The sequence below is a fragment of the Streptomyces sp. NPDC101191 genome (assembly GCF_044767915.1).
GTDB lineage: Bacteria > Actinomycetota > Actinomycetes > Streptomycetales > Streptomycetaceae > Streptomyces.
On sequence record NZ_JBIWOU010000014.1, the window covers coordinates 1 to 55,434 of the forward strand.

General features: G+C 72.1%; 54 protein-coding genes (1 of these 54 only partly in view). 35 read left to right on the top strand and 19 right to left on the bottom strand.

Annotation, left to right across the window (positions count from 1 at the left end; genetic code table 11):
* The first annotated feature begins 162 nt into the window (after positions 1-162).
* The 8 genes from ACIRQF_RS35625 to ACIRQF_RS35660 all read left to right on the top strand — a co-directional run bounded on the left by ACIRQF_RS35625 (position 163) and on the right by ACIRQF_RS35660 (position 6,976).
* On the top strand, positions 163-828 hold the full coding sequence (locus ACIRQF_RS35625; protein ID WP_403530126.1) for an HAD family hydrolase: 666 nt from the start codon (positions 163-165) through the stop codon (positions 826-828).
* A gap of 43 nt (positions 829-871) precedes the next feature.
* Positions 872-2,071, top strand: a complete 1,200-nt coding sequence (locus ACIRQF_RS35630; protein WP_404098849.1) for an MFS transporter — start codon at positions 872-874, stop codon at positions 2,069-2,071.
* Complete coding sequence (locus ACIRQF_RS35635) at positions 2,040-3,218, top strand: acetoin utilization protein AcuC (RefSeq protein WP_389756020.1); 1,179 nt, start codon at positions 2,040-2,042, stop codon at positions 3,216-3,218. The genes ACIRQF_RS35630 and ACIRQF_RS35635 overlap by 32 nt, the downstream gene beginning before the upstream one ends.
* A gap of 131 nt (positions 3,219-3,349) precedes the next feature.
* Entirely contained in the window at positions 3,350-4,165 is an 816-nt protein-coding gene (locus ACIRQF_RS35640) for a phosphatase (RefSeq protein ID WP_376636985.1), read from the top strand.
* Positions 4,166-4,292: 127 nt separating this feature from the next.
* Positions 4,293-4,502, top strand: a complete 210-nt coding sequence (locus ACIRQF_RS35645) for a helix-turn-helix domain-containing protein (protein ID WP_046910004.1) — start codon at positions 4,293-4,295, stop codon at positions 4,500-4,502.
* Positions 4,503-4,654: 152 nt separating this feature from the next.
* Positions 4,655-4,753, top strand: coding sequence for a 30S ribosomal protein bS22 (locus ACIRQF_RS35650; RefSeq protein ID WP_003948845.1), 99 nt, complete (start codon positions 4,655-4,657; stop codon positions 4,751-4,753).
* A gap of 145 nt (positions 4,754-4,898) precedes the next feature.
* Positions 4,899-5,972 carry an NAD-dependent epimerase/dehydratase family protein gene (locus ACIRQF_RS35655; RefSeq protein ID WP_403530115.1) on the top strand — a complete coding sequence of 358 codons (1,074 nt, stop codon included), beginning with the start codon at positions 4,899-4,901 and terminating at the stop codon, positions 5,970-5,972.
* A 17-nt stretch (positions 5,973-5,989) separates the two neighbouring features.
* Positions 5,990-6,976, top strand: a complete 987-nt coding sequence (locus tag ACIRQF_RS35660; RefSeq protein WP_382482059.1) for a lysophospholipid acyltransferase family protein — start codon at positions 5,990-5,992, stop codon at positions 6,974-6,976.
* A 114-nt stretch (positions 6,977-7,090) separates the two neighbouring features.
* On the opposite strand, the gene ACIRQF_RS35665 is transcribed toward ACIRQF_RS35660, so the two are convergent.
* The 3 genes from ACIRQF_RS35665 to ACIRQF_RS35675 all read right to left on the bottom strand — a co-directional run bounded on the left by ACIRQF_RS35665 (position 7,091) and on the right by ACIRQF_RS35675 (position 10,813).
* Positions 7,091-8,290 (bottom strand): DUF5667 domain-containing protein, encoded by a 1,200-nt coding sequence (locus ACIRQF_RS35665; RefSeq protein WP_404098854.1) that lies wholly within the window; start codon positions 8,288-8,290, stop codon positions 7,091-7,093.
* Positions 8,291-8,600: 310 nt separating this feature from the next.
* Positions 8,601-9,413, bottom strand: a complete 813-nt coding sequence (locus ACIRQF_RS35670) for an ECF subfamily RNA polymerase sigma factor, BldN family (RefSeq protein WP_376636981.1) — start codon at positions 9,411-9,413, stop codon at positions 8,601-8,603.
* Positions 9,414-9,862: 449 nt separating this feature from the next.
* A complete protein-coding gene (locus ACIRQF_RS35675; protein WP_404098858.1) occupies positions 9,863-10,813 on the bottom strand; it encodes an HAD family hydrolase in 951 nt (316 codons plus the stop codon).
* A gap of 94 nt (positions 10,814-10,907) precedes the next feature.
* On the opposite strand from ACIRQF_RS35675, the gene ACIRQF_RS35680 reads away from it, so the two are divergent.
* The 7 genes from ACIRQF_RS35680 (at position 10,908) to ACIRQF_RS35710 (ending at position 17,806) form a co-directional block, all read left to right on the top strand.
* A complete protein-coding gene (locus ACIRQF_RS35680) occupies positions 10,908-11,183 on the top strand; it encodes a glutaredoxin family protein (RefSeq protein ID WP_389756030.1) in 276 nt (91 codons plus the stop codon).
* Between the two features lie 272 nt (positions 11,184-11,455).
* The gene (locus ACIRQF_RS35685; protein ID WP_404098862.1) at positions 11,456-12,235 is read left to right on the top strand and encodes a redox-sensing transcriptional repressor Rex; all 780 of its coding nucleotides are present in this window, start codon (positions 11,456-11,458) and stop codon (positions 12,233-12,235) included.
* The gene (locus ACIRQF_RS35690) at positions 12,232-13,587 is read left to right on the top strand and encodes a glutamyl-tRNA reductase (protein WP_376636977.1); all 1,356 of its coding nucleotides are present in this window, start codon (positions 12,232-12,234) and stop codon (positions 13,585-13,587) included. The genes ACIRQF_RS35685 and ACIRQF_RS35690 overlap by 4 nt, the downstream gene beginning before the upstream one ends.
* Positions 13,584-14,570, top strand: coding sequence for a hydroxymethylbilane synthase (gene hemC, locus ACIRQF_RS35695; protein WP_376636976.1), 987 nt, complete (start codon positions 13,584-13,586; stop codon positions 14,568-14,570). Before ACIRQF_RS35690 ends, hemC begins: the two co-directional genes overlap by 4 nt.
* Positions 14,567-16,237 (top strand): uroporphyrinogen-III synthase, encoded by a 1,671-nt coding sequence (locus tag ACIRQF_RS35700; RefSeq protein WP_376636975.1) that lies wholly within the window; start codon positions 14,567-14,569, stop codon positions 16,235-16,237. The genes hemC and ACIRQF_RS35700 overlap by 4 nt, the downstream gene beginning before the upstream one ends.
* A 193-nt stretch (positions 16,238-16,430) precedes the next feature.
* A complete protein-coding gene (gene hemB, locus ACIRQF_RS35705; RefSeq protein ID WP_376636974.1) occupies positions 16,431-17,432 on the top strand; it encodes a porphobilinogen synthase in 1,002 nt (333 codons plus the stop codon).
* 101 nt (positions 17,433-17,533) lie between these two features.
* Positions 17,534-17,806: a DUF1876 domain-containing protein gene (locus tag ACIRQF_RS35710; protein WP_376636997.1), complete on the top strand. Its 273-nt coding sequence runs from the start codon at positions 17,534-17,536 to the stop codon at positions 17,804-17,806.
* Between the two features lie 7 nt (positions 17,807-17,813).
* Here the strand turns inward: ACIRQF_RS35710 and ACIRQF_RS35715 are convergent, their stop codons facing one another.
* Positions 17,814-18,512, bottom strand: a complete 699-nt coding sequence (locus ACIRQF_RS35715) for a DUF4232 domain-containing protein (protein ID WP_404098866.1) — start codon at positions 18,510-18,512, stop codon at positions 17,814-17,816.
* A 283-nt stretch (positions 18,513-18,795) separates the two neighbouring features.
* Here ACIRQF_RS35715 and ACIRQF_RS35720 point away from each other — a divergent pair, with 283 nt between their 5' ends.
* Positions 18,796-19,992, top strand: a complete 1,197-nt coding sequence (locus tag ACIRQF_RS35720; RefSeq protein WP_404098868.1) for a helix-turn-helix domain-containing protein — start codon at positions 18,796-18,798, stop codon at positions 19,990-19,992.
* Between the two features lie 27 nt (positions 19,993-20,019).
* Here ACIRQF_RS35720 and argS read toward each other — a convergent pair whose 3' ends face one another.
* A complete protein-coding gene (argS, locus tag ACIRQF_RS35725) occupies positions 20,020-21,795 on the bottom strand; it encodes an arginine--tRNA ligase (RefSeq protein ID WP_389756042.1) in 1,776 nt (591 codons plus the stop codon).
* A gap of 263 nt (positions 21,796-22,058) precedes the next feature.
* Here argS and lysS point away from each other — a divergent pair, with 263 nt between their 5' ends.
* Together lysS and ACIRQF_RS35735 are read left to right on the top strand one after the other, a co-directional pair.
* Positions 22,059-23,780, top strand: coding sequence for a lysine--tRNA ligase (gene lysS, locus ACIRQF_RS35730; RefSeq protein WP_376636970.1), 1,722 nt, complete (start codon positions 22,059-22,061; stop codon positions 23,778-23,780).
* Between the two features lie 143 nt (positions 23,781-23,923).
* On the top strand, positions 23,924-24,136 hold the full coding sequence (locus tag ACIRQF_RS35735; protein WP_389756045.1) for a hypothetical protein: 213 nt from the start codon (positions 23,924-23,926) through the stop codon (positions 24,134-24,136).
* A 249-nt stretch (positions 24,137-24,385) separates the two neighbouring features.
* Here ACIRQF_RS35735 and ACIRQF_RS35740 read toward each other — a convergent pair whose 3' ends face one another.
* The 3 genes from ACIRQF_RS35740 to ACIRQF_RS35750 all read right to left on the bottom strand — a co-directional run bounded on the left by ACIRQF_RS35740 (position 24,386) and on the right by ACIRQF_RS35750 (position 27,714).
* On the bottom strand, positions 24,386-25,774 hold the full coding sequence (locus ACIRQF_RS35740; RefSeq protein ID WP_404098871.1) for a DUF2637 domain-containing protein: 1,389 nt from the start codon (positions 25,772-25,774) through the stop codon (positions 24,386-24,388).
* Between the two features lie 108 nt (positions 25,775-25,882).
* Positions 25,883-26,617 (bottom strand): DUF3558 family protein, encoded by a 735-nt coding sequence (locus ACIRQF_RS35745; RefSeq protein ID WP_376636967.1) that lies wholly within the window; start codon positions 26,615-26,617, stop codon positions 25,883-25,885.
* Between the two features lie 122 nt (positions 26,618-26,739).
* Positions 26,740-27,714, bottom strand: a complete 975-nt coding sequence (locus ACIRQF_RS35750) for a DUF3558 domain-containing protein (protein WP_404098873.1) — start codon at positions 27,712-27,714, stop codon at positions 26,740-26,742.
* A gap of 175 nt (positions 27,715-27,889) precedes the next feature.
* On the opposite strand from ACIRQF_RS35750, the gene ACIRQF_RS35755 reads away from it, so the two are divergent.
* Positions 27,890-29,083 carry an RtcB family protein gene (locus ACIRQF_RS35755; protein ID WP_404098875.1) on the top strand — a complete coding sequence of 398 codons (1,194 nt, stop codon included), beginning with the start codon at positions 27,890-27,892 and terminating at the stop codon, positions 29,081-29,083.
* A gap of 32 nt (positions 29,084-29,115) precedes the next feature.
* On the opposite strand, the gene ACIRQF_RS35760 is transcribed toward ACIRQF_RS35755, so the two are convergent.
* Positions 29,116-29,880, bottom strand: a complete 765-nt coding sequence (locus ACIRQF_RS35760) for an SDR family NAD(P)-dependent oxidoreductase (RefSeq protein WP_382482095.1) — start codon at positions 29,878-29,880, stop codon at positions 29,116-29,118.
* Between the two features lie 62 nt (positions 29,881-29,942).
* Complete coding sequence (locus tag ACIRQF_RS35765) at positions 29,943-30,278, bottom strand: YnfA family protein (protein WP_382482098.1); 336 nt, start codon at positions 30,276-30,278, stop codon at positions 29,943-29,945.
* Positions 30,279-30,423: 145 nt separating this feature from the next.
* On the opposite strand from ACIRQF_RS35765, the gene ACIRQF_RS35770 reads away from it, so the two are divergent.
* Both ACIRQF_RS35770 and ACIRQF_RS35775 read left to right on the top strand, forming a co-directional pair.
* Entirely contained in the window at positions 30,424-30,897 is a 474-nt protein-coding gene (locus ACIRQF_RS35770) for a hypothetical protein (RefSeq protein ID WP_382482101.1), read from the top strand.
* Positions 30,898-30,930: 33 nt separating this feature from the next.
* Entirely contained in the window at positions 30,931-31,638 is a 708-nt protein-coding gene (locus ACIRQF_RS35775) for an AAA family ATPase (protein ID WP_404098879.1), read from the top strand.
* A gap of 204 nt (positions 31,639-31,842) precedes the next feature.
* On the opposite strand, the gene ACIRQF_RS35780 is transcribed toward ACIRQF_RS35775, so the two are convergent.
* On the bottom strand, positions 31,843-33,291 hold the full coding sequence (locus tag ACIRQF_RS35780) for an FAD-dependent oxidoreductase (protein WP_404099050.1): 1,449 nt from the start codon (positions 33,289-33,291) through the stop codon (positions 31,843-31,845).
* A 126-nt stretch (positions 33,292-33,417) separates the two neighbouring features.
* Between ACIRQF_RS35780 and ACIRQF_RS35785 the strand changes: the two genes are divergently transcribed.
* Together ACIRQF_RS35785 and ACIRQF_RS35790 are read left to right on the top strand one after the other, a co-directional pair.
* Positions 33,418-33,978: a TetR family transcriptional regulator gene (locus ACIRQF_RS35785; RefSeq protein ID WP_376636960.1), complete on the top strand. Its 561-nt coding sequence runs from the start codon at positions 33,418-33,420 to the stop codon at positions 33,976-33,978.
* A gap of 207 nt (positions 33,979-34,185) precedes the next feature.
* Positions 34,186-34,644: a MarR family winged helix-turn-helix transcriptional regulator gene (locus tag ACIRQF_RS35790; protein ID WP_404099053.1), complete on the top strand. Its 459-nt coding sequence runs from the start codon at positions 34,186-34,188 to the stop codon at positions 34,642-34,644.
* A gap of 174 nt (positions 34,645-34,818) precedes the next feature.
* On the opposite strand, the gene ACIRQF_RS35795 is transcribed toward ACIRQF_RS35790, so the two are convergent.
* Positions 34,819-35,556, bottom strand: coding sequence for a Mut7-C RNAse domain-containing protein (locus ACIRQF_RS35795; RefSeq protein WP_376636958.1), 738 nt, complete (start codon positions 35,554-35,556; stop codon positions 34,819-34,821).
* Between the two features lie 89 nt (positions 35,557-35,645).
* Here ACIRQF_RS35795 and ACIRQF_RS35800 point away from each other — a divergent pair, with 89 nt between their 5' ends.
* Positions 35,646-36,131, top strand: coding sequence for a GNAT family N-acetyltransferase (locus tag ACIRQF_RS35800; protein ID WP_376636957.1), 486 nt, complete (start codon positions 35,646-35,648; stop codon positions 36,129-36,131).
* 46 nt (positions 36,132-36,177) lie between these two features.
* Here ACIRQF_RS35800 and ACIRQF_RS35805 read toward each other — a convergent pair whose 3' ends face one another.
* Both ACIRQF_RS35805 and ACIRQF_RS35810 read right to left on the bottom strand, forming a co-directional pair.
* The gene (locus ACIRQF_RS35805; protein ID WP_382482110.1) at positions 36,178-36,699 is read right to left on the bottom strand and encodes a GNAT family N-acetyltransferase; all 522 of its coding nucleotides are present in this window, start codon (positions 36,697-36,699) and stop codon (positions 36,178-36,180) included.
* Positions 36,700-36,734: 35 nt separating this feature from the next.
* Positions 36,735-37,793, bottom strand: a complete 1,059-nt coding sequence (locus tag ACIRQF_RS35810; protein WP_404098885.1) for a DUF6597 domain-containing transcriptional factor — start codon at positions 37,791-37,793, stop codon at positions 36,735-36,737.
* Between the two features lie 71 nt (positions 37,794-37,864).
* Here ACIRQF_RS35810 and ACIRQF_RS35815 point away from each other — a divergent pair, with 71 nt between their 5' ends.
* Positions 37,865-38,440, top strand: a complete 576-nt coding sequence (locus ACIRQF_RS35815) for a TIGR03086 family metal-binding protein (protein WP_404098887.1) — start codon at positions 37,865-37,867, stop codon at positions 38,438-38,440.
* Positions 38,441-38,564: 124 nt separating this feature from the next.
* On the opposite strand, the gene ACIRQF_RS35820 is transcribed toward ACIRQF_RS35815, so the two are convergent.
* A complete protein-coding gene (locus tag ACIRQF_RS35820) occupies positions 38,565-38,807 on the bottom strand; it encodes a hypothetical protein (RefSeq protein WP_376636953.1) in 243 nt (80 codons plus the stop codon).
* Between the two features lie 328 nt (positions 38,808-39,135).
* On the opposite strand from ACIRQF_RS35820, the gene ACIRQF_RS35825 reads away from it, so the two are divergent.
* Positions 39,136-39,975, top strand: a complete 840-nt coding sequence (locus ACIRQF_RS35825; RefSeq protein WP_404098890.1) for an ABC transporter substrate-binding protein — start codon at positions 39,136-39,138, stop codon at positions 39,973-39,975.
* A 195-nt stretch (positions 39,976-40,170) separates the two neighbouring features.
* Here ACIRQF_RS35825 and ACIRQF_RS35830 read toward each other — a convergent pair whose 3' ends face one another.
* Positions 40,171-40,560 carry a MerR family transcriptional regulator gene (locus ACIRQF_RS35830; RefSeq protein WP_376636995.1) on the bottom strand — a complete coding sequence of 130 codons (390 nt, stop codon included), beginning with the start codon at positions 40,558-40,560 and terminating at the stop codon, positions 40,171-40,173.
* A gap of 165 nt (positions 40,561-40,725) precedes the next feature.
* Here ACIRQF_RS35830 and ACIRQF_RS35835 point away from each other — a divergent pair, with 165 nt between their 5' ends.
* The gene (locus ACIRQF_RS35835; protein ID WP_404098892.1) at positions 40,726-42,639 is read left to right on the top strand and encodes an APC family permease; all 1,914 of its coding nucleotides are present in this window, start codon (positions 40,726-40,728) and stop codon (positions 42,637-42,639) included.
* Between the two features lie 175 nt (positions 42,640-42,814).
* On the opposite strand, the gene ACIRQF_RS35840 is transcribed toward ACIRQF_RS35835, so the two are convergent.
* Positions 42,815-43,318, bottom strand: coding sequence for a hypothetical protein (locus tag ACIRQF_RS35840; RefSeq protein ID WP_376636994.1), 504 nt, complete (start codon positions 43,316-43,318; stop codon positions 42,815-42,817).
* 909 nt (positions 43,319-44,227) lie between these two features.
* Between ACIRQF_RS35840 and hemL the strand changes: the two genes are divergently transcribed.
* The 8 genes from hemL to ACIRQF_RS35880 all read left to right on the top strand — a co-directional run bounded on the left by hemL (position 44,228) and on the right by ACIRQF_RS35880 (position 52,424).
* Positions 44,228-45,535, top strand: coding sequence for a glutamate-1-semialdehyde 2,1-aminomutase (hemL, locus tag ACIRQF_RS35845; RefSeq protein WP_404098894.1), 1,308 nt, complete (start codon positions 44,228-44,230; stop codon positions 45,533-45,535).
* The gene (locus tag ACIRQF_RS35850; protein ID WP_376636946.1) at positions 45,532-46,218 is read left to right on the top strand and encodes a histidine phosphatase family protein; all 687 of its coding nucleotides are present in this window, start codon (positions 45,532-45,534) and stop codon (positions 46,216-46,218) included. The genes hemL and ACIRQF_RS35850 overlap by 4 nt, the downstream gene beginning before the upstream one ends.
* Before the next feature lie 178 nt (positions 46,219-46,396).
* Complete coding sequence (locus ACIRQF_RS35855; protein ID WP_382482247.1) at positions 46,397-47,653, top strand: hypothetical protein; 1,257 nt, start codon at positions 46,397-46,399, stop codon at positions 47,651-47,653.
* A gap of 78 nt (positions 47,654-47,731) precedes the next feature.
* Positions 47,732-48,340 (top strand): TlpA family protein disulfide reductase, encoded by a 609-nt coding sequence (locus ACIRQF_RS35860; protein WP_389756084.1) that lies wholly within the window; start codon positions 47,732-47,734, stop codon positions 48,338-48,340.
* Between the two features lies 1 nt (position 48,341).
* Entirely contained in the window at positions 48,342-49,079 is a 738-nt protein-coding gene (locus ACIRQF_RS35865) for a cytochrome c biogenesis CcdA family protein (RefSeq protein WP_404098897.1), read from the top strand.
* 10 nt (positions 49,080-49,089) lie between these two features.
* A complete protein-coding gene (locus ACIRQF_RS35870) occupies positions 49,090-50,769 on the top strand; it encodes a cytochrome c biogenesis protein ResB (RefSeq protein ID WP_382482127.1) in 1,680 nt (559 codons plus the stop codon).
* Complete coding sequence (gene ccsB / locus ACIRQF_RS35875; RefSeq protein WP_389756088.1) at positions 50,766-51,848, top strand: c-type cytochrome biogenesis protein CcsB; 1,083 nt, start codon at positions 50,766-50,768, stop codon at positions 51,846-51,848. Before ACIRQF_RS35870 ends, ccsB begins: the two co-directional genes overlap by 4 nt.
* Positions 51,849-51,893: 45 nt before the next feature.
* Entirely contained in the window at positions 51,894-52,424 is a 531-nt protein-coding gene (locus ACIRQF_RS35880; RefSeq protein WP_404098902.1) for an SRPBCC domain-containing protein, read from the top strand.
* Positions 52,425-52,493: 69 nt separating this feature from the next.
* On the opposite strand, the gene ACIRQF_RS35885 is transcribed toward ACIRQF_RS35880, so the two are convergent.
* Both ACIRQF_RS35885 and ACIRQF_RS35890 read right to left on the bottom strand, forming a co-directional pair.
* A complete protein-coding gene (locus tag ACIRQF_RS35885; RefSeq protein ID WP_404098904.1) occupies positions 52,494-54,035 on the bottom strand; it encodes an ABC transporter substrate-binding protein in 1,542 nt (513 codons plus the stop codon).
* Positions 54,036-54,039: 4 nt separating this feature from the next.
* Positions 54,040-55,434: the 3' portion of a hypothetical protein gene (locus ACIRQF_RS35890; RefSeq protein ID WP_404098906.1), read on the bottom strand. It continues 672 nt past the right edge of the window; 1,395 of the gene's 2,067 nt are visible here — the last part of the coding sequence; the start codon falls outside the window, past its right edge; it ends in the stop codon at positions 54,040-54,042.

The following is a 55,434-nucleotide window of genomic DNA, read 5'->3' on the forward strand; positions in this document are numbered from 1 at the left end:
GCAGGGGGGACCCTGTGGGAGAGTAGGACGCCGCCGAACAATCATTGTGGGAAAGCCCCGCACCTTCTGGTGCGGGGCTTTTCTGCGTTCACGGGCATTTCGCGTTCACGCGCCATTTGCAGAGAGTGTCGTCGGGGGCGGCAGGGGATCTAGGTTGGTCCCATGCGCTACGACTTGATCATCTTCGACAACGACGGCGTGCTCGTCGACAGCGAGCCGATCTCCAACCGGCTGCTCGCCGGCTATCTCACGGAGCTCGGGCACCCCACCACGTACGAGGAGTCGGTGCGGGACTACATGGGATCCGCGATGCACCGCATCCACGAGCTGGTCGAGGAGCGCAGCGGGCAGCGCCTGCCGGCCGAGTTCGACGACATCTTCCACGCACGGGTCTTCGCCGCGTTCGAGCGGGAGTTGGAGGCCGTGGCCGGGGCCGCGGAGGTGCTGAAGAGGCTGGACGCGGAAGGGATCCCGTACTGCGTGGCCTCCTCCGGGAGCCATGAGCGGATCCGGGTCGGGCACCGCAAGACCGGGCTCGACGCGTGGTTCCGGGAAGGGATCGTGTTCAGTGCCGAGGACGTCGGCCGGGGGAAGCCCGCGCCCGATCTCTTCCTGCACGCCGCGGAGCGGATGGGGGTGGCCCCCGAGCGCTGTGTGGTGGTCGAGGACAGCCGGCTCGGGGTGCAGGCCGCCGTGGCGGCCGGGATGGACGCCTACGGGTTCACCGCGATGACGCCCGAGGCGAAGCTCGCCGGGGCTGTCGGGTTCTTCGGGCGGATGGCGGAGCTTCCGGCGACGCTCGGTCTCCGATCCGTATCGGGTCGGTGATCCATCTACCCAGCGGTAGTCTCCGGCCCTACGCTGTGCCGCCATGACGGATGCGCGGTTGCGGCGTGGGCGGGGATCCCTGGCGGTCAGTTTCTTCGTGCAGGGGGTCACCTTCGCCCTGCTCGTGACCCGAATACCGGGGATCCAGGACCGCTACGGGATATCCGACGGGCTGCTGCCCGTCTTCCTGGCCGCCGTGCCGGTGCTGGCCGGCGTGAGCAGCGTCCTGGCCGAGAAGCTCGTCGTGCGGGTGGGGGCGGCGGCGGTGCTGCGCTGGGCGCAACCCGTCGTGCTGCTCGCGCTCCTGGGTGTCGGGGCCGGCACGCAGCTGTGGATGGCTGCCGTGGCGCTCGGCGTGTTCGGTCTCTCCGTCGGCGCGTTGGACGCGTCGATGAACATGCTGGGGGTGAGCCTCCAGCGGGCGTACGGCCGGAGCATCATGCTCGGCTTCCACGCCTCGTACAGTCTGGGCGGCATCGCGGGCGCCTCGCTCGCCTGGGTGGGGGCGCACTGGCACCTGTCGCTGTTCGTGTCGTACCTGCCGGTGGTGGCGGTGCTGTTGCCGGTGACCCTGGTCGGGAGCCGCTGGTACGTGAACGGCGGGCCGGAGGCCGCGGGCACGGAGGAGCGGGCCGGTTCCCAGGGCGTGGTGTTCCGGTTGCTGCTGCCGCTGTGCCTGGTCATGACCTTCGCGTACATCGGTGACTCGACGGTCTCCAACTGGTCGGCGAAGTACCTCCAGGACGTGTTGCACAGCTCGGAGGAGCTGGCGACGGTGCCGTACAACGCGTACATGGTGACGACGCTGCTCGGGCGTTCCGTCGGGGACTTCGGGGTGCGGCGGTTCGGTGCGGTCCTGGTGGTGCGCTGCGGCGCGGTGCTCGCGGCGCTGGGCTTCGCGGTGGTGGCGGTGGCGCAGGGGCCGTGGGTGGGGATGGCCGGGTTCACGGTGCTGGGGCTCGGGCTGAGTGTGATCGTGCCGCAGACCTTCGCCGCGGCGGGGCGCCTCTTCCCGGGGGCGAGCGACGCGGCGGTGGCGCGGCTGAACGTCTTCAACTACGTGGGCTTCCTGGTCGGCTCGCCGCTGGTGGGGGCGCTCGGTGACGCGTGGAGCTACCGCGGGGCGATGCTGGTGCCGATGCTGCTGGTGCTCGTCACGGTGGTGTATGCCACGTCGTTCGGCGCGCGGAAGGCCCGATACGGTGGCGGGCATGAGCGGCCGCGCACTGTTGATGTGGGATGAAGCTGTCACGGGGTACGACTTCGGGCCCGAGCACCCGATGGATCCGGTGCGGCTCGCGCTGACCATGGGGTTGGTGCGGGCCTACGGGCTCGACCGGGCGGTGGACGTGGTGGCGGCGAAGCCGGCCGGGGAGTCGACGCTGCGGCTCGTGCACCGCGAGGACTACGTGGCGGCGGTGCGGGCGGCCTCGGCCGATCCGAGGTCGGCGAACCAGGCGTACGGGCTCGGGACGGTGGACGATCCGGCCTTCGCGGGGATGCACGAGGTGTCGGCGCTGATCGCCGGGCAGTCGGTGGGCGCGGCGGAGGCGGTGTGGCGCGGGGACGCGGCGCACGCGGTGAACTTCGCGGGCGGCCTGCACCACGCGATGCCGGGGGCGGCTTCGGGCTTCTGCATCTACAACGACGCCGCGCTGGCGATCGCCCGGCTGCTGGAGCTGGGTGCGGAGCGGGTCGCGTACGTGGATGTGGACGTGCATCACGGGGACGGGGTGCAGGCGGCGTTCTGGGACGATCCGCGGGTCCTGACGGTCTCGCTGCACGAGCACCCGCGGACGCTGTTCCCGCAGACGGGGTGGCCGGAGGAGACGGGCGAGGCCGGTCCGGGCGAGGGCGGCGCGGTGAACGTGGCGCTGCCGGCGGGTACGGGGGACGCGGGGTGGGTGCGGGCCTTCCACGCGGTGGTGCCGGAGCTGTTGGCCGACTTCCGGCCGCAGGTGCTGGTGACGCAGCACGGTGCGGACACGCACTTCGAGGATCCGCTGGCGCATCTGGCGGTGTCGCTGGACGCGCAGCGGGCGGTGCAGGAGGCCTGTCACGAGCTGGCGCACGCGCATGTCGAGGGCGGGAAGTGGCTGGCGCTCGGCGGTGGTGGCTACGCGGTCGTGGACGTCGTGCCGCGGTCGTGGACGCATCTGGTGGGGATCGCGGCGCACGCTCCGGTGGATCCGGAGTCGGTGATCCCGTCCTCGTGGCGGGACGAGGTGTACGCGCGGACGCGGCAGTTGGGTCCGGGGCGGATGACGGACGGGCGGTGGCCGGTCGGGTGGCGGGACTGGTCGGAGGGTTACGACCCCGCCGACCGGCTGGACCAGGCGATCCTGGCGACGCGTCGGGCGGTGTTCCCGTTGCGCGGGCTGCTGGCCTGAGCGCGACGCCGGCCGGTGCCGGTGCGGGCCTGGCCTGAAGCGTTCGCACGGGTTGTGCGGTCGTTACGCCGACAGTGCGGTGTCCCGGGGGTTTCGGCCCCGGGGGTGGGTGGTTCCGGGAGCATCGGAGGGTGCTGAGTACCGGGGCGCTGCGGGCGCATCTGTTGGCGGCGGGGCTGGCCGGGACGGTGGCGACCTCGCGGGAGGTCAGTCTCCGGAGCTACCGGCTCTTCGCGGCGCGCGATCCGCGGGTGACCCTTGGGCTCGATCCGCTGTGGGGCTGGGACGAGGCCGAGCTGCTGCGGCTGATGGCGGACCGGTGTGGGGTGTCGGGTGATCCGGCGCACCGTTCGGGGCCGGACGTGATCGATCCGGAGCGGACGCTGAGTGCCCTGGCGGCGTTCGCGGAACGTCTGGGCGAGGCGGCGGCGCGGCGGGCTCCGGTGCTCCTCGGGACGGGGCATCCGCACCGACTGCTCGGTTTCTACGTCGCGCTCGCAGACGCTTTGTCGGCGGCGGGATGTCTTGTTCTCACTCCGGCGCAGGGGAGATGTGTCGACATAACGACCCGGTTCGGCGTACGCACGTACCTTGTGGACTACGTGCGGGGAGTCGCTCTGGTGCGAGAGCCGGACGGGCCGGGTGCGGGGCGTGAACGGGGGGCGCACACGCACTCGCCGCTGCCGGTTCGGGCGGCGCTCGAAAGCGCCGTCGTGGGTGGGGGACCGCTGCCGGAGCTGGTGGTCGGGGACCACGGCTGGGTCTGCGGGGCAGGTCAGCTGGGTATCGAGGCCATCGGGCTCGCCGACACGGACGATCCCGCGCTGTTCGTCGGGGAGGCGGAGGGGCAGGTGTCCGTGACCGTTCCGCTTGATGACGGGGTGCGCTCCGACTACTACCGTCCACTCACTCGCTATGTACTCAATCGAGCGTGTCTGTCACGGTAAACGGCCGATGGCGGCTCCTCTTCCCCACTCGTACCACCCGCCCCTACTCTGGGCGTGAGCGCACAGCGACGAAGAGTCACCGGAGGGGAAGCCGGTGGGCGTCGTGTGCGGAAGGTACAGGTGGGTCATGGCTGCTGGCGACAGGCCTCTCAACGAGGTGAAGTTTCTGACCGTGGCGGAGGTCGCCTCGGTGATGCGCGTCTCGAAGATGACCGTGTACCGCTTGGTGCACAGCGGTCATCTGCCGGCGATTCGGGTGGGCAGGTCCTTCCGGGTGCCGGAACAGGCGGTTCACGAGTACCTGAGGGAGTCCTTCGTGGGGGTGGCGACCGCGTAGCGAGCGCGCGGCCGGGAAGCCCGTATTGCCCTCGGATTACAAGCCCGTCGCTCGGGGCGGTAGGCTAGCCCCTCGTAGGTCGTGTGGGCCCAGACGCCCCGCACCGATCCCCGCTGGCGCGGGGATGTTCCGAGAAGTGAGCGAGGGTAGTCGTGGGCTCTGTTATCAAGAAGCGGCGTAAGCGGATGGCGAAGAAGAAGCACCGCAAGCTGCTCAAGCGCACCCGCGTGCAGCGTCGCAACAAGAAGTAAGCGACGCCGCAACGGCGTAATGCGTACGGCGTGGCCCCCCACCGTTCAGCGGTGGGGGGCCATGCTTTTTATCGCGCCGCAATACGAAGGCGCTACGGTGGCCGTCAGCGGAACACCGATGGAAGTCCGACGGAAGGCGCTTGTCTTGGGCAAGGTCGTGCTCGTCACCGGTGCGGCCCGGCACCTGGGTGCCCGTTTGGTGCGGCGCGTGCAGCGGGACCCGGAGGTCGAGCGGGTGATCGCCGTGGACGCGGTCGAGTCCCCGCACCCGCTGGGCGCTGCGGTGTTCGTGCGGGCGGACATCCGCCAGCCGGCCGTCGCCAAGGTCCTGGCCCAGCACGACGTGGACACGGTCGTGCACATGGACGTCACCGGGACGGCGCTCGGCTCCGGCGGCCGTACGTCGGTCAAGGAGACCAACGTCATCGGCACCATGCAACTGCTCGGCGCGTGCCAGAAGTCGCCGCGGGTCAAACGCCTCGTGGTGAAGTCCAGCACCAGTGTCTACGGTGCCGCCCCGCGTGACCCGGCCGTCTTCACCGAGACGACCCCGGCGAAGTCGCTGCCGAGCGGTGGTTTCGCCAAGGACGCCGTCGAGGTCGAGGGGTACGTACGGGGTTTCGCCCGGCGCCGCCCGGACGTGGCGGTGTGTGTGCTGCGCTTCGCGAACATCCTCGGGCCGCGCGTGGATTCCCCGCTCGCCGAGTACCTGGACCTGCCGGTCCTGCCGACCGTTCTCGGCTACGACCCGCGGCTGCAGTTCGTCCACGAGGACGACGTCATGGACGTCCTGGAGCTCGCCTCCAAGGAGCCGCGCAGGGCCACCCTCAACAGCGGCACGTTCAACGTGGCCGGGGACGGGGTGTTGCTGCTCTCCCAGTGCGCGCGGCGGCTCGGCCGGCCCACGGTGCCGGTGCTGCTGCCGGCGGTCACTTGGGTCGGGCAGGCGCTGCGTACGGTCGGCGTCACCGACTTCTCGCCGGAGCAGATCCGGCTGCTCACCCATGGCCGGGTGGTGTCCACGGTGCAGATGCGCGAGACGCTGGGCTTCTCGCCGCGGTACACGACGGCGGAGGCCTTCGCGGACTTCGCGGGCAGCCGGGGGCCCGGCCTGCTGCCGCCGGAGTTGCTCGCGGGCGCGGTGGACCGGCTCGCCGGCCGGCTCGCGTCCGGCTCCCCTTCCCGGCCCGCCGACTTCTCAGCCCGCTCACCCCGCTGAACAGGAGCCAGATCGCGATGGCGGACGCCAAGGTCATTCCGTTCGACGACGACCGCTCGCGGGCCCGCCGCAGGCCCGCCATGGGCACCGGTGAGGCCGCCGTACGGGCCCTGCCGGCCCAGCAGGCACCCCAGGAGCCCCCGGCGGCCGCGGAGCCCCCGGAGGGGGGCTGGGAGCGGCGTCTGGCGGGCGGGCTCGCGTTCCTGCGGCGGCGGGTCACGGGCGACTACGAGGTGGACGAGTTCGGCTACGACGAGGAGCTCACCGACCAGGTCCTGATGTCGCTGCTCCGCCCGGTGTACGAGAAGTACTTCCGGGTGGAGGTGAAGGGCGTCGAGAACATCCCGAAGGAGGGCGGCGCCCTGGTGGTGGCCAACCACTCGGGGACGCTGCCGCTGGACGGGCTGATGATGCAGGTCGCCGTGCACGACCACCATCCGGCGGGCCGTCATCTGCGGCTGCTCGCCGCCGACCTGGTCTTCATGCTGCCGGTGGTCAACGAGCTGGCCCGGAAGGCCGGGCACACGCTGGCGTGTTCGGAGGACGCGGAGCGGTTGCTGCGGGCGGGGGAGATCGTCGGTGTGATGCCGGAGGGCTTCAAGGGCATCGGGAAGCCCTTCGCCGAGCGGTACAAGCTGCAGCGCTTCGGGCGGGGCGGGTTCGTGTCGACGGCGCTGCGGGCCGGGGTGCCGATCGTGCCGTGCTCGATCGTGGGCGCGGAGGAGATCTATCCGATGCTGGGCAACGCGAAGACGCTGGCGCGGGTGCTCGGCCTGCCGTACTTCCCGCTGACCCCGACGTTCCCGTGGCTGGGTCCGGTGGGTGCGCTGCCGCTGCCGACGAAGTGGACGATCCAGTTCGGTGAGCCGATCCCGACGGACGGCTATCCGCTGGAGGCGGCGGAGGACCCGATGCTGATGTTCAACCTGACGGACCAGGTGCGCGAGCAGATCCAGCACACCCTGTACAAGCTGCTGGTGCAGCGGCGCTCGGTGTTCTTCTGAGCCGTGTCCTCACGGCCGCGTCCTCACGGCCGTGTTCTGACGGGCCGGGCTCCTTGCCGCGGGCTGTGGAGCAGGTGTGAGGGGCGCCCCCGCGGGGGGCGCCCCTCACGTGTCCTACGTCGCGTCGCTGCTGTCGATGCCGAGGCCCGGCAGCAGGCCCGGGAGGATGGGCGGGATCGTCACGTCCGGGACCGGGTGGCCGGACTCCTCACCGGACGAGGACGAGCTCGGGCCCGTACGCGGTGGGTTGAGCAGTCCGCCCGTGTTGCCGCCGAGGAGGCCCTCGTCCTGGGGCGCGCCCGAGCCCGTGCCGGAGCCCGAGGGCTGGGGCTGCGCGGCGTCGCCGGTGGACGGAGGGGCCGACGAGGTGTGCGGGCGCTGGGTGTCGGTCGGCGGGGTGTGTCGCGGCGTGCTCGGGCCGCCGGAACCGAGGGGGCCGCGCTCGGGGGTGCGCGGTAGCACGGACTGCAGGGGCTCGACCTCTTCGTCTATGGCGTCGAAGACGTCGCTCACCTCTTCGCCCACGTCCGTGAGCTGGACCGGGAGCCGGTCGCGCAGTCCGTCCCAGGTGGCCCGGTGGGCCTGGGCGAAGGAGTTGAGCCGGGCCATGGGGCCGATCTCGCCGTCCCGCTCGTACGCCTGGCGGAGCAGGCGGTGTCCCTCGGAGGCGTCGTGCCGCATGCCGTCGAGGACGCGGCGGATCTCGCCGAGGGACTCGTGGTCGAGGTCGCCGGCCCGGCCGCGCTCCATCAGTCGGCGGGCCTCGCTCAGGCGGGTGGACGCCTGGTCGAGGTAGATCCCGCCCCGGTCGGCGTCGTCGTCCGCCATCCCGAGCTTGATGTCCTCCATTCCCCGCTTCAGCCCGTAGAGCGAGTCACCGGGGAGGGCGTCGGAGCTGGCGGCGGCGACGCCGCTGAACGCTCCGGCCGCCACGCCGACGGTGAGTCCGCCCGCTGCCAGGCCCTTGGTCCAGCGGGAGCGTGGGCGCAGTTTCCGGAGCGGGGAGGCCCGGTGGGCTCCCTTGCCGCCGGCGGTCCGTTGTTCCGGGACCGTAGGGCCCGCGCCCGCGCTTCCTTCGGCGAGCATCGCCTCCATGGCGGCGACGAGCTGGGCTCGTTGCACCACCTTGACCTCGGGATCCATCTCCGGTTTCGGCAGTTCGCCGAGACCGTTCGCCAGGGCCAACAGCCGTCCCTGCACGGCCGGTTCGGCCGATGCCTCGGGCTGCTCGGCCGCCGCGCCCTCGGACGTCCGATCTTCCAGGACCTGGGCGAAGGCGTTCGCCCGCCGGTGCGCCGAAACGTTCGCGATCACTGGCGGCACCTCCTCTCGTCATGACGGTCGACTCCCCGGGGGGTTCGGAAGGTTGCACACCTTGAGCGCATCCACACGAAAGAGTGAGTGGAAGTGGACATGGCGTGACCACAGGGAGCCTGCATTTCGCACAACGAGCGGCGCGGCACTTGGGTTACGCGCGAAAGATGATCGGACCAGTGCGTCATCGAGGCGTCACCGACTGTGAGTTGGACGGGGGTCGTGGGGACGTGGGGGGAGGAGGGCGGGGGTGGGGGCTTCGGCCGGGGCGGCGGTGCGGGGTGCGGTGCGTGTGGGGGGCGCGGAGCACTCAGCGGGCGTCGTCCGGAAGGAGGCGGGCCAGGGTGCGGACGGCCCGGTACTGAAGGGTCTTGATCGCGCCCTCGTTCTTGCCCATGACCCGGGCGGTCTCGGCGACCGACAGGCCCTGGAGGAAGCGCAGCGTCACGCACTCCTGCTGCTGCGGGTTGAGGCGGCGCACGGCGTCGAGGAGGGCGGCGTTGGAGAGGGACTCGAGGACGGAGTCCTCGGGGCTGCGCTCCACCTCGTTGGCGTCGAGCATCTCGCCGGTGGTCACTTCGAGGCGGAAGCGGCTCGACTTGAAGTGGTCGGCGACGAGATTGCGGGCGATCGTGACCAGCCAGGCGCCGAAGTCGCGGCCCTGCCAGGTGAAGGTGGAGATCCGGCGCAGGGCGCGCAGGAACGTCTCGCTGGTGAGGTCCTCCGCCGTCGCCTTGCCGCCGACGCGGTAGTAGATGTAGCGGTAGACCGTGTCGCTGTATTGGTCGTACAGCCGTCCGAAGGCCTCGGCCTCGCCGGCCTGGGCGCGTTCGACCAGGTCCATCATGCGGGCGCTGTCGCTGTCGGCGGTCGGCCTGCGGGCGGCGGTCGAGGTGCCGGCGCCGCGCGTGCCCCGTCTGCCGACGGCGGCGCCGCTCTCGGCCAAGGCGTAGCAGGGACCGACGGGTGCCGGTCCGGCGAAGGCGGGTCCGGCGAAGGCCGGTCCGCCGAAAGCGGGGGCAGAGCCGGCGTACGCGGTGGGGACGAAGCCGCGCAAGTGGTCGAGGACCGTTGCGCGCAGCGTAGCCAGGCCCGAGGCGTCAACCCCGACGTGTGGGTACACGGGACTCCCAGAGGCAGAGCTTCCATCACGTGCAGTGCGGGACCGTTCACTCATGGTGGCGAAGTGTGGGTCCGTTGTGCGTCTGAGGAGAATAACGCTTCGTACAGGCAGCGCTACACCCAGTTGCTCAAATCATCGATTCGGTCGCATCTGTTACCGCTTGAAGGCGAAACGAGTCGCACTTCGTGACTGGTTGTTGATCGGATTGCTTCCGAGTGTGACCGGGGGAGGGGTTGCTTGTGCTCAAGTGCGCGGCGCGTGAGTGACCGGGGCCGCTGCCGGGTAGGGACGGGGGAATGCCCGTCGGACGCCGTGTACGGCGCTGTTCGACCACGTACGGGTGAGGCCGCCTGGTCCCGGGTTGTCGCAGATGATCGCGGACGAAACGTATCGGCATCAACGGTGCCGGGCGGGCCGGCGCACGGGACGGCCCTGCCGGGCCCGGGAGTTCAGCGACGGCGGCGGTGCAGGGCGAGCGCGGCGGCCGTGCCGCCCGCGAGCGCGCCGACGCCCGCGGCGGCCGGGATGCCGACCTTGGCCGCCTTGCGGCCGGTCCGGTAGTCGCGCAGCCGCCACTCGCGATCCCTGGCGTGCTTGCGCAGCTTGGTGTCCGGGTTGACCGCGTACGGATGCCCCACGAGCGAGAGCATCGGGATGTCGTTGTGCGAGTCGCTGTACGCGGCGCAGCGCGAGAGGTCCAGGCCCTCGGCGGCGGCCAGGGCGCGGACCGCCTCGGCCTTGGCCGGGCCGTGCAGCAGCTCGCCGACCAGCTTGCCGGTGTAGACGCCGTCGACCGACTCGGCGACCGTGCCGAGCGCGCCGGTCAGTCCGAGCCGGCGGGCGATGATCGTGGCGGTCTCGACGGGGGCGGCGGTGACCAGCCAGACCTTCTGGCCGGCGTCCAGGTGCGCCTGGGCGAGGCCGCGGGTGCCGGGCCAGATCCGGTCCGCCATGTACTCGTCGTAGATCTCCTCGCCGATCGACATCAGTTCGGAGACGCGGTGGCCCTTGACGATGGACAGGGCGCTGTCGCGGGCCTCCTGCATGTGCTCGGGGTCCTCGACCCCGGCGAGCCGGAACCAGACCTGGGCCCAGGCGAAGCGGGCGAGTTCGCGGCGCTGGAAGAACTTCCGCTTGTACAGGCCGCGGCCGAAGTGGAAGATCGCGGCGCCCTGCATGACGGTGTTGTCGAGGTCGAAGAAGGCGGCGGCACGGGTGTCGCCGACGACCGGGAAGTCGGGTTCCGCGGGCTCGGCCCGGGTGGCGGCGGCTTCCTCCTCACGCTCCTGCTCGAGCTGTTGCGAGGTCTTGCGCGCCGCCTCCGCGGCGGCCTCGCCTGCCAGGACGCTGCGCGCGGTGGCGGAGCGCCTACGGGGGGTGAGCCATCCCTGAGCGGCCATGCCGTGAGCATAGCCAGTCTGTTCGGTACTTCCCGACTTGTGAGGATGCCGTGGTGTGAACAGTCGGGGGCTCCCCTGTTACCCGGCGCGCAGAATGGACGTCATGTTCGGACGTACGAAGAAGAAGAGCGGCCCGCGCACGGTGACGCTGATCGGCAGGCCGGGGTGCCATCTCTGCGACGACGCCAGGGTGGTGGTCGAGTCCGTCTGCGCCGAGACAGGAGCACTCTGGGAGGAGAAGGACATCACCCAGGACGAGGAGCTGTACCGCGCCTACTGGGAGCAGATTCCGGTGGTGCTGGTGGACGGCGAGCAGCACACCTTCTGGCGTGTGGACGCCGCTCGGCTGCGGCGCGAACTGGGTGGCTGACCGAAAGACGGCTACCATCGTGGACGTTTTGTTGGGCTTCGGGGGCGGCGTAGCGAGGAGAGTGTGCGGTTTTGCCCCCTTCGGCAGCTCAACGTGCTCATGTGCTCCGCGGTTCCACGACAACGGGAACCAGCCGCGTGACCCCGGTCACTTTGGCCGGACAAAACGGACACCATCTTTGTGCACGCGTTCACAAAGACATAGCCTGCATTCGACGGGGCGGTCCTGGGACGCATGGCCGCCTGCAGCCCCGCTCATCCCGCAGGAGCACCGTGGCAACTGGCCGAACTCACCGACCGGCGACCCGTAGCCGAGGAATTCCCGAGGCCACCGTCGCCCGCCTTCCGCTGTATCTGCGTGCCCTCACGGCACTGTCGGAGCGGTCCGTACCCACGGTCTCCTCCGAGGAGCTCGCGGCCGCCGCGGGGGTCAACTCCGCGAAGCTGCGCAAGGACTTCAGCTACCTCGGCTCGTACGGGACGCGCGGCGTCGGCTACGACGTCGAGTACCTCGTCTACCAGATCTCCCGTGAGCTCGGTCTGACCCAGGACTGGCCGGTCGTGATCGTCGGTATCGGTAACCTCGGCGCCGCGCTCGCCGGCTACGGCGGCTTCGCCTCCCGTGGCTTCCGGGTCGCCGCCCTGATCGACGCCGACCCCGCCATGACCGGCAAGCCGGTCGCCGGGATCCCCGTCCAGCACAGCGACGACCTCGAGAAGATCATCAACGAGGACGGCGTCTCCATCGGCGTCATCGCGACCCCGGCCGGTGTCGCCCAGCAGGTCTGCGACCGTCTCGTGGCGGCCGGCGTCACCTCCATCCTGAACTTCGCCCCGACCGTGCTGTCCGTCCCGGACGGCGTCGACGTGCGCAAGGTCGACCTCTCCATCGAGCTGCAGATCCTCGCCTTCCACGAGCAGCGCAAGGCCGGCGAGGAGACCGGTGCCGAGCAGGGCGCCGAGCCCGCCGCCGTGCGGCCCGCCGGCCGTGGCGCGAACGAGGGCGGCCGCAAGGGACCTGACGGGGACATGCCCGCGGTGATGCCCGCATGAGCCTCCTCGTCGTCGGTCTCAGCCACCGCAGCGCCCCCGTCAGCGTCCTGGAGCGGGCCGCCCTCTCCGGGGACGCCCGGGCCAAGCTGCTGCACGACACCCTCGCCGCCGAACCGGCCGCCGAGGGCGCCGTCCTGGCCACCTGCAACCGCATCGAGCTCTACGCCGACGTGGACAAGTTCCACGCCGGTGTCGCCGAGCTGTCCACGCTGCTCGCCCAGCACAGCGGCGTCGGCCTCGAAGAGCTCACCCCCTATCTCTACGTGCACTACGAGGACCGGGCCGTCCACCACCTGTTCTCGGTGGCCTGCGGCCTGGACTCGATGGTCGTCGGCGAGGGCCAGATCCTCGGCCAGATCAAGGACGCCCTCGCGGTCGGCCAGGACCTGCACACCGCCGGGCGCCTCCTGAACGACCTGTTCCAGCAGGCCCTGCGGGTCGGCAAGCGCGCCCACAGCGAGACCGGCATCGACCGGGCCGGACAGTCGCTCGTGACCTTCGGCCTGGAGCAGCTGGCCGACGGCGTGGACGTCGCCGACTGGGCCAAGGGCAAGCGCGCCCTGGTCATCGGGGCCGGCTCGATGTCCTCGCTCGCCGCCGCCACCCTCGCGCGGGCCGGTGTCGCCGAGATCGTCGTCGCCAACCGCACCGCCGCCCGCGCCGACCGGCTGGTGGAGATCCTCACCGAGCCCGGTTCCACGGGCGTGGCCGCACGCGCGGTCGAGATGGTTGCCGTCGGCGACGAACTGACACGTGCCGACATCGTCGTCTCCTGCACCGGAGCCACCGGACTCGTCCTCACCGGCGAGGCCGTCGAGACCGCCACGCAGGACCGCGCCGCGCCCCTGCACCTGCTCGACCTGGCCATGCCCCGCGACATCGACGCGGCCGCCCACCGCATGCCGGGCGTCCGCCTCGTCGACATCGAGTCGCTTGCCGAGGCATCCGCCGACGCCCCCATGGCCGCCGACGTCGACCAGGTGCGCGGCATCGTCTCCGACGAGGTCGCCGCCTTCGGCGCCGCCCAGCGTGCCGCGCACATCACGCCGACCGTGGTCGCCCTGCGCGCCATGGCCGCCGACGTGGTGGCCGGCGAGGTCGCCCGCCTCGAAGGCAGGCTGCCCGGACTCGACGACAAGCAGCGCGCCGAGATCACCCAGACCGTGCGCCGTGTGGTCGACAAGCTGCTGCACGCGCCCACCGTGCGCGTCAAGCAGCTCGCCAGCGAGCCCGGCGGCGCCGGGTACGCGGACGCGCTGCGGACACTCTTCGACCTCGACCCGGAGACGGTTGCCTCTGTCAGCCGGGCCGACCTGAACGACGGCGACGTCAAGAACCGAGGGCGAGTATGACCGAGAGGGCACTGAGGCTCGGGACCAGGCGCAGCAAGCTCGCCATGGCCCAGTCCGGACATGTGGCCGACGCCGTCCGGCAGGTGACCGGCCGGCCCGTCGAGCTCGTGGAGATCACGACGTACGGGGACACCTCCCGCGAGCACCTCGCGCAGATCGGCGGCACCGGTGTGTTCGTCGCCGCGCTGCGCGACGCGCTGCTCGCCGGCGAGGTGGACTTCGCCGTCCACTCCCTCAAGGACCTGCCGACCACCCAGCACCCCGAGCTGGCGCTGGCGGCCGTCCCCGAGCGCGAGGACCCGCGCGACGTGCTCGTCGCCCGCGAGGGCATCACGCTCGACACGCTGCCCGCGGGCGCCCGCGTCGGCACCGGCTCGCCGCGCCGGATGGCCCAGCTCAACGCGTTCGCGCGCAGCCACGGCCTGACCATCGAGACCGTACCGATCCGGGGCAACATCGACACCCGCGTCGGCTACGTACGCAAGGGAGAGCTGGACGCGGTGGTACTCGCCGCGGCCGGGCTCAACCGCATCGGCGGGACCGAGGAGCTCACCGGCTCCCTGTCGGTCGACCACCTCTCGGTCGACTCCGTCCTGCCCGCCCCCGGCCAGGGGGCCCTGGCCGTCGAGTGCCTGGCGTCCGACGCCGCACTCGTCGCCACGCTCGCCGAGCTCGACGACCCGTTCACCCGGGCCGCCGTGACCGCCGAGCGATCCCTGCTCGCCGCCCTGGAGGCCGGCTGCTCCGCACCTGTGGGTGCGCTGGCCGACCTGCTGGCCGACGACCCCGGTCACGGGCAGGTTGTCACCGAAATGCGCCTGCGCGGCGTCGTCGGCACCACCGACGGCTCGACGCTGGTGCAGCTGTCCACCACCGGTCCCGTACCCACCTCCTACGACGAGGCGATGGCCCTCGGACGCGAACTCGCGGACGAGATGCTGGCCAAGGGTGCGGCCGGTCTTATGGGGGAGCGAGCACTTTGAGCCCCACCAGCCCGACCACCAGCCCCGCGTCCGCCGCCTTCCCCGGCCACGGTCACGTCACGTTCCTCGGCGCCGGACCAGGCGACCCCGGACTGCTGACGCTCCGGGCCGTCGAAGCCCTGGCCGGCGCGGACGTCCTGATCGCCGAGCCGGAGGTGCTCGAAGTCGTCCGCGGCCATGCGCGCGCGGGCGTGAGCACGCCTGAGCTGACGGTTGTCGACGAGGCGTCAACAACCGTCGGTGTCCCCGTGTTGAGGGATGCGACCAATCTTGTCATGGAGGCCGCGAGGGGCGGCAAGCGGGTCGTCCGTGCGGTGACCGGCGACCCCGGCCTCGACGGCAACGCAGGCCAGGAGATGCTCGCCTGCGCCTCCGCCGGCATCCCCTTCGAGGTCGTCCCCGGCGTCGCCACGGCCGTCGGCGTGCCCGCGTACGCCGGTGTGCCGCTGCGCGACGCCCAGGGCACCGACGTGCGCTTCGTCGACGCCCGTACCGCTGACGACCGGTGCTGGAGCGAGGTCGGTGCCTCCGACGGCACCGTCGTCGTGTCCACCTCCCTGGACTCCGTCGCCGCGGCGGCCGGAGAGCTGGTGGCGGCAGGCCGTAAGCCGGACACCCCGCTCACCGTCACCGTCGCCGGAACGACGACGCGCCAGCGCACCTGGACCGCGACGCTCGGCACCATCGCCCAGGTCTTCAAGCAGGGCAAGGTGCTCCCCTCGCCCGAGGGCCACCGCCCGGCGATAGCCGTGGTCGGCGAGCGCAGCGCCCCGGCGCAGCGGGACCAGCTGTCGTGGTTCGAGTCCAAGCCCCTGTTCGGCTGGCGGGTGCTCGTGCCGCGTACCAAGGAGCAGGCCGCGTCGCTCTCCGACCAGCTGCGTTCGTACGGCGCCGTGCCGCACGAGGTGCCGACGATCGCCGTCGAGCCGCCGCGCACCCCGCAGCAGATGGAGCGGGCGGTCAAGGGCCTGGTCACCGGCCGCTACGAGTGGATCGCCTTCACGTCGGTCAACGCCGTCAAGGCGGTCCGCGAGAAGTTCGAGGAGTACGGGCTCGACGCCCGGGCCTTCGCCGGCATCAAGGTCGCGGCGGTCGGCGAGCAGACCGCCGCCGCGCTGGTCGACTTCGGTGTGAAGCCCGACCTGGTGCCCAGCGGTGAGCAGTCGGCCGCCGGACTCCTGGAGGACTGGCCGCCCTACGACCCGGTCTTCGACCCGATCGACCGCGTCTTCCTGCCGCGCGCCGACATCGCGACCGAGACGCTGGTCGCGGGCCTGATCGAGCTCGGCTGGGAGGTCGACGACGTCACGGCCTACCGGACCGTGCGCGCGTCGCCGCCGCCGGCGGACACGCGTGAGGCGATCAAGGGCGGTGGCTTCGACGCCGTTCTCTTCACCTCCTCGTCGACGGTGCGGAACCTGGTCGGCATCGCCGGCAAGCCGCACAACGTCACCGTCATCGCCTGCATCGGCCCGGCGACCGCCAAGACGGCGGAGGAGCACGGTCTGCGGGTCGACGTCCTCTCGCCCGAGCCGTCCGTGCACAAGCTGGCCGAGGCGCTGGCGGAGTTCGGGCTCCGGCGGCGGGCGGCGGCGCTGGAGGCCGGGGATCCGGTGACCCGGCCGAGCGAGCGCCGGCCGGGCGCGCGCCGCCGCCGCACGACGTAGTCCCGCCACGCCGTCCGACCAGGGCGCGGGCTCCTTCCGGGAGCCCGCGCCCTGCGTGCGTCACGGGCCCGCGTCCGCGGTGCGCCGCCCCCGGGCGGTCCGGCGCCGGGTTCGGGCGGGCCGTTCCCACCCCGGGCGGGCGGCAACACGGTGTCGGTAAGTGGGGGGTGCGGGCGGGCGTAGCCTCGGGGGCATGAACTCGTACGGATCCTTTCCCGGGGCGCGGCCGAGGCGGCTGCGGACGACGCCTGCCATGCGGCGGATGGTGGCCGAGACGCGGCTTCATCCGGCCGATCTGATCCTGCCCGCGTTCGTGCGGGAGGGCGTGACCGAGCCCGTGCCGATCCAGGCCATGCCCGGCGTCGTGCAGCACTCGCGGGACACCCTGCGCAAGGCCGCCGTGGAGGCCGTGGCGGCCGGGGTCTCCGGGATCATGCTCTTCGGTGTGCCGGAGGACGCGAAGAAGGACGCCGCGGGCACCGCGGGCACCGACCCGGACGGGATCCTGCAGGTCGCCATCCGTGACGTGAAGGCCGAGGTGGGCGACGAGCTGATCATCATGTCGGACCTGTGCCTCGACGAGTTCACCGACCACGGCCACTGCGGTGTCCTGGACGCCGAGGGGCGCGTCGACAACGACGCCACCCTGGAGCGGTACGCCGAGATGGCCCAGGTCCAGGCCGACGCCGGCGTCCACGTCGTCGGGCCCTCCGGGATGATGGACGGCCAGGTCGGCGTGATCCGGGACGCCCTGGACACCATCGGCAAGGAGGACGTGTCGATCCTCGCGTACACCGTGAAGTACTCGTCCGCCTTCTACGGCCCCTTCCGTGAGGCCGTCGGCTCCTCCCTCACCGGCGACCGCAAGACCTACCAGCAGGATCCCGCCAATGTGCGCGAGTCGATGCGGGAGCTCGCCCTCGACCTGGAGGAGGGCGCGGACATGGTCATGGTGAAGCCCGCCGGGCCCTACCTGGACGTCCTCGCCAAGGTCGCCGAGTCCGTCGACGTGCCCGTCGCCGCCTACCAGATCAGCGGCGAGTACGCGATGGTCGAGGCCGCCGCCGAGAAGGGCTGGATCGACCGCGACAAGGCGATCTTCGAGTCGCTGACCGGCATCCGCCGGGCCGGCGCGCAGATGATCCTCACCTACTGGGCCACCGAGGTCGCCCAGAAGCTCGCCCGCGGGCTCTGAGAGGAGCCCTGGTCCCCGGGCTCTGGGCGCGCGGACTGCCCGCCCGGGGATGCACCCTGGAGTGGTACCCGACAGGTACCTCTCTGGAGGTGGTCCTCATGATGAACACACTCGTCGGCTGGCATGTCGAGATGGAGTTCAAGGAGGAGGGTGACCGGACGCGGGCCGCGGCGATGGTGCGGCTCAGCGACGGCACCGAGATGCGCGGCCACGGCAACGCCAATCGGCACCCCTCCGACCCGGAGCAGTTGCGGGTCGGGGAGGAGATCGCCGGCGCCCGCGCCTTGATGGACATCGCCTCGCAGATGCTGCAGAAGGCGCACGTCGAGATCGACGAGGTGTCCGGGCGGACCTCCCACCCGATCGGCCGCTGAGCCGACCTCAGTGGACGAGGGCGTCTTCCAGGGTCCGCTGCCAGTACGAGACGGCGGCGCCGTCGTCGGCGAACGTGCCGGACGGCGCCGTCACCGTCTTCCCGCTGTCCGAGGTCAGGTACACGCTGATCTTTCGGACGGTGCGCCCGTGGGTGTCCGGACCCGGCTCGCCCGTCAGGATCACGGACGCGTATCCCGACTCCCCGGGGGCCAGCGTCACCACGGCCTGCGGCTTGCTGTCCTCCAGGATCCTGATCGGGGCCTGGCTGTCCTCGAAGCCCACGAAGGGCGCGTTCAGCGCGTTGCAGGGGCGGCCGCCCACATTGGTGACGGTGAGGACGAGGTGGTTGATCGGGCGGCTCACCTTGCTCGCCACGACCTTCGTGTCGGCCGCCGTGCAGGTACGGACGGGCCCGTCCGACGTGCTCCCGCCGGGCTGCTTCCCGCCGGCCTGCTGCCCGCCCGGGGTGCCCGCCTTCGTGGGCGACGCGGCCTTCGTGGGCTTCGGCGGCGTGGTCGGCGTGGGCGCCGTGGCCGGGTCGGCCGGGGACTCGGGAGTCCCGGACGCCTGCGAGGGCGTCGGTGCCGACGAGGGGGCCGTGGTCGGTGCCGACGCGTCGCTCGTGCCCGACTGGCAGGCGGTGAGGGCGAGCGCCGCGCTGAGGGCGGCGGCGGGCAGGGCGAGACGGCGGGCGAGCGTGCGCATGGTGGGTTCCCCGTGGTGAGTGTCGGTGGGTCGTGCAGCGGTGCAGCGGTGTCAACGGTGGTTGAGCAGGGCGATCACGACTGCCGTGCAGGCGATCAGCACCGCGAAGGCCACTGCGTCGGTGACGCGGCTGTTCGGCATGGCTCATACCCTGCGAGCCGCCGTGATCCACCGGCAACCGGCACGGGACAATGGGGGACGGTGGAACGCTCTCACCCACTGTGACCTGGGGAAACGACCCTCCCCTGGAACGCGTTCCCGGGATGCCGAACGGGGGACACCGATGGATGCGGCGAACGGCCTCGCCGGGCTGCTCAGGACCTTGAAGGAGCGGTCCGGGCTCAGTTACGGCGCGCTCGCGAAGCGCCTGCACGTCAGCACGTCCACGCTCCACCGGTACTGCAACGGTGACGCCGTGCCCGCCGAGTTCGCTCCCGTGGAGCGGCTGGGACGCCTGTGCGGTGCCTCCCGCGAGGAGCTCGTCGAACTGCACCGCGCCTGGATCGTCGCCGACGAGGCCCGCAAGCGGGGAAGGGCGGACACCGCGCCGGCCGGGGCCGCCGCGGCCGCGGACGGGGCCGGGGTCGCGGACGGGGTCGCGGACGGGGAAGGGGACGGAGAGGCGGCGGGGTCATCGCCGGTACCGGCGGAAGCGCCGGTACCGGAGGCCCAGGGGGTGTCGGCGGCCGAACCCGTCGTACTCGTCTCCGGCGTGCCCGAGGGCGCCTCCCGTAACCGGATCAAGGGCGCCCTCGCCGCGGCCGCGATCGTCGCCCTCGCCGTGCCCGTCGCCTACCTCGTGGGGCGCGTCGCCGACGACGGCGGCGCCGCCACCGGAAACGGCGGGCCGAGCGCCGCCTCGCCCGCCCCCCTCAGCGCCGGCATCAGCTCGTACAACTGGGCCGCCCCCTGCGGGCAGTACTACGTGCTCGACCAGCCGCCCGGCAACGTCCCGCCCCCGCCCACGCCGCAGGACGCCCGCGGCTGGGCGCGTGCGCTCGGCGGGATCGACGGCGGCCACATGCAGCTCCAGCTGACCGTGACCGGACGGACGCAGGCCCCGGTCGTCCTCACCGCCCTGCACGTGCGGGTCGTGGAGCGCGGCAAGCCGCTGGACCGGGACGCGTACTCGATGGGCGACGGCTGCGGCAGCGGGATCACCCCGCAGACCTTCGACGTCGACCTCGACGCCCCCCGGCCGCACCTCAAGCCCGTCGCCGGGCAGGACGGGGACCGCCTGGTCCCCGCCAAGGACTTCCCGTACAAGGTCGCCACCGGAGACCCGCAGGTCCTCAACCTGGACGTGCACACCGAGGAGCACGTCGCCTCCTGGTACCTGGAGCTCGACTGGAGCAGCGGCGCCGAGCACGGCACCGTGCGCGTCGACGACGGCGGGGAGCCGTTCCGCACCAGCGCCGTCGAGGGACGTCCGACGTACGGCTACTGGCCCGACAAGGGCGAGTGGGTCACGCAGCAGTGACCCACCGCCCGGCCGCGCTGGTGGGCGTCAGAGACGCTCGGGCGTCCGGATGCCCAGCAGGGCCATGCCCTGGTGGAGCGTCCGGGCGGTCAGGTCGACCAGGAAGAGCCGGTTCTCCTTCAGCTCCCGCGTCTCGGCGTTCATGACCGGGCACTGGTCGTAGAAGGTCGTGAGGTGCGACGCCAGCTGGTAGAGGTACGCGGCCAGCTTGTGCGGCGCGTACTCCTCGGCCACCTCGGCGAGCGTGGCACCGAACTGGTCCAGGTGCAGGCCGAGCGCGCGCTCGGCCGGGGCCAGCTCCAGCTCCGGGTGGGCCGCGGGCTCGGCGTCCGTGACCCTCCGCTTGATCGACTGGATACGGGCGTACGCGTACTGGAGGTACACCGACGTGTCACCGTTGAGCGAGACCATCTGGTCCAGGTCGAACTTGTAGTCCCGGACCGCGGACGTCGACAGGTCGGCGTACTTGACCGCGCCGATGCCGACGTAGCGGCCGTTCTCGACGACCTCCTCGTCGGTCAGCCCGGCCTTCTCCTTCTTCTCGGACACGACGGCCGTCGCCCGGTCGATCGCCTCGTCCAGCAGGTCCACCAGCCGCACCGTCTCGCCCTCACGGGTCTTGAACGGCTTGCCGTCCTTGCCGAGGACCGTGCCGAAGGCCAGCTGGACGGCCTTGACGTCGTCGTTCAGCCAGCCGGCCCGGCGGGCCGTCTCGAAGACCATCTTGAAGTGCAGCGACTGACGGGCGTCCACCACGTACAGCAGCGTGGTCGCCTTCAGGTTCTGCACACGGTCACGGATGGCCGACAGGTCGGTCGCCGCGTAGCCGAAGCCGCCGTCGGACTTCTGGACGATCAGCGGGGTCGGGTTGCCGTCCGGGCCCTTCACGTCGTCGAAGAACACGCACAGCGCGCCCTCGGAGCGGACGGCGACGCCCGACTCCTCCAGCAGGCGGCAGGTCTCCTGCAGCATGTCGTTGTAGCCGGACTCGCCGACGATGTCGGGGTCTCGGATGTCCATGTCGAGCTTCTCGAAGACCGAGTAGAAGTAGATCTTCGACTCGTCGACGAACCGCTGCCACAGGGCCAGCGTCTCCTCGTCGCCCGCCTGCAGGTCGACGACCCGCCCCCGGGCACGCGTCTTGAACTCCTCGTCCGAGTCGAACAGCGCGCGGGAGGCCTTGTACAGCCGGTTCAGGTTGGACATGGCCTCCTCGCCGGAGACCTCCACGTCCGCGCCCTCGGCCTTGTGGTCCAGCTCGTGCGGGTGCTCGATCAGGTACTGGATGAGCATGCCGAACTGGGTGCCCCAGTCGCCGATGTGGTGACGCCGGACCACCTGCTCGCCGGTGAACTCCAGGATCTCGACCATCGCGGCGCCGATGACGGCGGACCGCAGATGGCCGACGTGCATCTCCTTGGCCACGTTCGGCTGCGCGTAGTCGATCACCGTCGTACCGGCCGACGGGCGGAAGGGCACGCCGAGGCGGGCGTCCGCGGCACGCGCCGCCAGCGTCTTCACGATCGCCTCGTCGGTGACCGTGATGTTGAGGAAGCCGGGCCCGGAGACCTCGATCTCCTTCAGGACGTCGTTGGCCGGGATCGCGTCGACGACCTTGGTCGCCAGCTCACGCGGATTGCCCTTGAGCCGCTTGGCGAGCGCCAGGATGCCGTTGGCCTGGAAGTCGGCCCGGTCGCTTCGTCGCAGCAGCGGGTCGGCGGCACCGACCTCCGGCAGGGCTGCCGAGAGGCCGTCCGCGAGGCGCTGCTGCACGGTCGAAGCGAGGGAAGGGACCGAGGCCATGAGCTTCCGTTCCTGTTGTGTCGTGTCCGGTGTCACCGGTGGTCTATTTCGCTTGTCAAGTGTCCCATGGGAGAGCAACGTGTTTTCTCCGCCCGGGGACTTCTGTGGACGAATCCCCGGACGGAATCCCGGACGGCACCCGGACGGCCCCCCGGCGAATCTCTGCCTGTGGACAACCTCGGAGCGCACAGTTCCGTCTGGGACAATGACGGGAGCAAGGCTGTAAGGCTCCGAGAGAACCAAGGAAGAAGGACGAACCGACCGTGGCTCAGAGCAGCACCGAGACCGACTGGGTCTCCCGTTTCGCGGACGAGGTCATCGCCGAGTCGGAGCGACGTGCGCCTGGCAAACCGGTCGTCGTCGCCTCCGGCCTGTCCCCGTCCGGCCCGATCCACCTGGGCAACCTGCGCGAGGTCATGACCCCGCACCTGGTCGCCGACGAGGTCCGCCGCCGCGGCTACCAGGTCCGACACCTCATCTCCTGGGACGACTACGACCGCTACCGCAAGGTGCCGAACGGCGTCGCGGGCGTCGACGAGTCCTGGGCCGAGCACATCGGCAAGCCGCTGACCTCCGTCCCGGCCCCGGCCGGCTCGCCGCACCCGAACTGGGCCGAGCACTTCAAGGCCGCCATGGTCGAGGCGCTCGCCGAGCTCGGCGTCGACTACGACCCGATCAGCCAGACCGAGCAGTACACCTCCGGCGTCTACCGCGAGCAGGTCCTGCACGCGATGCGCCACCGCGGTGACATCGACGCCATCCTCGACCAGTACCGGACGAAGAAGGCCCCCAAGAAGCAGTCCCAGAAGCCGGTCGACGAGGCCGAGCTGGAGGCCGCCGAAGGCTCCGGCGCCGCCGGCGAGGACGACGGCTCCGGCGGCGGCGCGGGCTACTTCCCGTACAAGCCCTACTGCGGCCGCTGCGAGAAGGACCTCACCACGGTCTCCTCGTACGACGACGAGACCACCGAGCTCGCCTACACCTGCTCGTCCTGCGGCTTCGCCGAGACCGTCAAGCTCAGCGAGTTCAACCGCGGCAAGCTGGTCTGGAAGGTCGACTGGCCCATGCGCTGGGCCTACGAGGGCGTCATCTTCGAGCCCTCCGGCGTGGACCACTCCTCGCCCGGCTCCTCCTTCCAGGTCGGCGGGCAGATCGTCGGCATCTTCGACGGCGTCCAGCCGATCGGCCCCATGTACGCCTTCGTGGGCATCAGCGGCATGGCCAAGATGTCCTCCTCGCGCGGCGGCGTGCCCACCCCGGCCGACGCCCTGCAGATCATGGAGCCGCAGATCCTGCGCTGGCTGTACGCGCGCCGGAAGCCCAACCAGTCCTTCAAGATCGCCTTCGACCAGGAGATCCAGCGGCTCTACGACGAGTGGGACAAGCTGGAGGCCAAGGTCGCCGACGGCTCGGTGCTTCCCGCCGACGCCGCCGCGTACGCCCGCGCCGCCCGCACGGCCGCCGGTGAGCTGCCCCGCACCCCGCGCCCGCTCCCGTACCGCACGCTGGCCTCCGTCATGGACATCACCGCCGGCCACGACGAGCAGACCCTGCGCATCCTCGGCGAACTCGACCCGGAGAACCCGGTCACCGACCTGGCCGAGGTCCGGCCGCGCCTGGACCGCGCCGAGAACTGGATCACCACCCAGGTCCCGGCCGACCAGCGCACCATCGTCCGCGAGGAGCCCGACACCGAGCTCCTCGGCTCCCTCGACGACGAGGGCCGCGAGTCGCTCCGCCTCCTCCTGGAAGGCCTGGACAGCCACTGGTCGCTCGACGGCCTGACCACCCTGGTCTACGGCGTCCCGAAGGTCATGGCCGGCCTCACCCCCGAGGCCAAGCCGACCCCGGAGCTCAAGCTCGCCCAGCGCTCCTTCTTCGCCCTGCTCTACAAGCTCCTCGTCAGCCGCGAGACCGGCCCGCGTCTGCCGACGCTGCTCCTCGCGGTCGGCGCGGACCGGGTGCGCAAGCTGCTCGGCGCCTGACGCCACACGACGGAGGGCCGCCACCCGCACCGCGGGCGGCGGCCCTCCGTCGTGTCGCCGACCCGCCTCTGCATCCTTCGGACGAGTCCCGGTTCCATCCCGCGCACGACGAAACGGGCCGCCCGACGGGAGACCGTGAAGGCATGAAGAACGAAGCCATCGCAGTCATCGGTTGGATCGCCCTCGTCCAGGGCGGCCTCGGCGCCGGCGGGCGGCTCTTCGGGGACGGCCCCTGGGGACTGCTCCAGAAATGGTGGGACGTCCCCACGGCCGGCTACATCGCCCTCTTCGCCGCGGGCGTCGTGCTCGCCGCCTGGGCCGAGACCGCGAAGCAGCGGGCCAAGGCGAAGGCGTAGGCGTAGGCGCGGGTTCGGCGGCCGTGGCCCTTCGGGCACGGGTGCGGCGGTCGCCAGGGCTTGGGCGCAGGGCGTGGGCCGCCACCCGGCCGGTTGGCGCCGGGGCCTGGGGGCAGGGACTGCGCGCTGGGCCGGGCGCGGGGGAAGTGGCCCGCGGGCCCGGTTGCCCGTCCGGCCGAGGCCGGGGCGGCCGCACCGGACGGCCCCCGGCGCCTCACCGCCGACCGGGTCGGGCTCTCCGCCAGACGCCTACGGGGTCTGGCTCTCCGCGAGCTCCTGCTCGACCTGCTGACGCAGCCGCGGCGCCAGCTCCCGGAGGATCGACGCGCTCCGCGGATGCGTGATCCCGTACTTGTCGCTCAGCCATATGTCGAGCTGCTCCGAGGTGGGCAGGTCCCGCCGCTCCTCGTAGTAGTCCCACATCGCCTTGTACGCGGAGTCGGTGAAGCCGTCGAGGGGCTCCTCGTCCACGAACTCCTGGTACTCCTCGAACTGCTCCGGACCCGGCGGCGGAACGTCCTCCGGACCCTGCGGGATCGGCACGGGCGTGGGCTCGAGACCCTCGACGATCTGCGGCTCGTAGGTGCCGTGGTACCCCTCCGGCGAGACCTGCTGGGTCACGAACCACGGGTTGCCGTCCGGCCCGCCCTCCGGGGCCCCCGGCGTCTGACCCGGCTGGAACCCCTGACCCGGCACCCGGCCCGGCATCATCCCGCCCGGCTGGACGGCCTGGCCCGGCAGCTGGCCCTGCAACTGGCCCGGCGCACCGGGCACCGGAACCTGCGCCGACGGAGGCACCTGCGACGCGGTCGGGAACTGGGGCTGCGTCTGCGTCTGTACCGGCATCGGCTGCTGGCCCGCGGGTATCTGCTGCGGAACCGGCTGCACCTGCGCCGGAGCCTGCCCGAGCTGCGGCTGCTCCACCAGCGGAGCCGGCGGCAGCAGGACCGGCTCCACACCGGCCGCCGCCAGACCCGCCGCCGCCGTCTCCGCCAGCGGCACACCGTACTTCGCGAGCCGCAGCGGCATCAGGGCCTCCACCGGAGCCTTACGGCGCCAAGCGCGCCCGAAACGGGCCTGCAGCCGGGCCTGATAGATCAGCCGGTCCTGCTCCAGCTTGATCACCTGCTCGTACGAGCGCAGCTCCCACAGCTTCATCCGCCGCCACAGCCGGAACGTCGGCACCGGCGACAGCAGCCAGCGGGTGAGCCGCACCCCCTCCATGTGCTTGTCCGCCGTGATGTCCGCGATCCGGCCCACCGCGTGCCGCGCCGCCTCGACCGCCACCACGAACAGCACCGGGATCACCGCGTGCATGCCCACACCCAGCGGGTCGGGCCAGGCCGCGGCACCGTTGAAGGCGATCGTCGCCGCCGTCAGCAGCCACGCCGTCTGGCGCAGCAGCGGGAACGGAATACGGATCCACGTCAACAGCAGATCGAGCGCGAGCAGCACACAGATGCCCGCGTCGATGCCGATCGGGAAGAAATAGGAGAAGTTGCCGAAGCCCTTGTCGATGGCGAGCTCGCGCACAGCGGCGTACGAGCCGGCGAAACCGATCCCGGCAATGATCACCGCGCCGGCCACGACCAGACCGATGAGTATCCGGTGCGTGCGTGTCAGTTGCATCGCGGCCACCCGCGATCCCCTCCCGTCAATCGACATCTCGCGGGCACAGACTGGCACATGTACGCGGAGCCCGGCCCCCTGGGGAGGGACGGGCTCCGCGCAAACATGTGCAAATGCCTACTTGTTGGCCGCCGCCACCGCCGCGAGCGCCTCCTTCGACGCGTTGATCGCGCCGTTCACGATCCAGCCCTCGGACGGGCCCTTCGCGCCCGCGTACCCCGCCCCGTTGTACGAGAGGACGACGACGACATTGCCCGTCCGCGAGACGACCGTCGCGTACGTGAAGTCCTCGTCGGTCTTGCGCAGCTGGTACGTCACCGTGTTCGCCTGGTCCCCGACCCCGCCCGCGACCGTGGTGCGCAGGTTCTTGGCGCCCTCGGTGGCCTGGACCTTGCCCAGCTCCTTGGTGAAGTTCTCCGCCGCGCGCTCCTGGCCGCTGCCGAGCGTGGCGTCCGACTCGTACCGGTAGAAGGAGACGTCGAGCCAGCGGTACTGCGAGCCCTTGACGCCCTTGTCCTCCAGACCGTTCCACGAGCAGCCGCCACGGCTGGTGAGGTCGCTGGAGTTGGCCGCCGTGCCCTTCTTGTTCTTCGCCTTCGGCACGAGGGTGTCGATCGTCTTCGTCGTGATCGACTTGCAGACGTCGGGCAGCTTCGCGAACTTCGCGGGATCCACCTTCTTCGTCGGCGTCGCCGCCGAAGGGGCGGCCGACGACGAGGACGAGGCCGTGTCCGGAGCGCCGGAGCCCTTGTCACCGGAGTCCGACCCGGAAGAGCAGCCGGCGGCGACGAGCATCGCCGGGACGGCGGCGCAGGCGAGTATGCGGGAGAGACGCGGGGCTGATCGCTGCATGGTTCCTTCAGTCGCTCGGTCAGTCGCTTGGGCGGGGCCGGCGGCCGGGCGGCCGCGGTACGCCGACACGTTACGTGGTCCCACAGGCGCTCCGGAGAAGCTCACGGAGCGGGCCCGGACGCCTACTCCTCCAGCCGCTCGGCCAGCAGACGGGCCAGATTCCGGGCCTTTTCCTGCAGTTCCTTGCTGTCCGGCACCTCGGCCGACGTGGTCGTCTGCTCCTCGTACTCGACCGTCACGATGACGTTCGATGTGCGGAACACCACGCTCACGACACGCTTCGCGCCCGACGGACCGGTCGACAGGAGCGTGTCGTCGAGGAAGGCCACCTCGCCGAGACCGGTCAGGACGCGAGGCTCCAGACCCGTGGACGGAGAAGCCGGACTCGTCGGGGCGGTCGGCGTCACCGCGCCCGTCGGATGCTGCCCCGCCGCGGCACCGGGCGAAGCCGTCCGGCCCGCCGCGAGCGGCCCGTGCGGCCCGTGCGGCGCGAGGGGCGGCAGGGACGGCAGACGACCGGCCAGCGGAGCGGCGCCACCGGCACCGGTGGACGCCGGAGGCTTCGCCGGCGGAGCCGTGTGCGCCGTCGTGGGCGGAGGGGTCGTCGCCGGGGGCGCCGTGGGCGGCGGCACGATGCCCGCCGCCGTCTGCTTCCGGCCGTACACCTCCTGCGCCCGGTCGTCGTCGCTGACGACGGGGTCGTAGGAGACGACCCGCTCGACATCGAGGGTCAGCCGGTGCGCCGCGTCGGGGGCGTCGGACTTCCAGCTGCAGCCGACCCGGCGGTCGGTGTCGAACGTGAGGGCCGAGGTGCCGCGATACGTACGGTCGCGCTCGGCGTCGGGCAGCCCGGCCGCCCCCGGCAACAGGTCCTTGAGAGCCGCCGGCGGAACGGCGCCGCAGGGGTCGAAGAGCGTCCGGTACCGCCCGGGCGGCGCGGCCGGGGCGGCCGGTCCCGCCTTGGAGTCGACGGCGTCGGTGTTCGCGGCGGCCCCCGGGGAACAGCCGGTCAGGCCGATCCCGAGACCGAGGGCGAGGGCGACGGCGGAGAGCACCGCCGGCCCGGATCGACCCGGTGCGTACGCCTTGCGCTGCACGATCCCAGGCTCCCTTCTTCGGGCGGCATCCCCCGAAAACTGTTTGCTGCTCCACCTCGGACGGTGAACACAATGTCTATCGCACACGCAGCCGTTGATGCCGGTCCGCAGTCACCTGTACGGGCTTTGGCTCCGGTTTTTGCGTTATCGGACTTTTTGGGGGAATCGAGGAAGTATGTCGTACGTAGAGGTGCCGGGGGCGAACGTACCCATCCGGATGTGGGCGGATCCGTCGTCCGTCGAGGGCGGCGCCATGCAGCAGCTGCAGAACGTGGCGACGCTGCCGTGGATCAAGGGCCTGGCCGTGATGCCGGACGTGCACTACGGCAAGGGCGCGACGGTCGGCTCGGTGATCGCGATGCACGGGGCGGTCTGCCCGGCCGCGGTCGGCGTGGACATCGGCTGCGGCATGTCCGCCGTCAAGACCTCACTCACCGCGAACGACCTTCCGGGTGACCTCTCGCGACTGCGCTCCAAGATCGAGCAGGCGATTCCGGTGGGGCGCGGGATGCACCGGGAGATGGTGGACCCCGGACGTCTGTACCAGTTCGCGACGGCGGGGTTCGGGGAGCTGTGGTCACGGTTCGACACGGTGGCCGACCCGGTGAAGTTCCGCAGGGAGCGGGCCGAGAAGCAGATGGGAACACTTGGCTCGGGCAACCACTTTGCGGAATTTTGTTTGGATGTGGTTGGTTCTGTTTGGCTCATGCTGCACTCGGGCTCCCGCAATATCGGCAAGGAGCTCGCCGAGTACCACATCGGCGAGGCGCAGAAGCTGCCGCACAACCAGGGGCTGGTCGACCGTGACCTCGCCGTCTTCGTTGCGGACACCCCGCAGATGGAGGCGTACCGGAACGACCTGTTCTGGGCGCAGGAGTACGCGAAGTACAACCGCGCGATCATGATGGCGCTCTTCCAGGAGGTCGTCCGCCGGGAGTTCCGCAAGGCGAAGGTGACCTTCGAGCCGGTCATCTCCTGCCACCACAACTACGTGGCGGAGGAGCGGTACGAGGGGATGGACCTGCTTGTCACCCGCAAGGGCGCGATCCGGGCGGGCTCGGGCGAGTACGGGATCATTCCGGGCTCGATGGGCACCGGCTCGTACATCGTGAAGGGGCTCGGCAACGACGCCTCCTTCAACTCGGCCTCGCACGGAGCCGGTCGCCGGATGAGCAGGAGCGCGGCGAAGCGGCGCTTCACTACCCGGGATCTGGAGGAGCAGACCCGGGGCGTGGAGTGCCGGAAGGACTCGGGGGTCGTGGACGAGATCCCCGGCGCCTACAAGCCGATCGAGCAGGTCATGGAGCAGCAGCGGGACTTGGTCGAGGTCGTCGCGAAGCTCAAGCAGGTCATCTGCGTGAAGGGTTGAGCGGGGGGTTCGCCCGAAAGGGTGGCCGGGGCTCAGAGCTCGCGGTGGACCTTGGTGTTGGAGGCCTGGGCGCGCGGGCGGACGACCAGGAGGTCGATGTTGACGTGCGGGGGGCGGGTGCAGGCCCAGGTGATGGTGTCGGCGACGTCGTCGGCGCTGAGGGGTTCGGCCACGCCCGCGTAGACCTTGGCGGCCTTGTCGGTGTCGCCGCGGAAGCGGGTGGTGGCGAATTCCTCGGTCTTGACCATGCCGGGGGCGATCTCGATGACGCGTACCGGGGTGCCGACGATCTCCAGGCGGAGGGTCTCGGCGAGGACGCGGGCGCCGTTCTTGGCGGCGACGTAGCCGGCGCCGCCCTCGTAGGTGGAGTGGCCGGCGGTGGAGGAGAGGACGACGACCGTGCCGTCGCCGCTCGCGGTGAGCGCGGGCAGCAGGGCCTGGGTGACGTGGAGGGTGCCGATGACGTTGACCTCGTACATCCGGCGCCAGTCCTCGGGGTCGCCGGTGGCGACGGGGTCGGCGCCGAGCGCGCCGCCGGCGTTGTTGACCAGGACTGCGAGGCTGCGGAAGGCGGTGGCGAACTCGTCGACCGCGGCGCGGTCGGTGACGTCGAGGGCGTAGGCGGTGGCCTGGTGGCCGGCCTCGTTGATCTCGGCGGCGAGGGCCTCGATGCGGTCCTTGCGGCGGGCGGTGAGCACCACGCGGTAGCCGGCGGCGGCGAGCTGCCTGGCGGTGGCCGCGCCGATGCCGCTGCTCGCTCCGGTGACGACGGCGATGGGGGTACCGGCGGCAGTCATGACGTGCTCCTCGCGCGTGTGGTCGATGGTGTCGATCGCCCGGCCAGGATAGGCCGGGTGGTTCAGCGGCCGCGGGGGGCGTACATGATCACGGCCATGCCGGCGAGGCAGATCAGCGCGCCGGTGACGTCCCAGCGGTCCGGGCGGTAGCCGTCGGCGGCCATGCCCCAGGCGAGGGAGCCCGCGACGAACACTCCGCCGTAGGCGGCGAGGATGCGGCCGAACTCGGCGTCGGGCTGGAGTGTGGCGACGAAGCCGTAGGCCCCGAGGGCGAGGACGCCCGCGCCGATCCAGATCCAGCCGCGGTGTTCGCGTACGCCTTGCCAGACGAGCCAGGCTCCGCCGATCTCGAAGAGGGCGGCGATGACGAAGAGGGCGGCGGAGCGGGCGATCAGCATGGGGGAAGGGTGGCACGGCGGGTGCGGGTGGCGTGCTGGGTGCCGTGGAGTGGTGGGTGCGGGTGGCGTGGTGGGGCGTTCTGGCGCAGGACACGCGACTGACAAGTAGTCAGAATATATGCGGATCAATCGGTATCTTCAGGGCATGACTGCGATGCGTAAGGCGCTGCTCGGAGGGGCCCTGGCTGCTGCCCTGGTGACCGGCACGGCCGCGGTCCCGGCCGCCGCCGCGCCGCCCGAGGCGGATCTGGCCCATCATGGGCACCTCTCTCTCATGGACGGGCGGCTCGGGGTCCGGCTGGTCAGCGAGAACCACGGGCCGTCGGACGTGCGTCAGGCGACCGTCCGGCTCGCCTTCTCGGAGCCCATGGCGGGTGGCCAGGAGCTCCCGCCGGCCTGTCTGTGGAGCAGCGACCGGGTGGTGTCCTGCCGTACGGGCGGGCTGCGGGCTGCGGGGGCGGTCGGCGAGCTGGCTCTGGACCTGCGGACCGCGGGGCGCCCGGACGAGGTGGCCGTGGACATCCGGACCGCCTGGCGGGACGGCGTCGTCGACCCGAACCCGCGGAACGACCGGCACCGGGTCCTCGTCCTGGCGACCGGTGACCCGTACGTGTTCTGAGGTCGGCCGCGCCCGTCGTGTGACACTCGAACCGTGATCGTCGAACGCGCGTACGCCCATGTCGCCTCGTACGACGGGGGCGAGTGGCCCTGGTCGGTGCCGTGTGTCCGGCAGCTCATGGCCGAGGGGCTGCGCTTCAGGGCCCCCGTGACCTTCCTGGTCGGCGAGAACGGCTCCGGCAAGTCCACTCTGGTCGAGGCGCTCGCGGAAGGCTTCGGCCTGGACTCCTGGGGCGGCTCGCACGACTGGCGTTATGCCACCGCGCGGGGCAAGTCGGTGCTGGGTGAGCGGATCCGCTTCGACGCGGCGCCGCGCGGGCGCCGGATGCTGGGCAGTCACGCGGCGCGCAAGGGCTTCTTCCTGCGGGCCGAGACGGCCCTGGACGCGCTGGACCGGGAGGGCTTCGCGCCCGATGCGGTGAGTCATGGCGAAGGCTTTCTGGCGGCGTTCCGGGAGAAGTTCCTGCAGCCCGGGCTCTATGTGATGGACGAGCCGGAGGCGGCGCTGTCCTTCACTTCCTGTCTGGAGCTGCTCGGTCACGTGGACCAGCTGGTCAGGCGGGGCGGCCAGGTCGTGTGCGCGACGCACTCGCCGCTGCTCACGGCACTGCCCGGCGCCGACATCCTGGAGGTCGGCGAGCACGGGATGCGCCGGGTGGCCTGGTCGGAGCTCGGGGTGGTCGACCACTGGCGCCGCTGCCTGGCCGATCCCCAGGCCTATCTGCGGCACATCCTCGACTAGGGGTCCCTTTCCGGGCGGGGCTCCCCGGCCGGGTCGGGTCGGGTCGGGTCGGCCCGGGCCTGGCGCCTTGGCTGACAGGCTGTTTTTCCGGGCTGCCGTCCCGCAGCTTCCCTCCGGGCTCCAGGGCTTCCTCCCTGGCTTCAGGGCTTCTCCCTGGCCCCGGGGTGCCGCTGCGGGCGGTCGAGCGCGGTGCGGCGCGGGTGTTCAGAGCGCGGTCGTGTAGGCGTCGGGGCGGACCAGGAGGGTGTCGCGGCGGTTCGGGTCGGCCCATGTGGCGCGTATCGCCCGGCCGGCCGCGGTCGGTGCCGTACGCGGCAGGGCGGGCGCGGCGCCCTCGGGGGCGATCAGCACGAACTCGCCCGCGCGCAGGAGCTCGTAGAGCCGGCCCTCGCGCAGCGCCAGGTCGGGGACGCGGCGGGCTCCGCCCGCGTAGGAGATGCCGATCCCGCTGATCTGGCCCATGGCGCGGGCGGCGGCCGGTCGGACGGTGCCCAGCAGCCGGGCGGCCAGCGCCCGGGCGGCGCGCTGGAGCGGGGTGCGGGCCATGGCGAGCCGGACGAGGGTGCCGCTGCTGCGCAGGACCAGGGAGCCGACCGGGTGGCGCTCGGCCTGGTAGCTGTCGAGCAGGGCCTCGGGGTCGGGGGCCTCGCCGCGCAGGACGGCGGCGAGCTTCCAGGAGAGGTTGGCGGCGTCCTGGAGGCCGGTGTTCATGCCCTGCCCGCCGGCGGGGGAGTGGACGTGGGCCGCGTCGCCGGCGAGGAAGACCCGGCCGGAGCGGTAGGCGGGGGCCTGGCGCTCGTCGCTGTGGAAGCGGGAGACCCAGCGGGCGTCGTGCATGCCGTAGTCGCTGCCCAGGGCCTGGCGGGCGATGGTGCGGAGCTCGTCGAGCTCCACGGGCTCGCTGTCGGGGACCTGCCGGGTGCGGTCCCAGCCCATCACCCGGTACCAGCCGTCGCCGAACGGCGCGATGAAGGCGAAGGCGTCCCCGGAGGCCGCGACGGTCAGGAGCCTGCCGGGCTCCTCCTTGAGGCGGACGTCGGCCAGGACGAGGGACTTGATCACCGAGACGCCGGGGAACGGCAGCCCGAGGGCGCCGCGGACCGCGCTGCGCACACCGTCGGTTCCGACCGCGTAGCGGGCGCGCAGCGTCAGCGGGCCGTCGGGGCCGGTCAGCTCCGTCGTGACGGTGTCGGCGTCCTGGCGCAGGCCGTGCAGCTCGGTCCCGTACCGGAATTGCACACCTGTGGACCTGGCGCGGCGCTCCAGGAGGCGCTCCACCTCGTACTGCGGGGTGATGAGCAGGAACGGGAAACGTGTGGCCAGCCGGGAGAGGTCGAGGGAGAGCCGACCGAACAGGCGCAGGGACGTGAGTCGGGTGCCGGTCGCGACGAGTTCGTCGGCGAGGCCCCGGGCGTCCAGCTGCTCCAGGGTGCGGGCGTGGACGCTGAAGGCGCGGGTCAGATTGCCGATGCCGGCGGGCCTGCGCTCGACCAGGGTGACGCGGTGGCCCGCGGCGGCGAGGTCGCCGGCGAGCAGGAGCCCGGTCGGGCCGGCGCCCACGACGAGGACGTCGGTGTCGGTGGTCGGGCTGCCGCCGCCCGCAGTGGCGGTGTCGGCGGGGGTCTCGTCGGGGGTGCCGTTCGCGGTGCCCATGGTGCTCATCGCTGCCTCCAAGGGATGCCTACGCCCGTTGGCCAACGGCTGTTGGTCAACGCTTGTTGGCAAATGTAGACCTGTCCGTGATGGTGTGTCAACGCCTGTTGGCCTACAGTTGTTGGCATGACGACCGCACGCCGCTCCGACGCCACTCGGACCGCGATCCTGGAGGCCGCCCGCGAGCGCTTCGCCGCCGACGGGTACGAGCGCGCGACCATCCGGGCCATCGCCCGCGACGCCGGGATCGACCCGTCGATGGTCATGCGCTACTACGGGAACAAGGAGGGGCTGTTCGCCGCGGCCTCCGCGATCGAACTGGAGCTCCCCGAGCTCGGCGGGCTGCCCGCCCGGCACGTCGGCGCCACGCTCGTCGCCCACTTCCTCGACCGCTGGGAGCGCGACGACGTGCTGACCGGGCTGCTGCGGGTCGGCGTCACCAACGCCGCCGGTGCCGAGCGCATGCAGGAGGTCTTCGCCCGGCAGCTGGGCCCGGTCGCGCTCGGCGTCTGCCCTGTCCCCGACGAGGCGCCGCGCCGGGCCGCCCTCGCGGCCTCGCAGATCCTCGGCATGGCGCTCGCGCGCTACGTGCTGCGGCTCCCGCCCGCCGTGGAGATGTCCCGGGACGACGTGATCGCGTGGCTGGGCCCGACCGTGCAGCGGTATCTGACCGCCGAGCGTCCGTAGCCGGGCGCGCGGCCACCGCAGGGGCCGGTCAACGCTGCGCCGTACACTCTCTGCATGCCGCAGAAGAAGTCGTTGAGCCCCTCGGACGCGCCGGACGCGCCGGACGCCACGGATGCGCCGGACTCGTCGGGTCGGCCGGAGTCACCGGCCCCGACCGGGTCACCGGCCTCGTCGGAGGCGCCGGTCTCGCCGGAGCGTGACGCGCTGATGTCCCGGCTCCACGGCGAGGCCCGCCGCTACATGGCCTCCTACGCCCTGTTCAACCAGGCCGTCGCCGACCGGCTCGGGCTGCACCCGACCGACGTGCAGTGCCTCAACCTGCTCAGCCTGGAGCGGGAGCCGGTCACCATCGGGCGGATCGCCGAGCTCACCGGGCTCACCACCGGCTCCGCCACCCGGCTCGTGGACCGCCTCGAACGGGCCGGATACGTCCGGCGCGAGCGCGACGCCGAGGACCGGCGCCGCGTCATGGTGGCGCCCGAGCCCGACAAGATGGCCGAACTCGGCGCCTTCTGGCGGCGGCTCAACGGCGCCTGGGGCGACCTCTTCGACGCGTACGGCGACACCGAGATCACCTTGATCACCGACTACATGCGGCGTTCCGTCGAACTGAGCGTCACCCAGGTCGAGCGGCTGCGGTCGGGCGAGTTCGACCAGGCCGGCTGAGAGCGGCCGGTCACGTCGAGCGGGGCCGGTCACGCAGAGCGGGGCTGGTCACGCAGAGCGGGGCTGGTCACGGAGAGCGGCCGGTCACGCAGAGCGGCCGACTACGGCGGGCCGCGGCCACGGAAAGCGACGGGCCGCGGCTCTCTTCGCGCTCCCGCTCCTGGCCCCCGCCGCTCAGTGGGCGGCCGCGCCGCCGAACTCGCGTACCGCATCCGTGACGATCGCCTCCAGGCGGGCGTGGTGGGCGCCCCGCCAGTACACGCGGTCGCACTCCGTGCAGCGCGCGAAGACGTCGTACGTGTTCTCCGTGCCCGCCTCCAACTGGTCGCGCACCGCGTCCTTGTCGGCCTCGGTGAGCGGTCCGTTGCAGGCGGTGCAGCGCGTCCACGGAGCGAGCCGCGGCGCGAAACGCCCGAGCACGTCACGGAGCTGGTCGTCGGGCCGGTCGCTGTAGACGTACGCGCCCGCCCACAGCTCACGGCGGCGCAGCAGCCCGCGGTCCCGGGACAGCATCACGCGCCGCTCCTTCGCCGAGAGCGCGGCCAGGGCCGGGTCGCCGATGTCCTCGCTCTCGTACGCGGCGTCGACGCCGAGCAGCCGGAGCCGCCGGGCGAGCGTGCCGAGGTGCACGTCGAGCAGGAAGCGCAGCGGGGCGCCGGGGACCGGCTGGGGGCGTACGACGTCCTCCACGTCGACCGTCTCGCCGGCCGTGGGCACGTGCGAGGGGGCCACCGGGCTCCCGTTCACGAGGAGTCGCCCCGCCTCGGTCAGCGGCACGCCCAGCGACTCGACGACATGGCCGAGCGAGGAGGAGCCGTCGGTCGCCACGGCCGTGTGCCCCGAGCGCCGGTCCGCCGCGACGAAGAGTCGCAGGCCGGGGGCGAAACTGATCTGGATCTCCGGTCCGTTCACGCAGACAGGATCGCACCGGGTGCGGCTGCGCTGCCAGGGAATTCGGGCCCACCCCCGCCACCCGCCCGGGCGCGCGGTACGGTCCCGGCATGAAGATCATCGACCTCGAGCCCGGCGACCCCCGTCTGGAGAGCGAGCTGCTCCCGGTCCTGCGCGAGCTGCGCCCCCACCTCACGCCGGAGCTGTTCGCCGAGGTGTACGCGACGGGGTACGCCCAGGGGCTGCGCTTCAGCGCCGCGTACGAGGAGCGGGCCGACGGGGGCGACGGGACGGACGGCGGCGACACGAGCGGCGGTGGCTGCGTCGGCGTGGCCGGCTGGCGGATCATCGTGAACACCAGCTCGGTGAAGAAGCTGTACGTCGACGACCTGGTCACCAAGGAGACCGCCCGCTCCACCGGCGTCGGCCACGCCCTCGTCGCCCACCTGGAAGGCCACGCGCGCGAGGCCGGCTGCTACGAGCTCAACCTGGACTCCGGCACCCACCGCACCGGAGCCCACCGCTTCTACCTGCGCGAGCGCTTCGACATCGTCGCCTTCCACTTCACCCGCGAGCTCGGGACGCCAGGCGAGTGACCGGCCGGGGCGGCCCGACGGAGCGGGCGGCCCGGCGGAGCGGCCGCTAGTCCGTGAGGTCGAGCCGCCAGGCGTTGCACCGTAGGGGGTTGCCCGGCGGGTACTCGAAGTCGCGCTCCCCGAGGAGTGTGAAACCGGCCTTGCGGCAGACCGCGTTCGAGGGTCCGTTGTCCGTGGACGGATAGGCGTACAGATGACGGAACCGACCCTCGGCGCGGGCCCGTTCCACCACCGCGCGCGTGGCGGCCGTCGCCACGCCCCGGCCCTGGCAGCCGGGCAGCACCGTCCAGCCCGTCTCGTACACCGGCTCCCCGTCCCAGGACGTCTCCCAGAAGCCGATCGAACCGGCCGCCGTCTCCTCGGGCAGCAGCACGATCCGGAACATGCTGCCCGGGCGGCCGGTGTCGGCGCTCAGCTCCACGTACCGCCGCTGGCGGGCGACGAGCTGCTCCTCCGACTCCGGGCCGCCCAGATGGCCCATCAACTCCGGCGCGTTGACGGCATGGAGCAGTGCGAAGTCCTCGTCCGACCACGGTTCGAGCCGGACCGGCATGCCATCGGTGTCCATGTCCGCACCCTAGGGCAGGGGTCTGACAACGTCCCTCACCGCTGCGCGTACCGGGCGTACGTGGTCGGCGGCACCCCGACCGTGGCCGTGAAGTCCCGTACGAGGTGGGCCTGGTCGCTGTAGCCCAGCTCGGCGGCGAGCCGGGCCCAGTCCGGGGGAGCGCTGGCGGAGCCGGCCTCGGCGCGTTCCAGGGCCTCGTGGATGCGGTAGCGGAGGATGACCCATTTGGGGCCGACGCCGACGTGCGCCGCGAACAGGCGCTGCAGCGAGCGCGACGAGAGTCCGGCGCTGCGGGCGAGGTCCGAGACCCGTCGCATGTCGCGGTCCGTGCGGACGAGGTCGACCAGGGCCATCGCCTGCTCGGCGGCGGCGAGGACGGCGGAGTCGTAGGCCGCGGCCGCGCCGCCCTCGGAGGCCGGCCCCGGCCCGGCCGTCGCGCGCTGCGTGGCCGGGTGCCGCTGCCCCGCCGCGGGGCCTTGCCCGGCCGTCGGGCTGTGCTCGTCCCCGGCCGTCGGACCGTGGTTTCCCCCGGCCGTCGGGCTGTGGTCTTCCCCGGCCGTCGGACCGTGGTCTCCCTCGGCCGTCGGACTGGGGTCTTCCCCGGCCGTCGGACCGTGGGCCAGGAGGAACGCGTCGAGCGCCGCCACGCGCGCGTGGTCGTCGTCGGGCGACAGGACGCGGGCCGGGTCCCGCGGATCCGCGGCCGGGAAGGCCTCGGTGAACGGCACGATCCGGCCCGTCCAGTGCGAGACCGGCCACGTCGGCGCGAAGGGGCGGAAGCCGCCGGGGCGGAACTGCACGCCGCAGACCCGGCCGCGGCCCGTGAGCTTCTTGGTGAAGAGCTCGAGCCCGACGCCGGAGACGACAGCGAGGTCGTCCGCCCCCTCGGAGCGCTCGAAGACGAGGTTCACCGAGGGGTGCGGGACGACATGGGACGCGTACGGCCCGGTCAGGTCCCAGTCGATCAGCCAGTAGTGCTCCAGATAGGGGCGCAGCCCGGGCGCCGGGGAGTACCGGCGGAAACGGACGCGGGCGAGGAGCTCGGCGGCGTCCACGATGCCCCGGGTGTCACGGCGCGGGCCTGGGGCGGTCATGTACCGCATGGTTTCCGCTCTGGCGCGTTTCTTCAAGACGGGACGGGGCGCCCGTCCGTAGCGTCGGCCGCATGACCTACCGCATCGCCGACCTGCTGGCCAACGCCGCCGTCCGTGCCGTCCCGCTGGTGCGCGACACCGCCGACGACGACCTGGGCGCGCCCACGCCGTGTGCCGACTACGACGTGCGCGGGCTGCTGAACCACCTCACGCACGTCATCGTGAACTTCCAGCTGCTGGCCGCCAAGCAGCCCTCCGACTTCTCCGGCCGGCCCGACTACCTGGCCGACCCCGACTGGCGTGCCCGTTTCGAGAAGGAGACCGCGCAGCTGGTCGCCGCGTGGGCCGAGCCCGGCGCGGACGAGGGGACGACCGGCGCGATGGACATGCCGGCGCGCACGGTCGCCTCGATGGTGCTGCTCGACCTGACCGTGCACGCCTGGGACCTGGCCAGGGCCACCGGCCGGACCTTCGCGCCGGACCCGGTGGTCGTGACGGAGCTGGCGGGCGAGGTGGAGCGGATGGCGCCCATGGCCCGCACGATGGGCGTTTTCGGGGAGCCGGTGGAGCTGCCGGCGGACGCCCCGGCCTTCGAGCGGCTGCTGGCGGTGACGGGGCGCGATCCGCGGGCGTGGGCGACGGCGTGAGGGCGGGCGTGGGCGAGGGCGTCAGGGTGGGTGCGGGCGACGGCGTGAGGGCGTCAGGGTGGGCGCGGGCGACGGCGTGAGGGTGGGTGCGGGCGACGGCGTCAGGGCGGGCGCGGCGCCCCGCTCAGCGCAGGTGGCCGGGCGCGCCGAGGGAGAGGCGGGAGACGACCTGGTCGAAGGTGCGCTCCTCGGCGGGGGTGAGCGCGACCGACTCGTGCGGGTGCCAGACCCGCTCCAGCGGCGTGCTCGCCCGTTCGCGGCGGGCGCGGGCCCGCAGGCCCAGGGCCACCCATACCGCCGCCGACACGGCGACAAGGCCGAACAGGGTGATCACGCGAGGGTCCGGGAACTGGCCGGGCACGGTCATGGCTGACTCCAGGGCGCGGGCGCGTACGGCCGGTGCGCGCCCTGGCGGGCGGCGGCACGCGCGCGTACGGGGCTGACGATTCCTCCTGCTTCCTCCCGATCCGTTCAGTTAACACCACCCCGGGGGCCTTTCGGCAAGGGGGGCCGGGACCAAAGTCCCATGGCGCCTGCCCCGGGGCAGGCCCTCTTGTGCGGGCCGGGGAACCGCTTCAAGGTGGCGGGGACGGAGATTTCCGGCCGGGGAGGGAGCAGCCGCCATGTCGGACGCGACGGGCTCGGACACGACGGGGACATCGGCCGCGGACCCAGGAGACGGGGGCGGTCCGGGCATGTGGGGTTTCACTGACGACCGGGGTACGGGCCTGACGGCCACGCGCGCGCCGGAGCGGGTGGTGGCCTACGTACGGGCCGGCGCCGCCCTGCTCGACCTGGGGATACGGCCGGTCGCGGTCTACGGCTCCGGGCACGACGGCGACCTGCTCGACCCGGTCAAGGCGGGCGGCCTCGCGGCGGCGGGCGTGCCGTACCTGGGGCCCGGGCGGGCCCTGGACGAGGCCCGCGTGCGCGAACTGGCCGATCTGGGCGGCGTCGACCTGGTGGTGGACCTGACGTACGACGGCAAGAGTCCGTACGCGCTGGACGAGGCGGCGGCGGAGCGGCTCGGAGTGCCGCTCGTCGCGCTGTCCGTGGGGAGCGAGCTGCCCCTGGCGGCGATCGTCGGCCGCTTCGTGGAGCTGGCGGGTGCGCTGGGGGCGGCGGACGGCGCGGCGGCGCGGGAGCGGACGGCCGGTGCCGAGGCCGCGCTGCGCGCGGTGGCGGGGCGCTCGGAGCTGACCGTGCTCGCGCTGTCGGGCGCGGGCCCGGAGCAGGTGTACCTGGCCCGGCCGCACGCCTGGCCGGAGCTGGCCCGGCTCGCGGAGCTGGGCGTCCGGTTCGTCGATCCGGGCCCGGGGCCGGGCGCGAGCTGGCTGACCACGGACTGGGAGTACGCCGTGGGGCTCGGCCCCGACCTGGTGCTCTTCGACAGCCGGGCGAACGCGGTGCCCCCGCACCGGGTCCCGCCGGGCGCCCGGCTCGCGCCGTGGAACCCGGAGACGCCGCCCAGCCCCTCCGCGTACGCGCGCTTCTTCCAGGATCTGACGGCGGCCTTGGAGGACCGCGAGCCCTGAGACCCGCCACCGCCACCGCGGCGTGCCCGCATCCGCCACCGCCACCATGGCCGTGTCCGCATCCGGCATCGCCACGACCACCATGGCCGTGACCGCATCCGCCCTCGCGTCGGTGGTCGCCACGGCCACGGCCACGGCCACGGCCACGGCCCCCGCCACCGCCTCGGCCACCGCCCTGGCGGTGGCCGTACGCGATTACGGCAGCCGGGCCCGCAGCGAGTTCGCGAACTCCTCGGCCCGGGCCAGCTGGGCGCGGAGTTCCGCGACGCGTTCGGCCGCGGCCTGTTCGTAGCCGCGGACGCGGGCGAGGAGGGTGGCGCGGACGACGGGGTCGAGTTCGTCGGGGGTGTCGGGCGCGTCGGCGGCGAGGCGGTCCACGGCGGTGAGGAGCTCGCGGGTCTCGTCGAGGGTGAAGCCGAGCGGCTTCATCCGGCGGATCACCATCAGACGGGCCACGTCGGCGTCCGTGTAGAGCGGGAAGCCGCCCTCGGACGCGGCGGACGGGACGACGAGCCCGCTGTCCTCGTACTGGCGGATGGTGCGCAGGGACAGTTCCGTCCGCTCCGCGACCTCGCCGATCTTCATGGGGCGCGCTGTGGGCACAGTGCTCAGCACTTCGGGTCCTTCCTCGTGCGGGGTCCCGCCGGGGCGCCGACGGGCGCGGCATCCGCGCATTACATCCGATTCGTCCTAACTTCAGCACTTATGAGAGCGTGAAGTGCGGCGAAACGCCTGCTGGTAGGACGTCCGTTGGACAGCGCGCGGCTCGGCGAGACCCTGTTGCCCAAACGTCTCGCCCTGCCGATCTTCTGCAGCGACCCGCTCTCCTCCGTCGCGTACGCCACGGAGGAGATCCTGCTGATCCTGGCCCTCGGCGGCCTCGCCGTCCTCCATCTGGCCTGGTACGCGGCGGTCGGCATCGTCGTCCTGCTGCTCGTGGTGGTCGCCTCGTACCGGCAGACCTGTTACGCGTACCCGGGCGGCGGCGGGGCGTACGTCGTCGCCGCGGAGAACCTGGGCACGACGGCGGCCCTCACCGCCGCGAGTGCGCTGCTCATCGACTACGTGATGACCGTCGCGGTCTCGGTCGTGTCCGGTGTCGCCGCCATCACGTCCGCCGCGCCCGCGCTCGACGCCCACGCCACCCTTCTGTCGGTGGCCTTCGTGGTGCTGCTGGCCTGGCTGAACCTGCGCGGGGTGCGCGAGTCGGGCCGGTGGTTCGCCGTTCCCACGTACGCGTTCATCGCCGTGATCTACCTGATGTTCGCGGTCGCGGCGGTGCGGACGGCGACCGGCGCCACGATCCGAGCCGAGTCGGCGGACCTGCCGGTCGACGCGGTCTCCACCTACTCGGGCATCGCCCTCGTCCTCCTCGGCCTGCGCGCCTTCGCCTCCGGCTGCACGGCGCTGACCGGCGTCGAGGCGATCAGCAACGGCGTACCCGCCTTCGAGAGGCCCAAGAGCCGCAACGCCGCCATGACCCTGGCGATCATGGGGGGCTTCGCCGCGACCATGTTCTTCGGCATCACGGTGCTGGCCATGGCCTACCACGTGCACGTCGCCGAGGACCCCACCGAACTGGGGCTGCCGCCCGGCACCCCGACGTCCACCGCGCTGGCCCAGATCGGCCGCGCCACCTTCGGCGACTGGCACGTGCTCTTCTACGCCCTCCAGGCCGTCACCGCGGGCATCCTCGTGCTGGCGGCCAACACCGCCTTCAACGGCTTCCCGATGCTCGCCTCCGTCCTGGGGCGCGACCGCTTCGCACCCCGGCAGCTCGTGCACCGCGGAGACCGGCTCGTCTACTCCAACGGCATCGTCCTCCTCGCCCTCACCGCCATCGCCCTGATCGTCGCCTTCGACGCCAACCTCACCCGGCTCATCCAGCTCTACATCCTGGGCGTCTTCGTCTCCTTCACCCTGTCCCAGGCGGGCATGGTCAAGCACTGGCGGCGAGAACTCGCCACACCGACAGGCTCCGGCGACCGCGGCCGGATCCTGCGGCGGCTTGCGATCAACGCGTTCGGGGCGTGCCTCACGGCCGTGGTCCTCGTCATCGTCCTCGTCACGAAGTTCACGCACGGCGCCTGGATCGTCGTCCTCGCCATGCCGGTCCTCTTCGCCGGGATGAAGGGCGTGCGCCGGCACTACGACACCGTCGCCGCCGAGGTCGCCGTCGCCCCCGACGCCCACCCGCGGCCGCTGGCGGAGAACCACGTCCTCGTCCTCGTGTCCTCCGTCAACGCGCCCAGCCTGCGTGCCCTGTCGTACGCGAAGACCCTGAAGCCGGCCTCCCTCACGGCCGTCACGGTCGCCGAGGACCCGGCGGAGGCGGAGCTGCTGCGCGCCGCGTGGGAGGCCCACGGCATCGACGTCCCGCTCCAGGTCCTGGACTCCCCCTACCGCGCGGTCGTCCAGCCGCTCCTGCGGCACATCCGCGACGTGCCGGAGCGGGGCACGGACTCGGTCGTGTCGGTGGTCATCCCCGAGTACGTCGTCGGCCGCTGGTGGGAGCAGCCCCTGCACAACCAGAGCGCGTTGCGGCTCAAGACGCGGTTGCTGTTCATGAAGAACGTCGTCGTCATCGACGTGCCGTACCGGCTGGCCTCGGCGCGGGAACTGGCGAAGGCGGAGGCGGAGGCCACGGCCTCCCGGTCGACCTGAGGCGCGGGGGCGGGGGTGCGGCGGTCAGCAGGAAGGGGTGGGGGTGGCGCTCACGGCCTGGACGCCCCAGTCGAGGCGCCGCAGACCGTCCCCGCCGGCCTCCTACGGGCTGTCCAGCACCGTCACGTCCGACTCCGCGTGGTCCGTCGTCAGCAGAGCCGCATTATGGCAGGGGCTACGGCCACACCAGGCAGTACGGCTGGTGGCCGGCCTCGTGCAGGCGGTGGCTGAAGTCCTGCCACTCGTGGAGGAGTTGGTAGACGTTGAACGCGTCCTGGGGGCCGCCCCGGTCCGGGACGGTGGACCAGATGAAGGCGGCGGCGCCGACCGACTCCTCGCCGATGCCGCGGAGCGGGTCGACGACGGTCATGGGGAGCTTCACCACGGCGTAGTCGGGGTGCAGGACGACCAGTTCCAGCGGGGGGACCTTGTGCAGGGGCATGCCCTGGATGCCGGTGAGGACCATCGCGGCTATGGTCTCCGGCTTGATCTTGGTGAACATGCCGCCCATGCCGAGCTCGTCGCCGCCCAGCTCCTCGGGCCGCATCGAGATCGGGACGCGGGCCGCCGTCGCGCCGTCGGGCGCGCCGAAGTACTTGTACGTCACCCCCAACGGGCCACTCCCGCCACTCCCGCCACTCGGACCACTCAGCCTGCGGAGGCTGTTCAGGCCATTCAGCCCGCTCCCCCCGCCCGCTGTCGAGTCCTCCGCCGGACCGGCTTCCCGGGCCGCCCGGGCGCGCCGGGCGCGGGCGCGGCCGAGCCGGGACTCGTCCGCGGGCCGGTCTCCCGGCTGGTCGCCGGGGTGGGCGGGGTCGCCGGGGGCCGGGTTTCCGGGCCGTGCGTCGGACCTCGCCTCGGCACGCGGATCGGAGGGGGACTCGCGCCGTGCGTCGGGGCGGGCGGTGGGGCGGGTCTCCGGGCGGGCGGCCGGGCGCGCGTCGGGGCGGGTGTCGGACTTCGGCTCGAACCTCGCGTCGGGGCGCGGCTCGGGTCGCTGCTCGCCTCTCACGTCGCCGCTCCTGGGGTCGCTCGATCGGAAGTCGCCGGGCCGGAGGTCGCCGGGCCGGAGGTCGCCGGGCCTCGCGTCGCCGCGCGACTCGCCCGGCCGCGGCACGTCCCTCGGCGAGTCGATGTTCCTGGGGGAGTCGCCGCTCCTGGACGCGTCGGCGCCCCGGGGATTCTCGCCGCCCGTCCGCGGTTCGTTCGCCCTCGGCTCCTCGGTCCTCCGGCGCCGGTGCCTCCCCCGCCGGACAGGGTCGGGACCCAGGTCGTCAGTCCCCTCGCCCGGTCCGCCACCGCGATGCATATCTCCACCCGACTGCTGTTCCAGGCCGTGCGTCTCCGCCGCGCGACCCGATCATCGTGACAGTGACCTCCCCCGCGGTCGTGCGGTGAAACACCTGTCCGCAAGATCGCCGTGGCCTCTGACACCATGGATTCCGTGAGCCATCCCTATGACGCCCCAGTTTCGCAGACGCGGAGGACGGACGCCTTGGCGTAATTCACAGGGAGCCCTCACCGTCCCCCCGTCCGTTCCTCCTCCGCCCCTTCGTACACGACGTCGTTCTCGCAGGTCAGGATCACAGTGCCGTATTCATACGAAGCCCCAGTCTCACAGACGCTTTTCGACCGCGCCTCCCTTGTGACGCCCGGCGGCGTGAACTCTCCGGTGCGAGCCTTCCGGGCCGTGGGCGGTACGCCCCGGTTCATGGTGTCCGGCACCGGTCCGTACCTCACCGATGCGGACGGTCGCGAGTACGTCGACCTCGTCTGCTCGTGGGGACCGATGATTCTCGGCCACGCGCACCCGGAGGTGACCGCGGCCGTGCACGAGGCCGTGGCCCGCGGGACGTCGTTCGGTACGCCGGGCGAGGGCGAGGTCGCCCTCGCCGAGGAGATCGTCTCCCGGATCGAGCCGGTGGAGCAGGTGCGGCTGGTCTCCAGCGGGACCGAGGCGACCATGTCCGCCATCCGGCTCGCCCGTGGCTTCACCGGCCGCGCCAAGGTCGTCAAGTTCGCCGGCTGCTACCACGGCCACGTGGACGCGCTGCTCGCCGCGGCCGGCTCCGGCGTGGCCACCTTCGGGCTGCCCGACACGCCCGGCGTGACCGGCGCGCAGGCCGGGGACACGATCGTGCTGCCGTACAACGACCTGGAGGCCGTGCACGAGGCCTTCCACCGGTACCCGGGCGAGATCGCCTGTGTGATCACCGAGGCCTCGCCGGGCAACATGGGCGTCGTCCCGCCGCTGCCCGGGTTCAACCAGGGGCTCAAGGACGCCTGCGCGAAGAACGGGGCGCTCTACATCTCCGACGAGGTCATGACCGGCTTCCGCACCTCGCGGGCCGGCTGGTACGGCGTCGACGGCGTGAAGCCCGACCTGATGACCTTCGGCAAGGTCATGGGCGGCGGCTTCCCGGCGGCGGCGTTCGGCGGCCGCGCCGACGTCATGGGGCACCTCGCCCCGGCCGGGCCCGTCTACCAGGCCGGCACGCTCTCCGGTAACCCGGTCGCCACCGCGGCCGGGCTCGCGCAGCTCCGGCTGCTGGACGCCGCCGCCTACGAGAAGGTCGACGCCGTCTCGAAGGAGATCCAGGGGCTCGTCTCGGACGCGCTCACCAAGGAGGGGGTCGCGCACCGGCTGCAGACCGCCTCCAACATGTTCTCCGTCTTCTTCACCTCCGACGAGGTGCGGAACTACGACGACGCGAAGAAGCAGGAGGCCTTCCGCTTCAACGCCTTCTTCCACTCGATGCTCGCGGACGGCGTCTACCTGCCGCCGTCGGCCTTCGAGTCCTGGTTCGTGTCCGCGGCCCACGACGAGCGGGCGGTCGAGCGCATCGCCGCCGCCCTGCCGGCCGCCGCCCGCGCCGCCGCGGAGGCCACGTCATGAGCGAGCCCAACGGAGACATCACCGTCGTCCACCTGATGCGGCACGGCGAGGTGCACAATCCGGACGGCGTGCTGTACGGACGCCGGACCGGCTACCACCTGTCCGAGCTGGGGCGGCAGATGGCCGACCGGGTCGCCGAGCACCTCGCGGGGCGGGACATCACCCATGTCGTCGCCTCGCCGCTGGAGCGCGCGCAGGAGACGGCGGCCCCGGTCGCCAAGACCCACGGCCTGGACCTGGCCACGGACGAGCGGCTCATCGAGGCGGCGAACGTCTTCGAGGGCAAGACCTTCGGGGTCGGTGACGGCGCGCTGCGCAAGCCGGGCAACTGGAAGCACCTGACCAACCCCTTCAAGCCGTCCTGGGGTGAGCCGTACGTCGAGCAGGTCGTGCGCATGATGGGCGCGCTGGACGCGGCGAAGGACGCGGCCCGCGGCCACGAGGCGGTCTGCGTGAGCCACCAGCTGCCGATCTGGATCGTGCGCAGCTTCGTGGAGAAGCGCCGGCTGTGGCACGACCCGCGGCGCCGGCAGTGCACGCTGGCCTCGCTGACCTCGTTCACGTACCAGGGCGACAAGATCGTGTCGGTCGGGTACAGCGAGCCGGCCCTCGACCTGGTGCCGGCGCACCTGCGGGCCGGGGCCAAGCCGGTCCCGGGGAAGGCGAAGGCGTTCGGGGCGTAGCCGTAGCGGTACTTCTCGCTCCATCATCAGGGCGACCGGGCATGTATGCCGTCCGGTCGCCCTGAAATTTTTGTGCTATTTCCCGGAACCTCCGTGTTCCTCCCGCCATCTCACTCATTGTCGGTTTGGATGACGTTGAGGTCATACGTCAAGCGCGAATGGGGATGTCATGCGCGAGATCAGTCGGATCAGCAGGAGGAGGCTTCTCGGGGCGGGCGTCGGTGCGGCGGCGGCGCTGGGAGTGGCGAGTGTCGCCGGCTGCAGCACCGACGAACCGGAGAAGGGGCGTTCCGGTCCGGGCAAGGGCGGCGACGCCGGCGGTCCGGACGCCACCGCCACGCCCACCCGTGACGACGGCCGTCTCATCGGTGACGGTTCCACCTCCGACACCGGAAAGCAGCCCCACCAGCCCGACACCCCCGTGCCGCTCGAACCCGGTCAGACCCCGCCGCAGTTCGTGATCTTCTCCTGGGACGGCGCCGGCGAGGTCGGCAACGGCCTCTTCCCGCGCTTCCTGGAGCTCGCCAAGAACCACGACGCGGCCATGACCTTCTTCCTCTCCGGGATCTATCTCCTGCCCGAGTCGAAGAAGGACCTCTACCGCCCGCCGAACAACCGCGTCGGCGCCTCCGACATCGGCTACCTGACCGACGACCACGTCAAGCAGACGCTGAAGTACGTGCGCCAGGCCTGGCTCGAGGGCCACGAGATCGGCACCCACTTCAACGGGCACTTCTGCGGCGGCTCCGGCTCCGTCGCCAACTGGACCCCCGCCGACTGGCAGAACGAGATCGACCAGGCCATCGGCTTCGTCACGAAGTGGAAGACCCACAGCGGCTGGACCGACCTCGACCCGCTGCCCTTCGACTACACCAAGGAACTCGTCGGCGGCCGCACCCCCTGTCTGCTCGGCCAGGACAACCTGCTCCCCACCGCCAAGCGGCTCGGCTGGCGCTACGACGCCAGCTCGCCCGGCGGCCGCCAGACGTGGCCGGTCAAGCGGGGCGGGGTGTGGGACCTGCCGCTGCAGGCCGTGCCGTTCCCCGGGCACTCCTTCGAGGTCCTGTCCATGGACTACAACATGCTCGCCAACCAGTCGAAGAACTCGACGAAGGGCATGCCCTCGCGCTATCCCGGCTGGCGCAGGCAGGCCGCCGAGGCCTACCTCGCGGGCTTCGACCGCGCCTACGAGTCCAACCGCGCGCCCTTCTACATCGGCAACCACTTCGAGCAGTGGAACGGCGGCATCTACATGGACGCCGTCGAGGAGGCGCTCAAGGGGATGGCCGGGAAGAAGGACGTCCGGCTCGTCTCCTTCAAGCAGTTCTGCGACTGGCTGGACGTCCAGGACCCGAAGATCCTCGCCAAGCTCCGTAGCCTGGAGGTCGGCCAGACCCCGGCGGGCGGCTGGAACGCGTTCCTCCGGCCGGCTTAGGCGATCTTGACAACGGGCGTTACGGGCACGTAGTGGGGGTGCCCAAGATCGGCGAATCGCCCATGCGAAACTTTTCACATGAGTCTTAGCCGCGTCCCCCGTCGCACCCTGCTGACGGCCGGCGTCCTCGCCGCCGCGCTCGCGCTGACCGCCTGCAGCTCCGACTCCAAGGGCAGGTCGGGCGGCGGCGGCGACACCAACTTCGTGACCAACACGGGTGGTGTCTCCACCGTCGCCAAGGGCGAGCGCCAGGCGCCGAAGAAGATCGCCGGAGAGACCCTCGAGGGCGAGCGGCTCGACGTCGCCGATCTCAAGGGCAAGGTCGTCGTCCTCAACGTCTGGGGCTCCTGGTGCGCCCCGTGCCGCGCCGAGGCGCCGCACTTCGCGAAGGTCTCCAAGGAGTACAAGGCCAAGGGCGTCGAGTTCGTCGGGATCAACACCCGCGACAACGACGGCAAGGACAAGCCGCTCTCCTTCGAGTCGGAGTTCGGGATCGACTACCCGAGCCTCTACGACCCCGTCGGCAAGATCATCCTCAACGGCTTCCCCAAGGGATCCCTCATCCCGCAGGCCATCCCCTCCACCATCGTCCTCGACAAGGACGGGAAGATCGCGGCCCGCTCGCTCATGGCGCTCGACGAGACGAAGCTCAAGTCCGTGATCGACCCGCTGGTCGCGGAGAAGTGACGTGAACGAGACGGTCTTCAGCGGAGCGCTCCTCCTCGCGCTGCCCATCGCCGCGCTCGGAGGGCTCGTCTCCTTCTTCTCGCCGTGCGTCCTGCCCCTGGTTCCCGGCTACCTGAGCTACGTGACCGGCGTCACCGGCACCGACCTCGGTGAGGCCCGGCGCGGCCGGATGACCGCGGGCGCCGCCCTCTTCGTCCTCGGCTTCTCCGCCGTCTTCGTCTCCACCGGTGCGCTGTTCGGCTTCTTCGGCTGGACCCTCCAGGAGCACCGCGAGACCCTCACCACCGTCCTCGGCGTGCTCATGATCCTCATGGGCGTGTTCTTCCTGGGCCTCATGCCCTGGTTCACCCAGCGCGAGTTCCGCTTCCACAAGAAGCCCGTCACCGGTCTCGTCGGCGCGCCGCTGCTCGGCGCGCTCTTCGGCATCGGCTGGACCCCCTGCATCGGCCCGACCCTCGCGGCCGTGAACGCGCTCGCCGCGAACGAGGCCAGTGCCGGGCGCGGGGCGATACTGACCGTCGCGTACTGTTTCGGGCTCGGTGTCCCGTTCATCCTCACCGCCGTCGCCTTCCGCAAGGCGCTCGGCGCGTTCAGCTGGGTGAAGAAGCACTACGCGTGGGTGATGCGGATCGGCGGCGGCATGATGATCGTGACCGGGGTCCTGCTGCTCACAGGCGCATGGGACACCATGGTCTCCACGATGCAGGGCTGGTCCAGCGGTTTCACGGTGGGGATCTGAGAGTTCCGAGATGAGCAAGACCGATACGACAGAGCAGCGCGACCCGGGCCACGGCGAGGCCGGCTCCCAGCTGTCCACCGCCCCCGTCGAGGACCTCACCATCGGCGGCCCGACCCTCGGCCCCTTCGGCTGGGTCCGCTGGTTCTGGCGTCAGCTGACGTCCATGCGGGTCGCGCTGATCCTCCTCTTCATGCTCTCGCTCGGCTCGATCCCGGGCTCCCTCATCCCGCAGACCAGCGCGGACGAGCTGAAGGTGCGCACCTTCAAGGAGGCCCACGAGACGCTCGCGCCGATCTACGAGAAGCTCCAGCTCTTCGACGTCTACAGCTCGGTGTGGTTCTCCGCGATCTACATCCTGCTGTTCGTCTCCCTCATCGGCTGCATCGTGCCGCGCACCTGGCAGTTCGTCGGCCAGCTCCGCAGCCGTCCGCCGGGCGCCCCGAAGCGGCTCAACCGGCTGCCCGCGTACACGACGTGGCGCACCGAGGCCGAGCCCGAGCAGGTCCGGGCGGCCGCGCTCGCGATGCTCAAGGGCCGCCGCTACCGCGCCCACACCGCCGGTGACGCCGTCGCCGCCGAGAAGGGCTATCTGCGCGAGACCGGCAACCTGGTCTTCCACGTCGCGCTGATCGTGATGCTGGTGGCCTTCGCCTGGGGCGTGATGTTCAAGTCCGAGGGCGGCAAGCTGATCGTGGAGGGCGACGGCTTCTCCAACACGCTCACGCAGTACGACGACTTCAAGTCCGGCTCGCAGTTCGGCGTCGACGAGCTGGAGCCGTTCGGCTTCAGCCTCGACAGCTTCACCGGCACCTACGAGAAGAACGGCCCGCAGCGCGGCACCCCCCGCACCTTCGAGGCGGCCGTCCGCTACACCGAGGGCGACGGGGCGGAGAAGAAGACCGTCATCCGGGTCAACGAGCCGCTGAAGGTCGGCGACGCGAAGGTCTTCCTGATCGCCCACGGGTACGCGCCCGTCGTCACCGTCAAGGACGGCCGGGGCAAGGTCGTCTACCGCGGCGCCGTCCCGCTGCTGCCCTTCGACAACAACCTCACCTCCACGGGCGCGATCAAGGTGATGGACGGCTACCGCGACAAGAACGGCAAGAAGGAGCAGCTGGGCTTCAACGCCTTCTTCGTGCCGACCTTCGCCGGAGCCGGCAAGGGGCAGATGTTCTCGCAGTTCCCGGCGCTCGGCTTCCCCGTGATGGCCGTCACCGGCTACCACGGCGATCTGCGCGTCGACTCCGGTCTGCCGCAGAACGTGTACCAGCTGGACACCTCCAAGATGAAGCAGTTCAAGGTCGAGGGAGGCACGGGCAGCGCCAACCGGCTGCTGCCCGGCGAGACCATGACGCTGCCCGACGGGGCCGGCTCGATCACCTTCGAGAAGGAGATCAAGGAGTGGGCCAGCTTCTCGATCACCCAGCAGCCCGGCAACGGTCTCGCCCTCGCCGGGGCGGTGGCCGCGATCGCCGGACTCAGCGGCTCGCTGTTCATCCAGCGGCGCCGGGTCTGGGTCCGGGCCGTACGGGGCGAGGACGGCGTCACCGTCGTCGAGATGGCGGGCCTGGGCCGGAGCGAGTCCGCCAGGCTGCCCGAGGAGCTGGCCGAGCTCGCGGTCACGCTCACCACCGAGGCGCCGACCGCGCCGGAACCCGCAGAAGAACCTGTCGAAGGGGCTGAGAAGTGAATCTCGCCGCCACCACCAACGAGAGCATGGCGCAGATGAGCAACACGCTCATCTACTCCTCGATGGCCGTCTACACCCTGGCCTTCCTGCTCTACATCGCCGAGTGGGTGCTCGGCAGCCGCAGCAAGGTCGCCCGGACGGCGGCCGCGCTGACCGGCCCCGAGGCGGCCGACCGGGCTCCGTCGGTCACGGTCCAGGCCTCGGCGGGCGGCACGGCGGTCCTCGACCGCCCGAAGGTCGTCGTGCGTTCCGCGGCCGGCTCCCGGGACGTGCCCGACGGCCCCGGCGCTGCCGGTGGCACGGTCAAGGGCGACCTGTACGGCCGGATGGCGGTCTCGCTGACCGTCCTCGCCTTCGCGATCCAGGCGGCGAGCGTGGTCGTCCGCGCGCTGGCCGTGCAGCGGGCCCCCTGGGGCAACATGTACGAGTTCTCCACCACCTTCTCCACGGTGGCGGTCGGCGCCTTCCTCGCCTTCCTCCTCGCCCGGAAGAACGTCCGCTGGATCGGCCTGCCCCTGGTCACCGTGGTCCTCCTCGACCTCGGCCTGGCCACGACGGTGCTCTACACCGAGAGCGACCAGCTGGTCCCCGCGCTGCACTCGTACTGGATGTGGATCCACGTCTCGACCGCGATCATCTGCGGTGCGGTGCTCTTCCTGGGGGCCGTCGCCACGGCGGCGTACCTGCTGCGCGACTCGTACGAGAACAAGCTCGCGAACGGCGGAACGCCCGGCGCCTTCACCCGTTCCGTGCTGGAGCGGCTGCCGGCCGCGTCGACGCTGGACAAGTTCGCCTACCGCGTCAACGCTGCGACGTTCCCGCTGTGGACCTTCACGATCATCGCGGGCGCGATCTGGGCCGGCGACGCGTGGGGCCGCTACTGGGGCTGGGACGCCAAGGAGGTCTGGGCCTTCATCACCTGGGTGGGCTACGCGGCGTACCTGCACGCCCGGGCCACCGCCGGCTGGAAGGGCCGCAAGGCCGCGTACATCGCGCTCATCGCCTTCGGCTGCTTCCTCTTCAACTACTACGGCGTCAACATCTTCGTCAGCAGCAAGCACTCCTACGCGGGCGTCTGACCGGCTGAGCTCGCGACGGGAGAGCCCCGGGGCCACGCTGGAGGTATGAGCGAGATACCCCGGGGCAGGAGCGAGACCCACGACGGCGACGCGCATCTGCTGCGGTACACGGTCGAGCTCCCGCACCCGCCGATCGCGGTGTGGGCCGCCGTCGCCACCCCCGAGGGGCTGCCCGCCTGGCTCTGCGCCGCGGACCCGCTGGAGCCGCGCCTGGGCGGGCAGGTCACCCTGCGCTGGCTCAACAGCGACACGGTCGTCTCCGGCCGGGTCACCGCCTGGGACCCCGAATACGTCGCCGAGTACACGGTCGACCCGCCGCACGGCCGGATCCGCTTCCACCTGGAACCGGGCCCGGACCACGGCGGGTCGACCGTGCTGCGTTTCACGGCGGAGTTCAGCGGCACCCGGGAGGCCAGGCTGGACATGCTGGCGGGGTGGCACGAGCACCTGGAACGGCTCGTACGGGCCCTGGACGGGCACCCCACGGACTGGCGCGACTGGTCCGCCGACCGGTGGCGCGAGCTGCGGGAGCTCTACGAGCGGGACGACGCGCCCTGGCCCCGGTGGGAGCCGTAGGGGTCGTGCCGATCACGGCCGGCATGCGGTCCGCTTCCTCACCCGCCTGATCGACAAGACCCCCGCGGCTCAGCCCCTGCGGGGCGGCAGGCACGAGGCCGCCGGCGGCTCTCCCTCCGGCCAGGCGATGGCGACGAAGCGCTGGGAGCCGTCCTGTGCGAGTTCCACGACGGGGACGGCCTTGTTGTACGGGTTGCCGAAGTTGTCCAGGCAGATCCAGCCGCTCGCGCCCTGGACCCGCAGCGAGCCCTTGACCTGCGGCCACTGGGTGGGGACGTCGGCGAGCTCCGGGGAGGCGGCGCCGTCCGGGGTGGCCTGGCGGATGGCGTGGACGGCCGTCGCCATCGCGTCGTACGCGACGATCGCCTGCCCGTCGGCGAGGGCGACCGGCTTCTTCGAGGCGCGGGCGACGTCCGTCACGAAGGTCTTGTAGGCGACCGTCGAACCACCCGTCGCCGGGACGGGCCGGCCGGGCGCCGGGAGCCAGGCGTCGGGGTGGGCGAGGGAGGCGTAGCGGACGGTCAGCCGGGACCTGAGGGCCCGGCGGTCGAGCAGGGTGTCGGCGCCCAGGTAGGAGCCCTCGTCGCCGGTGAGGACGGTGAAGGCGCGCTCGGCGCAGCCGCGGGCACCCAGTGCGTTGATGAACTGGCGCAGCTGGGTGTGGCGGCCGGCGAAGAAGACCGTCTCGGCGCGGGTGTCGCAGATGAGGTGGGTGATCTGCCGGAAGGTGTTGGCGGTGGTGCCCTCGTCGGTGGGGTCGGCGGGCGAGGTGAACAGCTGCGGTTCGTAGGGGGCGCCCTTGAGGGACGCGGAGAAGGCCGACTTGAGGGTGTCGGTGTAGTGGTCGCCGGTGCGGGTGTCCTGGACGAGCAGCGCCTTGGCGGCGTTCACCCTGCCGAAGTGGGCGAGGGCCTTGGCCTCGTCGCCGTTGGTGGGGGAGACGCGGGCGAGGCCGGGGAAGCGGTTGTGGCCCGGGCCGGGGCCGTTGGCGATGTCGTCGGCGGTGATGGTGGTGCCGACCACGGCGATGCCCGCGCCGGTGAGCGCGGCCACCGCCTGGCGTATCTCGGCGGAGGAGGTGGCGACGCCGGTGACCGCGCGCAGCCGGTCGGGGGCGGCGGTCATGGTCTTCAGCTGCTCGACGGTGGTCTGCCAGTGGGCGTTGTTGCGGCCCGTGTTGGCGAGCACGAGCCGGATCTTCGGGGTCTCGCTGTTGGACTCGTGGTTGGCCCGGTACTGGCGGGCGTAGGCGCCCTGCACCTCGTGCAGGACCTTGACGCGCATGCCGGGGTCGGGGGAGGTCAGCGGCAGCAGGACGGCGACGGTGGCGTACTCGCCGTCCTTGAGGGTGGCGTTCTCGGCGCCGATGAGCGCGGCGACCTCGCCGAGTTCGGGCACGCCGAAGGCGTAGCCGTCGCGGCCGTTGACGCCGACGCATTCCTCGGAGCCCTGCGGGCGGGCGACGCCCGGCGCGCAGGAACGGTCCTCCGGGGTGGTCGCCCGCTGCACGGCCCAGCCGAGCGGCAGCCCGACGACGACCAGGGCCAGCAGGGCGGCGAAGAGCTTCTGCCGTGGGGTGTAGAGGTAGCGGTTGCGCAGCCGGTTGGGCATCGGCTCAGACTCCGTCCTCGCGGCCCGGCGGCAGCGAGAGCCGGCGCCAGGCGTGGATGTCCCTCGGCCAGTGGGTGGCCGCGTCCCACAGGGGGCTGTTGCCCGTCAGATGGCGGCCGGACAGCTGGCGCAGCTCGTGCGCCAGCTTCTCGGTCACCTCGCCGTCGGGCAGGGCGAGCGGATCGGTCAGCAGCCATACGGCGTGCAGCAGGCGCCGTACGGAGAGGTGGAGCGCGGTCGCCTCGGCGTCGAGCCCGTCGGGCAGCGGGTCGGGCAGGTCGCGGCCGAGTGCGGCGGCCCGGCGCGGGTCGGGCCCGGCGGCGTGCGGATCGCGCGGGTAGGGGGCGGAGGCGATGAACCGGAGCCGGCCCAGCCAGCCCGTCACGTCCGGGTCGGCGAACGTGGCGCGCAGATGGGCCACGGCGTCCTCGGCCCGTCCCAGGGCGAGTTCGTGGTGGAGCCGGTACGGGAGGTCCGGCTCGCGCCGGTAGTGCCGGTGCAGCGTCTCGTGGACGGCGCGCCAGGCCGCGTGGCGGGGGTGGTCGGCGTCCCCGAAGCGCAGCCGGTGCAGCAGCAGGGCGCGCAGCAGCGGGTCGGCGACGAAGTGCTCGGGGCCCTCCGGCCAGTCCTCGGCGCGCAGTTGGTCCCGGACCCGTAGCGCCATGTCGCCGTCCCGGGACTCGGTGTGCAGCCGGGTGCGGGCGAGCAGCCGGGCCGAGTCCTCGTCGTGGGCGGCGGCGAGCACGGTGAACGGCTCCAGGCGCGGCTGCGGCAGGAGCGCGCCGAGCAGCGCGGGTGCGACGGGCACGGGCCGGGCGTCCTCGCGCAGCTCCACGGTCAGGTCGAGCAGGGCGCCGGGGGTGAGGCCGGGCCGTTCGGCGCGCGGGGCCTCGGCGGCGGCCTGCGCGAGCAGCATCACGCCGAGCGGCCGGCCGCCGGTGAGCCGGTGTACGCCGCGGGCCAGGTCGGCCGGGGTGAGCCCGGAGGGGTCGAGCCGGTCGAAGGCGGACTGGGTCTGGGCGGGGGAGAGCGGTGTGAGTTCGACGGCGAGGATGCCGGAGGTGACGTCGCCGCCGCGCGGAGCGGGCGCCCGGTGGGCGGTCTCGGGCAGCCGCAGCCGGTGGGCGTGCCGCATGCCCTCGTGCTCGTGGACCCGGGAGGCGGCGAGGACGACGAGCTTGTCGCGGCGGCCGTCGTGGCGGGCCCGCAGGAGCGGTTCGACCAGCCGGCGGCCCAGTTCGCCGTGCGCGTTGTCGAGCAGCAGGACGGGCCGGCCGCGCCGGGTGCCGACCCGGGTCAGGCCCCGGTAGGCCTGGCCCAGGTCCTCGACGAGTGCGCCGACGAGGAAGTCCTCGGCCTCCTGGCGGCGCCGGCCGCCCTGCGCGAAGTCGATGGCGAG

Excerpts from the sequence above, each read along its gene's own strand:
- ACIRQF_RS35625 (WP_403530126.1), top strand. The coding sequence starts at position 163 with ATGCGCTACGACTTGATCATCTTCGACAACGACGGCGTGCTCGTCGAC.
- ACIRQF_RS35630 (WP_404098849.1), top strand. The coding sequence starts at position 872 with ATGACGGATGCGCGGTTGCGGCGTGGGCGGGGATCCCTGGCGGTCAGT.
- ACIRQF_RS35635 (WP_389756020.1), top strand. The coding sequence starts at position 2,040 with ATGAGCGGCCGCGCACTGTTGATGTGGGATGAAGCTGTCACGGGGTAC.
- ACIRQF_RS35645 (WP_046910004.1), top strand. The coding sequence starts at position 4,293 with ATGGCTGCTGGCGACAGGCCTCTCAACGAGGTGAAGTTTCTGACCGTG.
- ACIRQF_RS35660 (WP_382482059.1), top strand. The coding sequence starts at position 5,990 with ATGGCGGACGCCAAGGTCATTCCGTTCGACGACGACCGCTCGCGGGCC.
- ACIRQF_RS35675 (WP_404098858.1), bottom strand. The coding sequence starts at position 10,813 with ATGGCCGCTCAGGGATGGCTCACCCCCCGTAGGCGCTCCGCCACCGCG.
- ACIRQF_RS35680 (WP_389756030.1), top strand. The coding sequence starts at position 10,908 with ATGGACGTCATGTTCGGACGTACGAAGAAGAAGAGCGGCCCGCGCACG.
- ACIRQF_RS35690 (WP_376636977.1), top strand. The coding sequence starts at position 12,232 with ATGAGCCTCCTCGTCGTCGGTCTCAGCCACCGCAGCGCCCCCGTCAGC.
- hemC (WP_376636976.1), top strand. The coding sequence starts at position 13,584 with ATGACCGAGAGGGCACTGAGGCTCGGGACCAGGCGCAGCAAGCTCGCC.
- hemB (WP_376636974.1), top strand. The coding sequence starts at position 16,431 with ATGAACTCGTACGGATCCTTTCCCGGGGCGCGGCCGAGGCGGCTGCGG.
- ACIRQF_RS35710 (WP_376636997.1), top strand. The coding sequence starts at position 17,534 with ATGAACACACTCGTCGGCTGGCATGTCGAGATGGAGTTCAAGGAGGAG.
- ACIRQF_RS35715 (WP_404098866.1), bottom strand. The coding sequence starts at position 18,512 with ATGCGCACGCTCGCCCGCCGTCTCGCCCTGCCCGCCGCCGCCCTCAGC.
- ACIRQF_RS35720 (WP_404098868.1), top strand. The coding sequence starts at position 18,796 with ATGGATGCGGCGAACGGCCTCGCCGGGCTGCTCAGGACCTTGAAGGAG.
- argS (WP_389756042.1), bottom strand. The coding sequence starts at position 21,795 with ATGGCCTCGGTCCCTTCCCTCGCTTCGACCGTGCAGCAGCGCCTCGCG.
- ACIRQF_RS35735 (WP_389756045.1), top strand. The coding sequence starts at position 23,924 with ATGAAGAACGAAGCCATCGCAGTCATCGGTTGGATCGCCCTCGTCCAG.
- ACIRQF_RS35745 (WP_376636967.1), bottom strand. The coding sequence starts at position 26,617 with ATGCAGCGATCAGCCCCGCGTCTCTCCCGCATACTCGCCTGCGCCGCC.
- ACIRQF_RS35755 (WP_404098875.1), top strand. The coding sequence starts at position 27,890 with ATGTCGTACGTAGAGGTGCCGGGGGCGAACGTACCCATCCGGATGTGG.
- ACIRQF_RS35760 (WP_382482095.1), bottom strand. The coding sequence starts at position 29,880 with ATGACTGCCGCCGGTACCCCCATCGCCGTCGTCACCGGAGCGAGCAGC.
- ACIRQF_RS35765 (WP_382482098.1), bottom strand. The coding sequence starts at position 30,278 with ATGCTGATCGCCCGCTCCGCCGCCCTCTTCGTCATCGCCGCCCTCTTC.
- ACIRQF_RS35770 (WP_382482101.1), top strand. The coding sequence starts at position 30,424 with ATGACTGCGATGCGTAAGGCGCTGCTCGGAGGGGCCCTGGCTGCTGCC.
- ACIRQF_RS35780 (WP_404099050.1), bottom strand. The coding sequence starts at position 33,291 with ATGGGCACCGCGAACGGCACCCCCGACGAGACCCCCGCCGACACCGCC.
- ACIRQF_RS35785 (WP_376636960.1), top strand. The coding sequence starts at position 33,418 with ATGACGACCGCACGCCGCTCCGACGCCACTCGGACCGCGATCCTGGAG.
- ACIRQF_RS35790 (WP_404099053.1), top strand. The coding sequence starts at position 34,186 with ATGTCCCGGCTCCACGGCGAGGCCCGCCGCTACATGGCCTCCTACGCC.
- ACIRQF_RS35800 (WP_376636957.1), top strand. The coding sequence starts at position 35,646 with ATGAAGATCATCGACCTCGAGCCCGGCGACCCCCGTCTGGAGAGCGAG.
- ACIRQF_RS35805 (WP_382482110.1), bottom strand. The coding sequence starts at position 36,699 with ATGGACACCGATGGCATGCCGGTCCGGCTCGAACCGTGGTCGGACGAG.
- ACIRQF_RS35810 (WP_404098885.1), bottom strand. The coding sequence starts at position 37,793 with ATGACCGCCCCAGGCCCGCGCCGTGACACCCGGGGCATCGTGGACGCC.
- ACIRQF_RS35815 (WP_404098887.1), top strand. The coding sequence starts at position 37,865 with ATGACCTACCGCATCGCCGACCTGCTGGCCAACGCCGCCGTCCGTGCC.
- ACIRQF_RS35820 (WP_376636953.1), bottom strand. The coding sequence starts at position 38,807 with ATGACCGTGCCCGGCCAGTTCCCGGACCCTCGCGTGATCACCCTGTTC.
- ACIRQF_RS35825 (WP_404098890.1), top strand. The coding sequence starts at position 39,136 with ATGTGGGGTTTCACTGACGACCGGGGTACGGGCCTGACGGCCACGCGC.
- ACIRQF_RS35830 (WP_376636995.1), bottom strand. The coding sequence starts at position 40,560 with ATGAAGATCGGCGAGGTCGCGGAGCGGACGGAACTGTCCCTGCGCACC.
- ACIRQF_RS35850 (WP_376636946.1), top strand. The coding sequence starts at position 45,532 with ATGAGCGAGCCCAACGGAGACATCACCGTCGTCCACCTGATGCGGCAC.
- ACIRQF_RS35860 (WP_389756084.1), top strand. The coding sequence starts at position 47,732 with ATGAGTCTTAGCCGCGTCCCCCGTCGCACCCTGCTGACGGCCGGCGTC.
- ACIRQF_RS35870 (WP_382482127.1), top strand. The coding sequence starts at position 49,090 with ATGAGCAAGACCGATACGACAGAGCAGCGCGACCCGGGCCACGGCGAG.
- ACIRQF_RS35880 (WP_404098902.1), top strand. The coding sequence starts at position 51,894 with ATGAGCGAGATACCCCGGGGCAGGAGCGAGACCCACGACGGCGACGCG.
- ACIRQF_RS35885 (WP_404098904.1), bottom strand. The coding sequence starts at position 54,035 with ATGCCCAACCGGCTGCGCAACCGCTACCTCTACACCCCACGGCAGAAG.